Origin of the sequence: Chryseobacterium lathyri, from assembly GCF_003290185.1 — a bacterium.
Lineage (GTDB): Bacteria > Bacteroidota > Bacteroidia > Flavobacteriales > Weeksellaceae > Chryseobacterium > Chryseobacterium lathyri.
On sequence record NZ_QNFY01000007.1, the window covers coordinates 227,248 to 284,918 of the forward strand.

Consider the following 57,671-nt stretch of genomic DNA (forward strand, 5'->3'; position numbering starts at 1 on the left):
ACCTCTCTTAAACATACTAGCTGAAGAGGCATCTTCCTTTGCAGGGTTTTCGTTTTGGTTTGTCATATTGTCGCTGTTACAAGCTGACATAAAGCCTAATACAACGGCTCCCAATAATAGTTTTTTCATAAAGTTGTTATTTTGTATAGTTTCAGAGTGTGAATTTATATTATTAAAAATTATTATGCAACACTTTTTCAATTTTTATTATTGATGTAATAATATTTTACTCAATTCGTTGTGTTTATTATTACTAATTTGGACTTGTGTTGATTTTATGTTAATTTGATGATTGACGGAAAAATAATTTAATTTTTTTAAAATTTATAGCAAAATTTTAATTTTTTTGAATTTGAAATAGGTTATTTTGTTTATTATTAATATGAATTACAGCAAATGGGTTTTAAGTTCAAATTCTCTTATTAGAAATACTTTATTCAGCATTTTACTCATATGTCCTGATAACTCATAGTTTAAAAATACTTAATCATTAAATAAAAAGCCTGAAGGAAAACTTCAGGCTCTTATATTTAAGTTAATTTGGATCTTGTTATCTTAATCCAGCTCTTGGACCGGCTGCAGCTACTACGGCCTGCATTCTTGTTTTTTGGTTGGCAGAGAACATGAACATAGCTTTATCATCTACATAATCCATATAGTTCATAAACATTTGGGACCGGCTTACTCCTCCGCAAACTCTGTTTAAAGGATAAGATGGTGTTCCGTAGTTAGGTCCCGGAGAAGTAGGAGTGTCATTAGAATAATCTGTCTGACAGCCTGTGTTGGATGATCCCCAAAGGTGAGGCAGGTTTAAATAGTGGCCTACTTCATGCGTAACTGTTCTACCTAAATTGAATGGAGCGGAAGCACCTGTTTTCCCGATGTACTGATAGCCTATGACAAGTCCGTCATACCATAAACCGGCAGATTCAGGATAATAAGCGTATCCCAATGTCCCGGGCTGGCTATTCTCATCAAGGATAGAATTAACCACCCAGATATTCAGGTTTTTAGTAGGATCAGTTGCATTAATACCTCCGGTAGTTGATTTTTTCATTTCTTCCAGATCGGATCTCCAGCCTGTTTTTGTATATTGCTTACGGTTGGTTGTCACCAGTTTAAAACGGATCTTTACATCACCCGCTGCTGCTGGCTGAAATGCAGATGGTATGTTAGCAACATCAGAATTGGTAGCACCATAGTCTGCATTTAATACTGCGATTTGTTCTGCAATTCTTGCGTCAGAAATATTTTGGGTAGAAGTGTTATAGATCACATTGAAAACAACCGGAATTTCCACTGTTCCATCTGCAAGCACTTTGCCCATCATAATGTCTCTTGAAAACTTTTCAGACTGTAACTCATTAGCTTCAAATCTGGCTCTTAATGCCGGATCGCTTTTGAGCGCCTTTTCCCTTATGATATCTGAAGGACAGGCTCTTTTTGAAGCCATAGTGCTTGAAGGATTTCCCGGATCCTGAGATATATCCTCCTGATTGGATATATTATCACTTGTACAAGCTGACATGAAGCCCAGAACGAGAGCCCCGAAGAATAGTTTTTTCATAATATATTGTAAATGGTTTGCTCTCCAAATTTATATTATAAAAAATTAATACACAAAAATATTCAAACATATTTGAATAATTGCTATTAAAAAGCGGAAGTTGTTGAGTATTATTTTGTTTTCAGCTTTTTTAATTGAATTTTAATTAATTTTACAATTTCAATTTAAATATTTTTCACTTAAAATTGTTTTAATTAAAAATATTTACTTTAATTATTTTAACTGATTTATATTTTTAACTTTTTCTTTTATCAGTTTAACCTGCAAAACCATTTTTAATAGCAAAAACTGCAAGGCCGACCCGTGTTTTCAGGTCCAATTTGTCGCATAGCTGGTCGCGGTAGCTTTCTACAGTTCTCGGACTGCAACACATTCTGTCTGCAATTTCTTTATAGCTTAGTTCGGTGACAGTATATTTCAGGAATTCTCTTTCGCGGTCCGAAATTCTTACGGTATTTTCTGCTTCCTTATCTTTGTTCAGATTGGAAAATATAATTTTTGAAGCCCATTCCGGATAGAAAAAGCCGTCAGAATTTAATCTTGTTAATGCCGTTTCCAGATCTTTAGGGTGGGTATTTTTTAATAAGTATCCTTTTGCACCGTTTTTGATCATTTTAATGACACTGTTGTCATCGCCCTGCATGCTCAGTGCCATTACTTTAATCTCCGGATGATTCTGTGTGAGCCAGGCAGCGGTTTCAAAGCCGTCCATAATTGGCATACTGATATCTAGAAGGATGATGTCCGGGATTGCACCGTTGTCTTCAAATTTCTGGATCAGATCTTTACCATTCTCACACACATAGATTACTTCAAATTCATTAAAATTATCAATAATTCCTTCCAGAGCTTTGGCAATTAATACATGGTCATCAACAATTACTATTGTTTTTTTCATGGCTGTTTTTTTAAAATAATATTGAGTGTAGTTCCGGTATTCTTCTGACTTTCAAGACTGAAATCCGCACCTATAATGGCTGCCCTGTTTTTCATATTGGTCAGGCCAATGCCGTTGGATTTTATCTCGGTGCTGTCGAATCCAATACCGTCATCCCTGAGGTTGAGCTCCCAGAGTACTTCCTCGGAAGTATTCAGGTTGATAAAAATATTTTTACAGTTTGCATGCTTGATGCTGTTCTGAATAAATTCCTGTATGATCCGGAGAAGCACATTTTTGTGGACAAATCCAAGATCAAGCTGCTTAAAGTTGTGTTCAAAACTCACATGGCATCTTTTGAAACTGTTGGTATTATCTACCTCTTCCTGGATCAAAGTTACGATTTCCTTCTGGTTTATATTATCATCTGTCAGAGTTTTTGAAAGGCTTCGGAGGTCTTGTAGCGACTGATTTATAATTTGAGAAACCTGATCGATTCTCTCGTTTACTTCAGGAACCCTGTTTTCGTAAAGCAACTGTTGGGTATACAGGCTCACAAGTGTTAGTTTTTGGCCGATATTGTCATGAAGTTCACGTCCTATCTGCTGCATGGTGGCCTGCTGGATCTCAAGCTGTGTAGCCAGGAGTTCCCGTTTGTGGATTTCGTTTTTCACTTCAATTTTATTCAAATACTCTTTTTTACGCTGCTGATATTTCCTTATGTAAACTATTACTGCGGATACAAACAGTACAAAGAATATATTAAACAAAATTAATACGATGATGAGCTCTGTTTTCCCCATATGAATGAAATTGAAAATAATAGATACATTATAATTCCTGACATAAGAAAATAAGAAAAATAGATATAATGCAGCTCTTTGTATTCCTTAATAAGATTAAAGAATGTCCAGAATGGAAGTGTTCCTATATAAAATAATGTCACTCCAAGATTGATATAAAACATCTTGTTTCTGTTGAAGTTCAGGATTTCAGAAGAATTGATTTGTTTGTAATATTCCATGATCACCAATACCATTAAGAGCAGGCATCCGACTGTATAGTTAAAGGATAAAATGATCTTTTTCGTGGTGAAGAAGAATTCACTTGATACAAATGACAAAAGATACAGCAGGGACATGGTGTAGAACAGCTTTGGCCTGCCCAGTGATTTTGCAGCATAAAGCCAGTAAAAAAAAAGAAATTCAAGGGGAATTACAAAATAATTGAAAAAATTCTGTTTATTATATTCTATGATCAGGCCTCCCCATTTTCCGATGATTTCAGACAGGAAAATAATAATTAGATAAATGGAAAAATACTTCCAGTACTTTTCCTTATTATTACGATTATAGTAAATAACCGATATAACGGCTGCAAGTCCTTCTGTCCAGATCATGGATTCCTGAAGTATCTTCTGAAAATCAGTCATGTCAATTGTATAGTAAAAATAAATTAGTGATTGTGTTAAGGAAACATTTCAGCTTTAGGATTGTCTGGAGGTGATAATGCTCCGTGATTTTCAGCAAGGGTTTCAAGACCAGCCGGCTGTCCGGTTTTTGAAGCCATAGCTAAAACTGATTCTGAATTAAACGGACAGAAATCATAGTTAAGCATTTCCCCTGTTTCATCCGCTTTTTTCAGGGTCGGGATCATTACTAAAGTATGTCTTTCTGCATATTCTTTTTCTACAGGATGACTTTCCATAATGGCCCAGTCTTCGGCTTTTGGATAGGCAGCATAATAGAACCTGATGCCTAAATCTTCTTCAGTAACCTCAGGATTTACTTTTGCCGCTTCATTCTCAACACATGCTATAAATTTTTTCAGTTTAGGAAGATCAAACCATATGGCATGAGAATCCGTAATCCCCAATTCTTTATTAACAGCCTGCATCTGATTGTTTCTGTAGTTGCCTATTAACTGTTGAACAAGCTCTGAAGCAATGGTATTTGTGCTTGAGGCAGACTCGTTTGCTCCGGCCTCATAAGTAGATTTTGTTTTCATAACGTTAGTTTTATAAAAGAATGTTAGTTAGTAGTGCAAATCTCGTAAAAATTTCAAGGTAAACGGATGTGTTTTTTCCTGTTTATTTTCCGTGTTTTTACGGATTGCATATGGGCTGTAAAATAATATAGTCCAACTGACTTTTGGACTCCTATCTTATAACGGCTGTAATAAATAAAAAAGCCGGAGATTTTACTCCGGCTTATAGTTAAATACAAGGATATTTTTTGGGGTCCCTGCAGATATATCCTGTTGAACAGCACAGTCCTGCAGGGCAGTTCATATCGATGTCGCATTCTGTAATTGCAGACGATACACCACCACTGATTCTTTTTAAATCATTTCTTTTTAGCTTTTTCATACCATTATTTTAGTGGCTAGTCAATAAGACCAGGTCTGCATTCAGCCTGTCCACAATTGATGTTGATCTGTGAACAATGTTCTGTAGCACACGTTCCGCTGGTAGAGCCGTCAGGGTAAATTAATATATTGCAACTGCAGTCAATTTTTCCTCCTAAAATAGTTCTTAATGAACTTCTTTTTAATTTTTTCATGCTGATTTTGTTTTGGTTAGTAATTTTTTTGAATGATAAATGTAGTAATATTTCACATGATTATGATAAAAAAGTCAATAAAAAAATAAGTGATGCAGATTGGGCTGCACCACTTACTTACAAAAATAATATATATGAAAAAAACTACTTTACTGATCTGTCGGTCTGAAAACCAAACCTGTTTCTTCAAAATAATCTAAAGTGATTCTGTCACCGTCATTTACCTTTTCGGCCAGAATTTCTCTTGATAATTTATTTAATACTTCCTGCTGAATTACTCTTTTCAGCGGTCTTGCACCGAAGGAAGGGTCATAGCCTTTATTCATCAGGTAATCCAGGGCATCCTGAGTGGCGGTCATGATAATGTTTCGCTTGGAAAGCATATCATTATAGCCTCTCAGCTGATACTGAACAATTTTTCCGATCTCTTTTTTATTTAAAGGCTGGAATAATACCACTTCATCAATTCTGTTCAGGAATTCCGGACGGAGCGTTTGTTTCAGAAGATCAAAAACTTCATCCTTGGTTTTGCTGACGATCTCGTTCTGGTTTTCTTCTGTAATGTCTTCAAAATTCTCCTGGATCAGGTGTGAACCTAAGTTGGAAGTCATAATGATGATTGAATTTTTAAAATTCACCACACGTCCTTTATTATCTGTCAGGCGCCCGTCATCCAAAACCTGCAGCAAAGTGTTGAAAACATCCGGATGTGCTTTTTCAATTTCATCCAGAAGAACCACAGAATATGGCCTTCTTCGTACTGCTTCCGTCAGCTGTCCGCCTTCATCATATCCTACATATCCCGGAGGAGCACCTACCAGTCTGGAAACACTGTGTCTTTCCTGGTATTCACTCATATCAATCCTTGTCATATTATTCTCATCATCGAATAAATATTCAGCCAAAGCTTTAGCAAGTTCAGTTTTACCAACACCAGTTGTTCCTAAGAATAAGAAAGATCCGATTGGTTTTTTATCATCACTTAATCCGGCTCTGTTTCTTCTGATGGCATCCGCAACAGCTCCTATCGCTTCATCTTGCCCAACGACACGATGGTGAAGCTCAGTTTCAAGATTCAGAAGCTTTTCTCTTTCAGACTGGATAAGTTTGGTAACAGGAATTCCTGTCCATTTTGCAATGACTTCAGAGATGTTTTCAGAAGTTACTTCCTCTTTAATTAATTCATTCTGATGGTTCTGCATCTCCAGTTCAAGTTTCTGCAGAGCATCTTCTTTTTCCTTTATTTTTCCGTATTGAATTTCTGCAACTTTCGCATAATCTCCAGCCCTTGAGGCTTTTTCTGCTTCCAGTTTCAAAGACTCAATATCTTTTTTAATCTGTGTTAAATCCTCAGATTTTTGTTTTTCTTTCAGCCATTTCGCGTTGATCTCATTTCTTTCCTCAGAAATTTTTGAAATATCTTCTTTCAAATGATCAATTTTCGTTTGGTTGCCTTCTCTTGAAATGGCTGCCAATTCAATTTCCAGCTGCATCAGTTTTCTGTCCAGTACATCCAGTTCTTCCGGTTTTGAATTGATTTCCATTCTCAACTTCGCTGAAGCTTCGTCAATAAGGTCAATCGCTTTATCCGGTAAAAAACGGTCTGAAATATATCGCTGAGACATTTCCACTGCGGCAATGATCGCCTCATCTTTAATTCGTACTTTATGGTGAGCTTCATATTTATCTTTAATTCCACGAAGAATTGAAATGGCAGATTCCGTATCCGGCTCTTCCACCATTACTTTCTGGAAACGTCTCTCCAATGCTTTATCTTTCTCAAAATATTTTTGATATTCATTCAAGGTAGTGGCACCGATTGCTCTTAATTCTCCTCTTGCTAGAGCAGGTTTCAGGATATTGGCTGCATCCATTGCTCCCTCACCGCCTCCGGCGCCTACCAGAGTATGGATTTCATCGATGAATAGGATGATCTGCCCTTCAGACTTGATCACCTCATTCACCACAGATTTCAAACGTTCTTCGAATTCACCTTTGTATTTGGCTCCGGCAATTAGCGCCCCCATATCCAGAGAGTACAGCGTTTTGTCCATCAGGTTTTCAGGGATATCTCCCGAAATAATTCGGTGGGCAATACCTTCAGCAATGGCTGTTTTACCTACACCCGGCTCTCCGATAAGGATCGGATTGTTTTTAGTTCTTCTCGAAAGAATCTGAAGCACTCTTCTGATCTCTTCATCACGCCCGATTACCGGATCCAGTTTTCCTTCTGCTGCTAATTCGTTGAAGTTTTTAGCATATTTATTTAAGGATTGGTAAGTCTCTTCCGAACTGGCAGAAGTAGCCTTGCTTCCTTTTCTTAATTCTTTGATAGCACCTTCCAGCAGGCTTTTAGTAACGCCCATATCCTTAAGCATTTTGGATACTTCGGAACTGGTTTCCAGTAACGAAAGCCACAGATGCTCAATAGTTACATATTCGTCGCCCATTTTTTTAGCAATATTCGGGGCGTCCAGCAAAACTTTGTTCGCAGACTGGGAAAGATAAATATTCCCTCCCTGAACTTTTGGAAGTCTCTCAATATTTTCCCTGTTTCTTTCCCTTACCAGATTGGCATCCGCTTCAGATTTTTTTAGTAAGAAAGGTGAAATATTTTCATCTACCTGAAAAATTCCTTCAAGTATATGTTGTGGCTCAATACTCTGGTTACCAAATTCCATGGCAGTCTGCTGTGCTGCCTGGATGGCTTCTTGTGATTTTACAGTATATTGGTTTAAGTTCATATTTTTTATGTTTTTGGTAATATTTGTTTTTGGTTCAGTTTTAAAAAGACACCAAGAAACCAAATTTTCAGGCCCGGTTTCTTAATGCCATCAAGTTATTTAATCATTTAATCGATTACTGTATTTCAAAAATCATTCAATTATTAAATTTACAAAAAACATAGACAAAATTTCCGGATTATCTATTTTTAACGTTAAATTAACTTGACAAAATTTCCGATTCTTTAATATTGGCTTTGAAATAATGGAAAAACCGTCCGATTCGGGAAAAATTGAAAATAGAATGAAGGAGCGATTTTAATATTTAAAGGCTTTTTTATCTAAACTTAACCAGAAACTCCAAATAGAAAAATTGCTGATTTGACGGGGTCGTTTAGTAAAACTCCCGCTTCTGTGTTTAAAATCATAGTGTTAAATTAATTTATTAACCTCAGAATAATTACTTTTGCATTTTACCAGATGGAGCTTAAAGAAAAACAAAAGAAAATTTTAGACGTAGCCGTAGAACTTTTCAAAGAGAAAGGATATATGGGCAGCTCGGTTAGAGATCTTGCCACAAAACTTAATATCAAAGCTGCGTCACTGTATGCCCATATCCGTTCAAAGGAAGAAATTCTGGAATGGATTTGCTTTGGCATTGCACAGGATTTTTTTGATGAACTCCAGGAAGTGAAAAATACGGACATTGCTCCAAAAGATAAACTCAATTTATTTTTAGACAAGCATTTATCCGTCGTTCTTCAAAATCGTGATGTTACCCATATTTATTCTAATGAATGGAGACACCTTGAAGAAAGACTTCCTGAATTTATAGCATTGAGAAAGAACTATCAGGATGAGGTAGAGCAGTTAATTTCTGAGATCTACGATGCTGAAAAATGGGAACTGAAATCACCGACTTTTACGACAAGATTTATTCTTCATACCCTTAATAATTCCTATTTCTGGTTCAAAAGAAATACAGAATCCACTTCTGAAATTACAGATGAAATAAGAGCTAAGCTCCTGTATGGCTTGCTAGGAAATCAAAAGCAATAATTTTTTACCACAAAAGACACAAAAGCTTGTGCACAAGATTTACATTTTAAGCTGAATGTTTTAGTGCTGAAAATCGTATTTTTTATCCTTGGCAAGGTTTTAAACCTTGCCAAGGATGTTCAGGAATGACATGACCTAATAGTTACTCTCTTCAAGTATGAATGACAATAGCTTTGCTAGTTCCTTAATTATTTTTCCTTAAAAAAATCTTAATGGTTCAAATAAGAGCCTTCTCATGTAACCCTAATATTGGGACTGTTTACGGAAAAATAACTCATCGTACCCTATTCAGTTATTTAGAATCATTCAAAATGTGACAAAAGTCATAAAAATTTTGTCAGCATAGAAATTCTTTTTAAATTTACACCTAACAAGTGTTAGTTAGTAGGATATGGATTTTTCAGTTGAATATATAAAGCTCGACCAGTTGAGACAGCTTCAGTCTGAACGGTTGACAGATTTGGTCGGCTATCTTGAAGAGAGATCAGAATTTTATAGAGGGAAATTTAATGAATCAGGAATAGCTCCACAGGATATAAGGTCGATTGAAGATATCACGAAACTTCCTATAACTTACAAACAGGACTTGAGGGATCATTATCCGTTTGGACTTTTTACCGTTCCGAAAAATGAGCTGCAGAGAATTCACTGTTCCAGCGGAACTACAGGAAAACCTACAGTGGTGGGCTACACAAAAGAAGATGTGGATCTTTTCAGTGAAGTAGTTGCCAGATCATTATATGCAGCAGGAGCAAGACCGGGAATGCAGTTGCACAATGCTTACGGATACGGAATTTTTACCGGAGGGTTAGGGCTCCATTACGGAGCAGAAAAGTTGGGGATGAGCGTTCTTCCTATTTCGGGAGGAATGACCGCCAGACAGGTTGATCTGATTTTAGATTTTAAACCTGAAGTAATCTGCTGCTCGCCTTCTTATGCATTGACGATTGCGGATGAATTTACGAAAAGAGGAGTTTCTGCAGACGAAATCAGTTTGAAATATGCTGTTTTAGGCTCTGAGCCATGGACGGAAATTATCAGAAGCCATATCGAGGAAAGATTAGGCCTTCATGCAACGAATATCTATGGATTAAGCGAGATTATCGGTCCCGGAGTATCCATGGAGGATTTTGAAGAGAAAGGAGGTTCTTACATTTGGGAAGACCATTTTTATCCTGAAATATTGGATCCGGTGACGAAACAACCGGTTGCGTTTGGGGAAGAAGGGGTTCTGGTTATTACGACTTTAACGAAAAAAGCCATGCCGCTTTTACGGTATTGGACGAATGACATTACAAGTCTTTACTATGATGAAAATGCGAAGAGAACCATGGTGAAAATGAAACCTATCAAAGGAAGAGCAGACGATATGCTGATCGTAAGAGGGGTTAATGTATATCCAAGCCAGATCGAAGAGGCATTTTCACACGTAAAAGGAGTAGTTCCGAACTATTATCTTACACCGGTTGAAAAAGAGCAGATGTGTGTAGCATTGGATATCGACGTAGAAATTGATGATGAACTGGTGAAAGCTCAAAAAATAGATGCTAATACCGATGATTATTTTAATTTTGTCGGCAGCTTTGGAAAAAACATAGAAAACGAAATAAAAAAGAGGGTAGGAATTACCACGAAAGTAAAAATTCATGCCCAGGACAGCTTGCCTAAGTGCGAAGGCGGAAAAATTAATAGAATACTTAAAAAATAATGAATTCATTTTATAAACTTAAAACGGTAAAGGTTCAGAAAGATACTCCTGATGCGGTAAACGTAGCGGTAGAAGTTCCTGAGGAGCTGAAGGATAAATTCAGGTTCAAGCAAGGGCAGTATCTTAATTTCCGTATGATGATCAACGGGAATGAAGAAAGACGTTCTTATTCTATCTGCAACGCCCCGAGCGAAAAAAGCAACACACTGGAAGTGCTGGTAAAGCTTTTGGACGGCGGAAAGGTTTCAGGGTATTTCAATGAGCACCTTCATATGGATGAGGTACTGGAAGTAATGCCTCCGATGGGTGGTTTCAATACTTCTTATCACCCTACCAATGTGAAAACCTATGTGGGTTTGGCAGCAGGAAGCGGTATCAGTCCTGTTTTATCCAATATTAAAGAAAGCCTTTATCAGGAGCCGAACAGCTGCGCTTATCTTTTCTACAGCAACAGAAGCATGAATCATGTGATGAAAAGAGCTGAGATCGATAAACTGGTAGAGCATTTCAACGGAAGACTGAAGGTGATTTATCTGGTAAGCCGTGAAAAACATGAAGATCCTGTATTTGAAGGAAGAATTTCTGCTGAAAAATTAGAGCAGTTATTTGAAAGATATACAGATATTGATGTAAAAGAAGCCACTTATTTCATCTGCGGCCCTGCGGAAATGATTAAAGGGATTTCCGATTATTTAAAGAAAGATAAAAAAGTACCCGCCATTCAGGTTTTATTTGAATATTTCACTGCTCCTGATGATGAAAATTCTGAGGAGATGAGTGATGAATTCAAGGCCATTGCGAATATAGAAAGTATGGTGACGGTAATCATTGATGATGATGAATATTCGTTCCACCTTAATTCTAAAAAAGAGAGTATCTTAGATAAAGCATTAAAAGACAATCTTCCTGTACCTTTTGCTTGTAAGGGAGGAGTTTGCTGTACGTGTAAGGCGCAGGTTCTGGAAGGAGAAGTTTTCATGGAGAAAAATTTTGCGCTTACCGAAGACGAAGTAGCCAGAGGCTATGTTCTGACGTGTCAATGTCACCCGACAACGAATGTGGTGATGCTTAATTATGATGTGTAAAAATTAATGTAACAATCTAATAATTTGCCAGTGTAACAATCATTGGTACATTGTTAAACTGATACATTGCTAAATTGAAAATTATGGACTTAGAAAAATTTGTTCAATACGTTCACGAAGAAAATAAAGTAGAACCAAAAGATGTAATGCCTGATGATTACAGAAAACTGTTGGTTCGCCAAATTTCACAGCATGCCCATTCTGAGATTGTCGGAATGTTGCCGGAAGCCAACTGGATTTCAAGAGCCCCTTCACTGAGAAGAAAAATGGCTCTTTTAGCTAAAGTTCAGGATGAAGCAGGCCACGGTTTATACCTGTATTCTGCGACTGAAACCTTAGGAAACGGAACCATCAGAGCAGACAGAGACGCAACCTATGATGATATGTTGGAAGGAAAAGCAAAATATTCAAGTATTTTCAACTATCCTACATTGAGCTGGGCAGATATCGGCGCGATCGGTTGGTTGGTAGATGGTGCTGCAATCATGAATCAGGTAATGTTGATGGGGAATTCTTACGGTCCCTATTCAAGAGCGATGGTGAAAATCTGTAAAGAAGAATCTTTTCACCAAAGACAGGGCTACGAAATTCTAATGGCACTTTGCCGTGGTACAAAACAGCAGAAAGAAATGGCTCAGGCTTCGCTAAACCGCTTCTGGTGGCCGGCTTTGATGATGTTTGGTCCGAATGACGACAGCTCGCCAAACTCTAAAATCTCAATGAATTACAGAGTAAAAAGAGAAAGTAACGACAGTCTTCGTCAGAGATTTATCGACGTTACCGTTTCTCAGGCTGAATTTTTAGGATTAACCATTCCGGATAAAGATCTGAAGTGGAATGAAGAAAGACAGCATTACGATTTCGGAGAACTTCCATGGGATGAATTCATGGAAATCTTAAAAGGAAACGGACCTTGTAATAAGAAAAGATTACAGACCAAAGTAAAAGCACAGCAGGAAAACCTTTGGGTAAAAGAAGCAGCAATAGCTTTTGCAGAGAAACAACAAAAAGAAGTAATATAATAATGTAACAATATACCAATGTAAAAATGTAACAATCATTGTCATGCTGAGCTTGTCGAAGCATCTCATTGGTAAACTGTTATATTGATACATTGTTAAATTTAGAATTTGACTATGGCAAATTTAGATATGTGGGAAGTGTTTATTCAGACTAAACCGGGATTATCTCACAAACACGCAGGAATAGTGCAGGCACCAACAGCAGAAATGGCTTTGCAGAATGCAAGAGACGTTTACACCAGAAGAAAAGAAGGAACTTCTGTTTGGGTAGTGCCAAGTAAATATATCGTGACTTCAGAAGGAGTAGACAAGGAAGCTTTCTTTGATCCGGCAGATGACAAACTATACCGTCACCCGACATTCTATGATATTCCTAATGATGTAAAAAACATGTAATAAAGAAGTTAGAAGTTAGATTCTAGAATTTAGTCTAATTTCTAACCTCTAATTTCTAAATTCTATAAAAATGAATCCACTATATAATTATTTATTAAAGTTTGCCGATGACAGCTTCATCATGGGACAAAGGTTGTCTGCGTGGTGTGGTGAAGGTCCTTATTTAGAGGAAGATATTGCATTGACAAACATTGCATTGGACGAACTTGGCCAGGCCAATAACTTTTATGTATATGCATCAAGAGTTGCGGATAACGGTAAAAGTGAAGATGATCTAGCCTTCTTAAGATACGAGCATGAATACGTCAACGCACATTGGGTGGAACTTCCTAATGAAGATTATGCGCAGACCATTCTTAAAGTCTATGTATTCTCTGTATATCAGAAACTGATGTACGAGGCATTGTCAAATTCCGCAGATGAAGAACTTTCTGCACTCGCTCAGAAATCTTTAAAAGAAGTGAGATACCATTATACGCACGCTTCTTCCTGGATGAAAATTTTCGCTCAGGGAACAGAAGAAAGCCGTGAACGTTTAGTAAAATCTCTTGATAATATTTGGGAATATTCAAAAGGATTATTTGCGAAAGTTGAAGGGGAGGATGATTTAATTGCTTTAAATATCGCCCCGGACGGAGACGAATTGTACAAAGAATTCTTAGCCATCACACAAAAAGATTTTGCAGAATATGGATTGGAATACCCAGCAAATCCATTCATGCAGCCTAAATCCAGAACAGGATACCATACAGAATATTTCGGATTTATTCTTTGCGAACTTCAGTATATGCAGAGAGCGTATCCGGGATGTACGTGGTAATTCTAAATGTAACAATCTAGCAGTTTAGCAATGTAACAATTAATTGCTAGACTGTTAGATTGATAAATTGGTACATTTTAAAAATGAAAAATCCTTTAGAAATATTAGAATTAGTTCCTGATCCCGAAATTCCGGTAATCAATATTGTGGAATTGGGTATTGTAAGAGAAGCAAAAGTTACCAGCGAGAATACTTGTGAAATAACGATTACCCCTACTTATTCTGCCTGTCCTGCCATGTTCACCATTGAAGAAGACATTGTGAAGATCATGAAGGAAAACGGCTGGGATGCGAAAGTGGTAACCAAAATGTTCCCGATATGGACAACGGACTGGTTAACAGATGAAGCAAGAGAAAAACTTCGTATTTACGGAATCACACCTCCCGAAAAAGGAGCAGACGAACATCACATCGGGAAACCGAAAAAATGTCCGCGTTGTGGTTCTATGAATTCAAAACAGATCAGCAGATTTGGATCTACATTGTGTAAGGCTTCTTACCAGTGTCTGGACTGCCTGGAGCCTTTTGATTATTTTAAATGTCATTAAATGTTAAAAAGTCATTTTCAATAAATGACTTCATTATGTAAGTAATAAATGATACGACAGGTTTTGTCGTTAGTGGCACTTAGTTTTGCGTCAGTATCATTTTTTAATGATCTTATTTACAATAATCAACACAAAACATTTATTATGACAAATTGCAACAGCCAGAAATTTCCATCAACATGTCAAGAATCCACTCTTATTAAAACATTTCACAATACCGGAGAAGTTATCCGTTATCAGGAAATAGACCCTATTAGTGCCAGCTTATTAGATGGTGTTGTTCTGAGACAAGAAAACGGGAAATATTATAAAGCCATTTATACAGAGAATACCATTAATGTAGAATGGTACAGATGTACTTATCCCACTGATTTAGCAAATGGGACCGGAGATAAAGTCATGCTAACTAAAGCGATTAATACTGCGGGATATTTAGGAGCAACTTTAAGATTTGATGCGAAAGAATATATTCTTAATGAACAATTAAGTTTTGTAGATATTTCCTGTTTTAAACTTTTGGGAGATAAGCAGCATACAGTAATTAAATCAAATAGTAATCAACGATTTAATTCTTATTATTTAAAATTTACTAATTGTAATAATTTAGTCATAGATGGTATAAGGATTAACCAAAATAAAAGTAATTTACAGGTTTATACTCAGGCCGACTATGATAATGCAGGTAATGAATTAATGAGGGATTTTAATGGGGGTATCTACATTACAGATTCTACAGATATAGAGGTTACTAATTGTAGTTTTTTAGATCTATATACTCGAGGCCTTCAGTTTTATGGATGTAATGAAGGAGATATAAAAGTTACCCATAATTATTTTGAAAGTGAAATTCAGACCCAAATGTATAGAATGGAACATTTGGGACTTACACAATCCCATAATGTGAATTTTACAGTTGAAAATAATATTTTTAAAAACAAAGTACCAAGAGATGGGAGTGGCAATCCAATTCCTAATCCTGATCAAATGCCTTGTGGTATTTTTGCATTTGACTGTGGGCTCTTTGGTTCATTGCTTATTAATAATAATTATTTTGAATTTTGCGGTAGGAATAATACCGGACATCATAGGCTTTATGCAATAGATTTTTATGATAATGTGAATAATTTTATCATGACTAATAATGTATTTAGAAATACAACATGGGGAGCAATAAGGTTTGATTCAACTAGGAAAAATGCCGTTATCAGTAATAATATTATTCATCAATTGATTGCTGATGACAGTGGAATTATAAACTCATCAACACGAGGATCTCAAGTAGAATTCAAAAATATACTTATTAGCAATAACACCATCGAGACATCGAGTGATCAAAGCTTTGGTATTATATTACAATCACAGTATGATAATATTATTTCTGATAATATTAATATTCTAAATAACACTTTTAATAAACTGAAGCGAATAATAACAGTCATTGGCAATATCAGTAGCATTAATATTTCCAGTAATATTGCATCAGATGTTAGGGGTCCTGCAGTGGTATTTAAAGCTTATACATCTAATAATGTCTTTGATTCCAGTGGAAATATTACATCATCTACCCATAAAGTGACATCAACAGTTGGAAATGTGTTGATTAATAATAATAATTTTAAATCAATCCAAAGTGGAGAGGGTTTTGTTGGAATTCTAATAAATGGAGTAACTATATATTCCCAAAGTAACCTAGATATTTATAAAAATTTTACAAAGCGTTTTGTAATTTCAAATAATCTGATTTTTGGCAATACTCAGGGATATGGGATTACGATTAATTCAATTAATGAATTTGATCCTATGCCATCAGACCCTCAAGTTATTGCAGGAAACTCCTTAGATGGAAAAGTTACCATATCAAACAATGAAATCAGTGATGTTGGGCGCGGTCTTTATTTAAGATGTCATAAAACTATAGCAAAAGACAATATTCTTTTTAATTGTACTATAAATGCTATTTTAGAAGATTATACAGATAATATTAAATTCCAGAATTATTATAATAACACCCCTATATAAGAGGCAAAGGGGGAAAAACTTTTTTTTTAAATTATGCAAGAAAATATATTAAACATACCATCCCAGATTCCCGATCCCGAAATTCTCGTGATCAATATTATGGAATTGGATATGTAATGTATTAATAAATCAATGTACCAGTCTGACAATAATTGTTATACTGGTACATTGTTAAATTATTTTTGATGTTATGCAGAACTATTGATTGCTACATTGTTAAACTGCTATATTGTTACATTAAAGAGATTGCCACATTATTTTATATTGTTAAATTAGAGCAGTGTAATTTTTTAATTCTTTAATCATTTAATTTTAAATTTAAAACCATGTATACACAACTTGATATTGAAACGCATTTTGACGGAAAACTGAAAATTGCTTACCTCAATCAGCCGGAAACAATGAATGCGCTTACCAAGCCTTCTTTATCAGATCTGAAAGATTTTATTAAAGAATGCAGCGAAGATCCAACAGTAAGATGTGTGGCGATTTCGGGAAGAGGAAGAGCTTTCTGTTCCGGTCAGAATCTGGATGATGCTTTCGTACAGGGTAATGAGCACCATGATAACGATATCATCAGAAAAATTGTAGTGGATTACTACAATCCTTTGGTAACAGAAATCACGCGTTGTAAAAAACCTGTTGTGGCATTGGTAAATGGTCCTGCAGTAGGTGCAGGCGCGATGTTGGCATTGATCTGTGACTTTGTTTTGGCGGTAGATAAATCTTATTTTGCGCAGGCATTTTCAAATATCGGACTCATTCCTGATACGGGTGGAACTTATTTCCTTCCAAAATTATTGGGAAGACAATTGGCTAATTATTTAGCATTTACAGGTAAAAGACTATCAGCTGAAGAATCTAAATCTTACGGCTTAGTGGCTGAGGTGTTCACTGAAGAAGAATTTGCTCCGAAATCTATGGAGATTCTTGAGAAAATGTCAAATATGCCGACTGCGGCTATTAGATTAACTAAAAAAGCTTTCGCTCAATCTTATAACAACACATTAAAAGAGCAATTAGAATTAGAAGGCGATCTACAACAGGAAGCTGCAGAGACAGAAGATTTCATCGAAGGGGTAAACGCCTTTTTACAGAAAAGAAAACCTGATTATAAAGGGAAATAAAAGATTTTGTACAATGTAAAAAGTACAATGTACAGAGTACATTGCTGTGATCATACTTTTTACATTGTACATTTTACACAATACAGAACATGAACAATATCGGAATTATCGGGGCAGGAACCATGGGCGTAGGAATTGCTCAGGTGGCTGCAACAGCGGGATGCAAAGTCGTTTTATTCGATGCAAATGCTCCGCAGATAGATAAAGCACTATCAGGCTTAGAGAAAACACTTCAGAAATTAGTGGATAAAGCTAAAATTTCTCAGGAAAAAGCCACAGAAATCAGAAATAATATCGTGAAAGGTGAAGCTTTACAGGATCTGAAAGATTCCGATCTTGTGATAGAAGCCATCATCGAAAACAAAGACATAAAAACCAAAGTATTTACAGAGCTTGAAACCTATGTTTCGGACGACTGTATCATCGGTTCCAATACGTCATCCATTTCTATCACCTCTCTTGGTGCAGAATTAAAGAAACCTGAGCGTTTCATCGGAATTCACTTTTTCAACCCGGCGCCATTGATGCCTTTGGTTGAGGTGATTCCATCTTTATTAACAGAAAAATCATTACCGGAAAAAATCTACAACCTCATGAAAGATTGGGGTAAAATCCCAGTGATTGCTAAAGATATTCCCGGATTTATCGTCAACAGAATTGCCCGTCCTTATTATGGCGAAGGATTGAGAATTGTTGAAGAAAACATAGCAACTCCTGAACAGGTAGACGAAGCTATGAGAACATTAGGAAACTTTAAAATGGGACCATTTGAATTAATGGACCTAATTGGTGTTGATGTGAATTTTGCTGTAACGACAACCGTTTACAAAGACTATTTCTACGACCCGAAATACAAACCGTCTCTGCTTCAGCAAAGAATGGCCGAAGCTAAACTTCACGGCAGAAAAACCGGAAAAGGTTTCTATGATTACGCAGAAGGAGCAGAAAAACCGGTTGCTGAGAAAAATGATGCATTGTATCAGGAGATCTTTTTAAGGATCATCTCAATGTTGATCAACGAAGCCATAGAAGCTAAAAGATTAGGAATTGCCAACGATGAAGATATCGAGCTGGCAATGCAGAAAGGAGTCAATTATCCAAAAGGCTTACTAGGCTGGGGAAAAGAAATCGGCTACTCAAAAATCTCTGAAACTCTGCAAAATCTTTACGGAGAATATCAGGAAGAAAGATACAGACAGAGCCCCTTACTTCGTAAAATGTAACAATATATAAATCTAACAATGTAACAATCCTTTGATCATTCTGGGATTACTGAGGAATTTCTATTGGTAAATTGTTACATTGATACACTGTTAAATTAAAACAAATGACGCCGAAACAAGTTGCAGATTATATGTTTGATCAGGATTATTTTTCCCAATGGATGAATATCAAAATGATCGAAGTCAAAGAAAATTATTGTTTAATAGAAATGCCCATCAAGAAAGAGATGATCAATGGGCTTAAAACGGTTCACGGAGGGGTTACGTTCGCTTTTGCAGATTCTGCACTGGCATTTTCGTCCAACAGTTCCGGAGACGCAGCCGTTGCCCTGAACTGTATCATCAATTTTACCAAAGCGGGGAAAGAAGGTGATATTTTCAGAGCAGAAAGCATTCTGGTCAATGATACCAGAAAAACAGCGGTTTACGACATCAAGATCACCAATCAAAACAATGAGCTGATCGCAAAATTCGTCGGAACCGTTTACAAAATCGGAAAAAAAGTAACAGAACTATAAATAAAATGTACCAATTTGAAAATGTACCAATCTACCAATCCAATTGTTACATTGTTAAACTGATACATTGTTAAATTAATAAAAATGAACAACGTATACATCATAGACTACGTCAGAACTCCAATCTCAAAACTACAGGGCGCATTATCAGAAGTAAGAGCCGATGATCTGGCAGCCGTGGTTATTAAAGAAGTTATGGACAGAAACCCTGAAGTTCCTGCTGAGGAAATTGAGGACGTTATTTTCGGATGCGCTAATCAGGCGGGAGAAGATAACCGTAACGTGGCGAGAATGGCGCTTTTATTGGCCGGGCTTCCTTACAAAATCGGAGGAGAAACGGTCAACAGACTTTGTGCTTCCGGAATGTCGGCGGTGGCTAATGCTTTCCGTTCCATTGCTGCCGGAGAAGGTGAAATTTATATCGCCGGTGGAGTGGAACATATGACCCGTTCACCTTACGTAATGTCTAAGGCGGGGGCTGCTTTCGGAAGAGACAGCCAGATGTTTGATACCACTTTCGGATGGCGTTTTGTCAATCCTAAGATGAAAGAAATGTACGGGGTTGACGGAATGGGAGACACCGCTGAAAACTTAGCGGATATGCACAATATCAGTAGAGAAGATCAGGATAAATTTGCCCTTTGGTCTCAGCAGAAAGCGACAAAAGCTCAGCAAAGCGGAAGACTGGCGGAAGAAATTGTAAAAGTTGAAATTCCTCAGAAAAAAGGAGATCCTAAAATTTTTGATCAGGATGAATTCATCAAACCGACATCTTCTATGGAAGGTTTAGGAAAACTTCGTCCGGCTTTCAGAAAAGAAGGAACCGTAACGGCAGGAAATGCTTCAGGAATGAATGACGGAGCAGCAGCTCTTATCCTGGCCAGTGAAGAAGCCGTGAAAAAATATGGTTTAAAACCAAAAGCTAAGATCTTAGGATCTGCCGTAGCTGGTGTGGAACCAAGAATTATGGGAATCGGACCTGTAGAGGCGACCCAGAAACTATTAAAAAGATTAAATCTTTCCCTGGACGATATGGATATCATTGAACTGAACGAAGCATTTGCAGCACAGGCATTAGCTGTGACCAGAAGCTTAGGTTTGAAAGATGATGACTCAAGAGTAAATCCAAATGGAGGAGCTATCGCCATCGGTCACCCGCTGGGAGTTTCGGGAGCAAGAATCATTGGCTCTGCCGCTATTGAACTTCAGAAACAGGATAAGAAATATGCATTGTGTACCCTTTGTATTGGTGTCGGACAGGGCTATGCAATGGTCATTGAAAAAGTATAACTTTTTCAATAATGTAACAATATAAAATGTATCAATGTAACAATTCCTGTCATGCTGAGTCTGTTGAAGCATTTCAATTGGTAAACTACTAGATTGATACATTGTTAAATTAATTTTTTAATAAAAAAATTATGAACATCTACTCATACCACGGTATCCGCCCCATTATCAAGCCCTCTGCCTATATTCATCCGCAGGCGGTCATCATTGGGAATGTGGAAATCGGTGAAGAAGTATATATCGGACCCAATGCGGTGATCCGCGGTGACTGGGGGAAAATTATCATTAAAGACGGAGCCAATGTTCAGGAAAATTGTACCCTGCATGTGTTCCCGAATATTGAAACCATTCTTGAGGAATCAGCGCATATCGGACACGGAGCGATTATTCATTCCGGACATATCGGTAAAAACTGCCTGGTAGGAATGAATTCCGTCGTGATGGATAAAGCTGTTATCGGTGATGAATGCATCATCGGAGCATTGGCTTTTGTTCCGGCTAATTTCACCTGCGGACCAAGAAAACTGATCGTAGGAAGTCCTGCGAAAATCATCCGTGATGTTTCGGATGAAATGATTCACTGGAAAACAGAAGGAACCAAGCTGTACCAACAACTGGCTAGAGAAGGAAAAGAAGCTATTCTTCCATGTGAACCGTTCTCAGAATATGTAGAACAGACCGCGACCAAAACTGTGGATTACAGTATTTGGGCGGATTTAAAATAACTTTTAAACCTTATTCAAAAACGTATAAGGTTTTATGATACAATGAAAAAGAATATGATTAAAAAGATGCTTATTGCCTGTAGTATGCTGTTTGCTTTTCAGTTTATGGTTTTAGCCCAGAATGAAAAAGTAAAACCGTTGACTATCGGAGAGGTCAGAACATTTAAATCTAAGATTTTAAATGAAGACAGAATTTTAAACATTTATCTGCCGCAAGGTTTTGATAAAACAAAATCATACCCGGTGATCTATCTGCTGGATGGCTCAATGAATGAAGACTTTATCCATGTTTCAGGATTGATACAGTTCTTTAATCAAATGTATGCCATGCCGGAAACCATCGTGGTAGGAATTGCCAATATAGACAGAAAGAGAGATTTTACCTTTCATACAGATATGAAAGATTTACAGCAGGATTATCCTACAACAGGACATTCAGATAAGTTTATTGATTTTCTGGATAAAGAACTACTTCCTTACATAGGAAAGCAGTATAAAACAACAGAGAAATATATATTCGGACAGTCACTGGGTGGGCTTCTTGCTACAGAAATCCTTTTCAAAAAGCCGGAAATGTTCAATAATTATTTTATCATCAGCCCAAGTTTGTGGTGGGATGATCAGAGTTTATTGAAACAGGCTCCTCAATGGCTATCCAAAAGCCCTGATACGAAAAAATTTATTTATGTTTCTGTAGGAAAAGACGAACATCCTGTAATGGTAAAAGATGCAGGATCTCTTTATGATGTATTGAAGCAGGCAGGTAAAAAGAACTGGACTGTTGAATATAAAATGATGGAAACAGACAATCATGCTACCATTCTTCACAGAAGTTTGTATGAAGGTCTGGTAAAATTATTCCCGTATAAAGAGCCCAAAAAGTAAACCATCAAAACACGAATCATGAGATATTTATTTTTCGCCATTTTCTTTTCAGTTTTAATCAGCGCTCAGAAAAAGCAGGATAAGAAAATTAATGTAAAGCTTAAAAATGAATTGGCCACGATTCAAAAAGATGATCAAATCTACCGTGAGCTGATGGAGTCTGACGTTTCCCAGGAGCAAAAGGAAAAGGTCATGAAAGAAAAAAATATCAGTAAGGAAGATGTTACGGATAGAATATGGAGGCTAATGGACGAGCAGGATAAGATCAATCTTGAAAAAGTTGAAAAAATTATTGCAGAATATGGTTATCCCGGAAAATCTCTAGTAGGAGAGCCGGAAAACGAAACCACATGGTTGGTTATTCAGCATTCTCCAAAAATTAATCAATATATGGCAATTATTAAAACGGCTGTTGATCATAAAGAAATTCCGTTTAGGTTGTATGCCATGATGCTGGACAGACAATTAATGGATGATGGGAAAGAACAGATCTATGGAACTCAGGGATTTTCTTCTTATGATGGAGAGAAAGAAAGCGAGCCTATTATCTGGCCTATTAAAGATGTTAAAAACGTAAACAAACTCAGAAAAGAAGCCGGTTTTGAAGATACGGTGGAACGTTATGCCAAGCGTCTCTATGGAAAGAGTTTTGTTTTTAAAAATTATACTTTGGATGAAGTGTTAAAGTTTAGAGGTGATAAGAAAACTGAAGAAAAACCACTCAACCTTGAGCTCAAAAAAGAGCTTGCGCAGATCTATAAAGACGATCAGATCTACCGTGAGCTGACACAACCCAACATTACACCCGAAAGAAAGGCAGAAATCATAAAAGAGAAAAACCTCTCTACAGAAGACGTGAGTACGGGGCTTATCAAATTGATGGATGATCAGGATCAGAAGAATCTGGTTAAAGTTGAAAAGATCATTGAAAAATATGGCTATCCCGGAAAATCTATGGTGGGTGAACCTGAGAATTATGCCGTATGGTATGTTATCCAGCATTCCCCTAAAATTGAGAAGTACCTTCCTCTGATCAAAAAAGCGGCCGATGAAAAAGAACTGCCTTTCAGACTCTATGCCATGATGTTGGACAGAAAGCTCATGTACGAAAATAAAGAGCAGATTTATGGAACGCAGATCCGTTCAGTTTTTTCAACAAAAAACGGGAAAACAGAAACTCTGTCATTTGTGTGGCCGATAAAAGACCCGGAGCATGTCAACGAACTGAGAAAGAATTCAGGATTTGGCAGGACCATCGAAGATTATGCTAAAGATGCAGGAGGCTTCGAATACAAAAAATATACATTGAAAGAAGCCTTGGATCTTCTTCAGAAAAAGAAATAAATGACAGATCGTCTAAAGAAATATTGGATTTTCCTGTTGATTGCCCTTATCGGAATCAATTATGCGGGATTCTATCTGTTATGGAAATCAATGGGTATTTCCGATGCGCTGGAACATGTAGAATCAGAACAGGTGATCAGAAAGCTGAAACAGAAGGATTTTTCTCTTATTCTGCTGTTGTTGTTTATGGGAGGAAGGAAAATAGTACAACTCATTATTAAAAAATAAACTTTAGAATTAATAAAGAAGAAATGACCATCGCAGAGCATTTTGAGTCCGGATGTATTTATCATATATACTCGCATGCCAACGGAAAAGATTTGCTATTCGTAGAGGATAGTAATTATCAGTATTTTCTGGATAGGTTATTAAAATATATTATTCCAGTAGCAGGAATCTATGCTTATTGTTTGATGCCAAATCATTTTCATTTATTAATAAGATTTAAAGACTTAGCGGGTGATAAGATTGATGATGAGCATCAACATCTGATGAGACCATTCAGTAACTTTCTGAATAGTTATGCTAAAGCTTACAATAGAAGATATAATAGGAAAGGAGCTCTCTTTCTTGACTTCCTAAGACGGAAGAGAGTTCAGGATGAAAAATACTTGCTTAAATTATTACATTATATTCATAATAATCCTGTACATCATGGTTTTGTCAGTCAGGCTGAAAAATGGAAATACTCTTCATATAATTCTTACACAAATGTGGAAAAGCCTAGTAGCATTGAAAGAGAAGAAATGTTGAAATACTTTGATTCAAAAGAGGACTTTCTTGGTTATCATAAATCTAGTGTAGAATATGATTTTATGAATTTAGAATAAACGGTTCGCAAACCTTATAGGTTTTTAAAACCTATAAGGTTTAAAGAAAAAGTAGGATTTTTTAGACATTAAAAAGAAATAAAAAGTTAAAAATAATATGGAAAAACTGAAAAATTACATCTACGGAGAATGGGTAGAAGGTTCCGGAAACGGAGTTCCTTTATACAATGCCGTTACAGGCGAGCAGGTTGCTGTTTCAGATACAGAAGGGCTTAATTTTGAGCAGGCTCTCGACTACGGAAGAACAGTAGGCTACAAAAACCTTTCTTCCATGACGTTTTATGACAGAGGAGAGATGCTGAAAAAAGTGGCTCTTTATCTTTTGGAAAGAAAGAAAAAATATTACGAATTATCATATAAAACCGGAGCTACCCACGCAGATTCATGGGTAGATATAGAAGGAGGTTTCGGTACTTTCTTTACCTATTCCGGGTTGGCAAAAAGAATGCTTCCCAACACTCCGTTCTGGGTGGATGGAGAAACTCAGAAAATCTCCGCGAATGGAACTTTTCTGGGAACTCACATTCTAACACCAAGCGAAGGAGTTTCTATACAGATCAATGCTTATAACTTTCCGGTTTGGGGAATGTTGGAAAAATTATCAACATCTCTGTTGGCAGGTGTTCCTTCTATTGTAAAACCATCTCCTTACGGTTCTTACCTGACGAATGCTGTTTTCCAGGATATGATCGAAAGTGGAGTACTTCCGGAAGGTGCGCTTCAATTGGTTTGTGGTGAACCGGGAAATATTCTGGATTATGTTCAGGATGGAGATTCAGTATTGTTTACAGGTTCTGCCCATACAGGAAGGAAACTGAAATCAATGCCTTCTATCGCTGGAAATGCAGTGCGTTTCAATATGGAAGCAGATTCTCTGAACTGTTCAATTTTAGGTCTGGATGCAAAACCGGGAACTCCTGAATTTGATCTCTTCATTAAAGAAGTACGTAATGAAATGACCACAAAAGCAGGTCAGAAATGTACGGCAATCAGAAGAATTATTGTTCCTGAACACCTGATCGGAGATGTTCAGAATGCCTTATCTAAAGCTTTAGATCAAACCAAAATCGGAAACCCGTTGAGCAGAGAAACCAGAATGGGGTCATTGGTAGGAAAACAGCAGTACGATGAGGTCGTTAGAAAAGTAAATATTCTAAAATCAGAAACAGAATTAGTTTACGACGGAAAGCATGAACTTGTAGATGCAGACTATGATAACGGTGCATTCATGAGCCCAAAACTGTTCTTAAACGATAAACCTTTCGAGAAAAACATCTCTCACGATGTAGAAGCGTTCGGACCGGTTTCTACGTTAATGCCTTACAAGGATGCCGAAGAGGCAGCGGCTCTTGCTAAAAGAGGAAAAGGAAGTTTGGTAGGGTCTATCATTTCCCACGATGAAACCTTTATCGCAGAAACTTCATGGAAAATGGCTTCCCAGCACGGTAGAATTTTTGTGCTGAACAGAGACAACGCCAAAGAAAGTACAGGTCACGGTTCTCCGCTGCCTACTTTGATGCATGGTGGTCCGGGAAGAGCTGGTGGAGGCGAGGAAATGGGCGGACTGAACGGTCTTCATTTCTTCCTTCAGAAAACAGCGATTCAGGGTTCTCCGGATGTATTGAAGGCGATTACAAAAGTATATCAGCAGGGTGCAGAGAAAAAATTCTCAGACAAGCATCCGTTCCAGAAATATTTCGAAGAAATTGAGGTAGGAGATTCATTGGAAACGGCCGGGAGAACGGTTACTGATGCAGATATCGTTAATTTTTCCAACGTTTCTTGGGATCATTTCTATGCCCATACCGATGCTACAAGCTTAACCGGAACTATTTTCGATAAAACAGTGGCTCACGGATATTTCATTCTTTCTGCAGCAGCAGGACTGTTTGTTTCAGGGAAAAAAGGTCCGGTTATCGCAAACTACGGATTGGAAAACTGTTCATTCTTTAAACCGGTATATGCAGGAGATACCATCACCGTCTATTTAACCGCAAAAGAAAAAATAAACAGAGGGGTAAAAGGAAGAAACATTCCTTCCGGCGTTGTAAAATGGCTGGTGGAAGTTGTTAACCAGAGAGATGAGATCGTTTGTGTAGCGACGATCTTAACATTGGTGGCAAAACAATCTCCTTTCATCGATCTGAATGTGAAAAATGTTCAGAAGATATTGGGTGGTTTAACAGAAACGACATCGTCAAACTGGGGTGAAATGTCTCCTCAGCAAATGATCGAACACTTGGAACATGGAGTTCTGGTAAGTTTAGGCGAACCGGAAGCTGACAAATGCTTTACACCGGAAGAGCAATTGGAAAAATGGCAGGACTCTCTTTATAACCATAGAAAAATGCCGAAAGATTTCCCTGCTCCATTCCTGGCTGAAGATGAAACTTTACTGGAATTAAAGCATAAAAATCTGGATGCTGCCAAACAGTCTTTCCTGGATAACTTACAGAGATTTACAGTCTATTACAGAGAAAATCCACAGGCTGAGCATATGAACTTCGTGTTCGGAAAACTGAATAAAGAAATGTGGGAGCTGATGCACAAAAAACATTTTACGCACCACTTTGAGCAGTTTGGATTGATTTGATTCAAAATATAATATAAATTTATAATCCCTTTTGGTTTTTACTGAAAGGGATTTTTTTATGGTCCTTGCCAAGGGATAATAAGTCATCCGATTAAAATAAAGTTTATATTAAAATTATTAACTTTAATAGGCGAAATCCGAAAAGCATATAGAGTAGGAGAAAAACATTAAAAACTAATTGCTATGAAAAATTTAAAAAAACTTTCAAGAAACCAATTGAGATCTGTTAAAGGTGCCGGTCCAAACTGGGCTTGTTTGCCTAATTCTTGCCCTCCGGGAAGTTGTTGTCTCCCTGGAAGATGGCCGAATATTCCAAGAGCATGTTATATATGTGCTGATTCTTAAAATAAAATATAAATTGATAGTCCCTTTCGGTTTTACTGAAAGGGATTTTTTAATGATCCTTGATAAGATTTTAGACCTCAACAATGATGAAAAATCTTAGTTCAGAAAAAGATTTTATTAAAAATGATAGTTACTTTTACAATAAAATCAGAAATTTCATTTATTTAAAACAAGATATGGAACTACAATTTTTCAAAGACTTTGATTTTACGGATTTCTGGAATGAAAGCAGCTATTCCGTAAGAGATTATATAGAACCGTTTCCGGATGATGAGCTCATTGCTTCCGTAGAAGAAGAGCTTGGCTACAAACTCCCTGCTTCTTATATCGAACTGATGAGACTGCAGAATGGCGGGTTGGTCGAAAAATCCTGCTTTCCTACGTCAGAAGAGAATTCCTGGGCGGATGATCATATTGCGATTACCGGAATTATGGGAATCGGAAGAGAGAAAACCTATTCCATTTGCGGAGAACTCGGAAGCCAATTCATGATCGATGAGTGGGGGTATCCGGCAATCGGTATCTATATCTGCGACTGTCCTTCAGCTGGGCATGATATGGTCTTGCTGGATTATTCCAATTGCGGAAAAGATGGCGAACCTGAAGTGGTTCACATTGATCAGGAAGATGATTATAAAAAGATATTTCTGGCCAAAGACTTTGAAACTTTCATAAAAGGGCTGAAAGATGAAGATGAATTTGACGGGGAATAAATAAACAAGTATTTTTAAACTTTAAATTAAGATCACAAAAAATAAAACAATGAACGAAAGCTGGATGCAAAAATGGGAAGAGGTAAAAGATATTCTTATCTGTTCTGTAGATTTGGAAACCTATTTTACCTCGGATGAAATTCTGGAGCAAAAAATGGAGGTGATGGAGATTGGTAATGTTTCCCTGCCATCCGGAAAAGTGATCGTACGGGATCCTTTGGTATTTTTGAACGCGGGAGAAAAGCCTTATTTCGTACAGGCTCCCAAAGGAGATTTTCCTGTGAAAATTGCGGTGGTAAAGTCAGAGGAATGGGGTAACCGTTATGCCGCCGTAAAAGTGGAATTCACCAAAGAAAAACCTGTCCTGTACAGAGAAGCGCTTATCGGGATTGAAAATCTTGAAGATTTAAATGAAGGTGATTATTTCGGATTCATGGTAGATGCCGGATTGGGTTGCATTACAGATGCGGAGGTACTTCCTTATTTTGATAAGTTTCTTACTGAAGTGAATGTGGAAAACATTTACGATGATTATTTTGCAGAACAGTTTGCACAGAGTTACCAGGAACATCCACAAAACCAGAGAGAACTGGGAGACTGGATCAATTGGAGAATTCCCAATACAGAATATCATATTCCAATGTTTGCAAGCGGTTTCGGAGACGGAGGATATCCTGTCTATTTCGCGTATGATGAAAAAGGAGAAATCTGCGGATTGTATATCCAGTTTATCGATATAGAACTGGCACTATCTGATGATGAAGACGAAGAGAATGAATAAAACGTTCGCCGATAAAGTCATAGAATTCAATAAAAACCTTCAGTTTTCAGGAAACCTTCCTGAAGGCTTCGAGGCCATGAATCCGTATCTGGACAATCCTGAAACGATGACCGTCATGGAGGAATTTTATCACAAATACTACAATGATATCAGCCCAAGGAAATTCATGATCGGGATCAATCCCAGCCGACATGGAGCAGGAGTCACAGGTGTTCCGTTTACCGATACTAAAAGGCTGGAAGCTGTTTGCGGAATTAAAATGCAATCGGCTCACACCCATGAAGTTTCCTCGGTTTTCATGTATGATATGATTGCTGAATATGGTGGGGCATATGAATTCTACAAAGATGTTTATATCAATTCGCCTTTTCCGCTGGCTATTGTAAGAAAAGCAAAAACCGGCTGGCTGAATGCGAATTATTATGATGATAAAAAGCTCTTTGAAGCGGTAAAAGATTTTATGATCGATTCTCTGAAGAAGCATATCAGTCTGGGCGTGGACACCTCCGAAGTTTTTGTGCTAGGAAAAAAGAATTCAGAATTTATTTCAGCATTGAATAAAGAGGCCCAGTTATTTGAAAAGATGACTGTTCTTGAACATCCCAGATATATTCAGCAGTATAAAACAAAAGAAAAACAACTGTATATTGACAAATATATTTTAGCATTGAAAAAATAAAAATTCCCTGATCATTCAGGGAATTTTTCATTTATGTATTAGAATCTTTTTCGCAGTATAAACCACTTGTGAAATTTATTTTTTGATGATCTTTGAAGATCCGGATGAAGTTTTGAGGATATAAACGCCATTCGGAAGTTCCGAGATATCTGTCTGATTTGCTCCTTTTTTCATTTCCAGGTTTTTCAGCAGTTTACCATCTTGGCTGTAAATTTTAGCTTGGACATTATCTTCCGTTGTAATCGAAAAAGGTCCGCTGGTAGGATTAGGATAAATACGCATACCTTTTTGTGAAGAAGCAGCTTCACTCGTTGCCAGTACAATACCCGTGTCTTTTACCCATGTGAAAGCATCCAGTCCTGCATATCTGAAATTCCCGCCTAATGTAATCCGTAGCTCATCAATGATTATGTTCGAGTAATTCTGACCATTCAGATTGGTCATGTCAATAAGAGTATATCCATTAGTGGAGCCCAGTGATGTTGTAAAACCGGTCGTTTTTGTCTGTGTAAACTTCGTGATACCGCTTAGCTTTCCCGTAATGGTAAGGGTACCGGATACACTCAGATCCAGATTAAGAGCAGACAGATACATCCAGAACCGGTTTACCTTAAACAGATTAGATGTGGTTTTAATGCTGAAAGACGGTGGTGATGCAGCATCGTTGGAGTTGTCAATATATCTGTTGTCAACAGATGTTCCATTCCAGCCAGTACCTGGGTAGTTAGCCTGAATATCAAAAGTTCCTACATGAGAGATAACATTGAATATTACTCCGTTATCAGTAAAACTCGGACTTCCGTGTGATTCCGTTTCAAATTGCTCCGTACTGGTCTGTCCAAAAGAAAATAAAGAGATGAACAGACTACAGATGGTTAAAAAAATAGATCTTTTCATGATTTAGGTTTTAAATAGGTTGTTTTTTTAGTCACGTGGAGGATAAATTCCCTCTACACAAATGATATAATTAAGCCCTAAATAAGGCGGCATATTATTCATCGGAAGATTCTGTCCAATGTAGGAGATAGATCTTGCATTAAGAGTAGTATCAGGATCAGCCTGTACAAAGCTTGGAATCGCCGTAAAATCTCTTCCTACCTGGTTTCCTGTAATGGCAATAGAGGTGTTAGCCGATGGAGCAGGCACGGTTGCATTGGCATTAGCTACCTTCAGTTGAAACCCTGCACCTATACTTGGAAGGTTCTGTACCATAATTGTATTTAGTGTAGTTCCAGCAACGACTCCCAGAGGATAATATTCATTAGAGTTTGCATTCCCTGCTCCTATGGCCATTCTTCCTTTTAGGTTGGGAAGGGCGAAAGTAGTGACTCCGTCACCGCCGTAAGTAGTTCCCAAAATTGAAAATAATGCAGAATTGGTTGAAATTCTTAATAAGCTTCCATCACAGAACAACCAGCCTCTAGGGGCAAAATTGCCTGCAAATAATTTTACAATTCCAATGTATTCTTCCATGATAATAGTTTTTCAGTTGTTAAAATTTCCTACTCTTTTTTGGCTTTTCGGATTTCGCCTGTGGTTGTTGGTTTGTATTAGTCAAAGGAACAATATATAAGAGGGCATTACTAGAGTAGAAAATACCAAATTAGGGAGTCCGTATTTTTACGTAATAGGATCTCTGCATTTCCTTTTCACAGAGAATTTATGGGACTAAAAAGAACAGATATAATATGGGAATGTTTAAGCTGTAATTAGTATTTTTGTAACAATCCAATTAAAATAAAAATGAACGAATTCGTAGTATCAGAAATTAAAAACAGTATCGCCGAAATTACCTTTGGAACCCCAAAAAGCAACTCGCTTCCGGGAACTATTTTAGAAAAGCTGGCTCAAACCATTCTGGATGAGGGTGCTAAAGAAGAAGTAAAAGCTATTTTAGTAAAAAGTGATGGTGAAAAAGCATTCTGCGCAGGAGCAAGCTTCGATGAGCTTTTAGCTATTGAAGAGCTGCAGGCCTCTACGAAATTTTTCGGTGGATTTGCAAAAGTTCTGAATGCGATGAGAAACTGCGGAAAAATAGTGGTAGTAAGAGTTCAGGGAAAAACAACCGGTGGAGGAGTAGGAATAGCTTGTGGGGCAGATTACTGTTTTGCAACTAAAGATTCAGCTTTAGCGCTTACAGAAATTAATCTGGGAATCGGGCCTTTCGTGATCGGGCCTTACGTAGAAAGAAAAATAGGAAAATCACAGTTCTCTGCAATGGCTATTGATGCAGATTTCAGATCCGCAGAATGGGCAGAGCAGCATAATGTTTATCATTCCGTTTCCGAAAATATTGAAGAAATGGATAGCAAGCTGGAAAAATTTTTACAGACTTTAGCTTCGAGGAGCAGTGAAGCATTATCATTAATTAAGAAAGTATCCTGGGAAGGTACGGATCATTTCAATGAGCTGATGCCTGCCAGAATTCATATGAGTGCAAGTCTTATTCTTGAAGATTCTGCAAAGAAAAGCATTGAATCTATTAAAGAGAAATTGAGAGTAAAATAATTTTTGCTTAATATAAAAAGAGAAAGGGTTATCCAAAAGGTTAACCTTTCCTTTTATTAAAATTTGATGCTTAATAAAAAGAAAAAGAGATCCGCTTCAATTATGAAACGGATCCCCTGCAGTTAATATGAATGTTGAATTAAAGTTCGTTTTGTTGTACCAAATTTTGAGATGCATTGATCTCTGCCTGAGGAATCAACCATGTCCATCGCTTGTCTCCGGCAGGAACAGTCATTAAATTATTAGTAACAGCAGAAACATGATTGGCACCCGTCCTGTCTAAAGGAAGATTCAATCTTTTCAGGTCAAGAAACCTGAAGCCCTCTCCCCAAAGTTCTAATCTTCTGCTGTTTAAAATTTCAGTAATATAAGCCTGACCTGTAGTTGTAGCACCAGCATATGAAGGGTTTCTATTTTTTGTAAACTCATTAAATACAATTTTAGAATCTGCCTCTTTATTGTCTTTTGCCAATGCTTCAGCTTCGATAAGATACATCTCTGCAGCTCTCATAAATGGAATATCACCTAAGCTTGTATTGTTATCAACAGTTCCTGATGCGTTTACAGAAAGAAATTTTTGAGATGTATATGGAAATTTACTGTACGTAGAAGACAATGCAAGTGCAGTATGTGCACCCGTAGGATCAATAACCTGAGTTCTTACATCAGTTGTCGGAAACTGCGCATATAATAAATTATTGACAACTTTAGGAGCCTGTCTAATTTGTGTTGAATTATAATTTCTGGACATATAACCCATAAAATTTCCAAAAAAATCGGTTGTGGCATCAATTGGTTTGTAGCCCCAAACCCATTCAGAATTAGAATAATTGTTGAAACCTGATTTATACTGGGTATTGCTCATTAATGTAAATCCTTGTCTTGCTTCTTTTGCGTATAGAGCTGCGTTAGCATATTTCCCTTGTACTAAAGCCACCCTTGCCATTAGTCCTCTTACAACATTCGCGTTGAAGTGAGATTTATCCGACCTTGTTTTACCATTTAAATAAGTGTAAGCCTGTGCTAAATCTGAATTTATTGAAGTATAAACCTCTTCTAAAGATGCTCTTGGAATAGGATTGAAAGAATCATCTAGCCTAAGCGGCACTCCAGGTTGCGAATTCGTTGTTCCCTCTACGTATCTTTTTGCATAGATTTGGGCAAGCATAAAATAACAGTATGCTCTGAAAGCATGAGCTTCACCCATTACCTTGTCCTTCAGTGCCTGATCTCCCGTAACATTAGGAGCTGCCTTTATGATAATGTTTGCAATTCTTATCTGTCCATAGAAAAAATCGTATGGATAAAATAAATTTGTAGAAGTGGCATTAGCATTATCCAGCCAACGTAGAGTTGTTACAAACCATCCGTTACCTGTAGTAGGAAAAACCAAGTCCTCTCCCATTACATCCATATAAATCATTACTCCGGTAGCACCATTCTGCCCCTGGCTGCTGTTTTGTCTGTAATACATATTTCTATGCATCCCATTAATAGCAATATTTAAGTTATCCAAACTTGAAGTTACTAAAAGTTCACTTGCTGCTTCTGTTGGATCTTTCTCCAGATCATCTCTTTCACAGGATGATAAAATACTTAGTATGGAAAGACTGGAAATTAAAAGTGTTTTATTTGTAATAAATTTCATTTTGATAATTTTAAAAAGTTGTACTTAAACCGAAAGTAATAATTCTGGAAGGTGAATATCTGTTACTTACAGTACCGTTAAATGTAGAGTAGGGCTCTAAGCCTTTTCTTTTGCTGCTAACCCAAAGGTTTTCTCCACTCACAAACAATTTTAAGCTGCTTACTCCTACGCTTTTCACAATATCAGGATTAAAGCTATACCCTATTGAAGCATTTCTCAATAGTAAATAACTGGCATCTACCAACCATCTTGATGAAGCAGCATTTGAAGCAGCCACTGTTGATGAATTTAAAGCAGGTACATCAGTGATCTGCCCGGGAGTAGTCCAACGGTTATAAATATCAGTATGTGATGCTCCGCCCTGAGGAAACGCATCCATTAAACTGGCATAATTAGTATCATATATTTTCCCTCCAAACTGATAATTAAAGGATGCGGAAAGTTCCCAGTTTTTGAAATTAAACGTAGTTGAAAAATTTCCAAAGAAATCAGGAATTGCAGATCCGTGATATTCATATTTTGCTTTATTCTGATTAGTAGTAACCAGAACCCCATTTACAGTTCTTACATCTGATGCTGTAGTAGCAGGGAATAAATCCTGATCTAATACAAATAGTGGTGATCCATCGGAAGGATCCACTCCGTACCATGATCTCAACCAGAAGGCGTATAAATCCTTACCTACCATTAGCTTTTTAGTACCACTGATAAATTCGTTTTGCGACAGTGCGGTAATCTCATTTTTATATGAAGTTCCATAAGCTGATACAGTCCATTTCAGGTTTTGATTCTTGATAATATCCGCGCTCAAAGTAATTTCATATCCTTTATTTACCAGATTGCCTACATTTCTGTCAATACTATTACCCGGAATACCTGCATTTATAGGAGTTTGAAATGGAAAAAGCAATCCTTTCGTTTCAGAATTGTAATACTCTACAGTACCACGCACTCTTTTGTTAAATAATTCAAATTCTAAGGCAATATCAGATTGTGCTTTAGTTTCCCAAGTAATCAATGGATCACCTACGGTAGTAAGCAAAATCCCTGGCTCTGTACCATTGTTGTAACCTAAAGAAAATAAGGTTTGATAAGCATAATTCGTATCTAAAGCATCATTACCTACTTCTCCGTAAGAACCTCTTAGTTTTAAGAAATTGACAAATTTATTATCCTGAAGGAAATTTTCTTTTGAAATTACCCATCCGGCACCTGCTGACCAGAATGATTGCCATCTTACATCTGTGGCAAAACGGGAAGAACCATCCCATCTTACTGAGCCCTCTAAAAGATACTTTTCATTGTAATTATAGTTCAATCTAGTAAACCAGCTTTCTTTAGTCCTTTCTCTTAGATATGAATTAAGGGTATTGTTATCTACAAAGTTTCCGAATTCGTAGAAATTATCCAATACCTGATTTCGTTTATAACCATATAAGTAGTCTTGTTTATAATCAAAATTTTCATGTCCTGCAAGAACAGTTACATCATGCCCTCCTAATTTTTTATTATAAGTTAATACCTGGTTCCAGGTAAAATCTCTGGTCAGATACATTGTTCTGGAAGCAGAACCAATTCCCAAAGCATCTCCGATGAGTCTGTTTCCATATGTTTTGTTTAATGTTCCTCTAAAATTATACGCTGCATTGGTTCGGAACATCAATTCCGGTAAAAGTTTAAACTCTGCATATACATTAGACTGAAGGTTGTATGAATTAGTTCTATCATCATTGAGTAATGTTTCCCATATAACATTTCTACCTGCAGCAGCATCAACACCGCGTAAAGAACCGTCATCATAAAGAACCTCTCCATTTACATCATATAATCTCTCTCCCGTAACAGGGTTATGTTGATATGGACTATAAATTGGTCCCATACCACGCGTCCATGCATAAGGATTTATATAAGCGGAATTATTATCTGCTCCATTAACTGCTAAACCTTGGCTCGTAATAACACCATTTAGACTGGTGCCAATTTTAAACCAGTCTCTAACTTGAGAATCTGCATTAATCCTTAAATTAAGACGTTCAAAACTTGATTTTACAATATATCCTTGTTCGTTGGTATAGCCTAATGAACTGAATAATGTACTTTTATCATTTCCACCAGAAAAGCTGATACTATGGTCCTGTCTTATGCCCACACCTATTATCGGAGCGGCCCAATCAAAATCATTGTAACGTAACTTAGCCGAAGAATTAAGCAATCCATCAATAACCAACTGATTATCCGGAACGTCATAAACGTTTGCTCTTAGGTTACCGGAAATTAAATTATTAGTTGCCCATAAGTTTGAAGCAGCAAGACTTTCAGTCGGGTTTGTTATTCTTCTGCCATTACGCATTGCTTCCCAAGCAAGTACATAATAATCTGCTGTTCCTACTCTGTTATATTCCTGTACAAATCTGCTTACTATACCTGTATTAGAATTAAGGGTAAATCTTGATGAATTTTTCTTACCCCTCTTGGTTGTTACCATAATAACCCCATTTGCAGCACTTGAACCATATAGAGCAGTTGATGATGCATCTTTTAACACAGTTAAACTCTCAATATCATTAGGATTCAATGAATTTAAATTTCCAGGAAAAGGAACTCCATCAACAATTAAAAGGGGTTCGTTTGAAACAAGATAAGAACCCGTTCCTCTAATTCTGATTGATGAGCCTTCACCTGGCTGGCCTGTACCTGCAGCAATCTGAATACCTGCTCCAGCTCCATCCAATGCTTGTAAAACATTGGAAATAGGACGATTTTCAATTTTTGCTGCGTCTACCTGAACATTTGATCCGGTAATGGTCCCTTTTTTCTGTTTACCATAGGCAACAATTACTACTTCATCAATGTCTTTAGTTTTTGTCGAATCTTTCTGCGCAGTTACAGCCTGAGCTGTAAAAAAGACTACTGCGGTAGATAGAATTTTTAGTTTCACATTCATATTAACAAAATTTAATAAATATTTTGTACAAATATGTTAATTTTTTTTAAATCTACAATGGTATTTTGCCTTAAGTCTTAAATTTTTCTTAATTGTTAAGTATTTAATGTTAAATAATTGATGAAGGTGAGCTTTTATGTATTTATTTTGAATAATTTTAGTTAAATTATCTGTTTTAATGAGGGTTTTTCGCTTTAATCAAATTAAAAATATATTATTGATAACGAAAATAGTTATGTGTCCATAAAATTCCTCAAGTAAAGAAATGAATTTTTGAGTTAAGGCTTGATATTTATGGATTTGAAGAGGCGAATAGAGTAATCACAACTCACTTATAAAAATTGCCGTTTTACTATACTTTAAATAAATGACAACTACTTTTGTTCCTTTCTGATACCGCGCATAAACTTCTGGATCAACTTCAAGTCTTATTTTATCATTTTTTAATTTCCCGGCAAAAGTTAAGTATTCGCCATACTCTGTTTTGTCGCGGTTAATAATAATGCTTGTCAATTTATTTTTTCCATGGATTTTATCTTTTTTCCAATTTCGTCTGTCATAGCCGGTTACTAAGAAAGAAATCAGATAAGCGAAACCAAACAGAGCCAATCCTCCGGCGGCAAACAAGATATAATCATAGTATTTGAATTTGCTGAAACTTTCTATACAGAAAATAGGGATTGCCATAGTAAAGAGTGTACAAAAAGCCAATATAGTTGGTATTATTTTAGCAAGCTTTTTTTGATTTTCTTCAATTTTTTTGATCTCTGCATCACTCAAGGAAATATTTTCCTGTAATTGTATTTGAGAATAGTCTATCAAAATTTCGGTCATAGCAGGTTATTTGTATGTTCATAAAACTTTTGAAGATTCTAATTCAATTCTATTTTCTTAAAGTTAATAATTGTATTGAATTTGCTGAGAAAAAATTATCATTAAAATGTAAAAAAATAATTGGCAGATTAAAAATAAATTATAACTTTGTAATTCAAAGTTCTTTTTATGGATTCGAAAAATTACCACGAAGACTTGTCACATATCCGTTCCATGATGGAGCGGTCTTCCAGATTTATTTCATTGAGCGGACTGTCCGGAGTTTTTGCCGGTTTGGCTGCACTGATTGGTGCAGGATACGTTTATTTTATTTTCCAAAGAGAAGGAATTGATTACTTAGATGGCGACAGAAATTTCTTTAGCCCGGCATTGGTCCGGGAACTTGTAATCGTAGGAACTGTGATTTTATTGACAGCTGTACTCAGCGGATATATTTTCACAGCCAATAAAAGCAAAAAGAAAGGCCTAAAAATCTGGGACAGTACAACCAAACGTTTGCTGTTAACCTTTGCCGTTCCTTTGGTGACGGGTGGGATTTTCTGTCTTGCACTTCTTTTTCATCATCTATTTGTTTGGATAGCGCCGGCTACCTTGATATTTTATGGAATTGCTCTGGTCAGTGCAGAAAGATATACTTTAACGGATATTAAATATTTAGGCTATTGTCAAATTGTTCTGGGATTGATCTCTCTTTTCTTCTTAGGATGGGGGCTTGTATTTTGGGCCATCGGTTTTGGGATTTTACATATTGTGTATGGCCTGATCATGCATAAAAAATATAAATAAAGATTAAATTTGCAGCTTTTGTGGGAACAGCTTCTCTAAAACTGCAGTTAGCGACTTATTATGATAAAGATAAATCAACTCAATAAAGAATTCGAAAGCCGTGTAAGACTGGGGATAATGTCCGTTCTTATGGTCAACGACTGGGTTGATTTTTCAGAAATGAAGGGGCTTTTAGAAATTACAGATGGTAATCTTGCCAGCCACAGCAATGCTTTGGAGAAAGCTGGATATATCGAAGTGAAAAAAGAGTTCGTAGGCAAAAAGCCCAAAACTTCTTATCGTGTTACACAGAACGGAAGACAAGCTTTTAACGAACACCTGAATGCTCTTGAAAAATTATTAGGAAGGTAAAATCCTATATTTTTTTGAAAATTAACTTTGAAATACAAAGTACTTTATATATTTAAAATTAAAAAAAATGATGACACAAAAACAAAAAACAATTCTTATTTATGTTACACCAGCGGTTTTATTATGCATTCCATTATTGGGGAATATGTTCTCTGAAGAATTCGACTGGTCACCGGGAGATTTTGTAATCGGTGCTGTTTTGCTTTTTGGAACGGCTTTTATCATCGATTTGATTCAGCGTATCGTTAAAAATAAAACGTACAAAATTTTGTTAGGCGGGGCCGTTCTTATACTGCTGTTGCTTGTCTGGGCAGAATTGGCAGTAGGCATTTTCGGAACTCCTTTCGCCGGAAATTAATTGTACAGAATCTAAAGCGATGACAAGAAAGTATTTTCTCAAGCGGCTTTTTCAGCTTTCAACAGTAGGAGCGTTCCCTTTTCTGTATTCGTGGCAGGTAGAACCTTTCTGGGTAGAATTTGTTCAGAAAAATTTACCTATAAAGAATCTGCCCGAATCTTTGGAAGGAAAAATACTGATGCAGATATCAGACCTGCATGTCGGAGACCGTTTCGACTGGAATTTCCTGATCGAATCTTTTCAAAAAGCACAAAAGTTTAATCCGGATTTTGTCGTCTACACCGGAGATTTTGTGAATCATGGAACTGCAGAAGAGCAGGAAGATCTGAAAAAAGTAATGAAGAATGCTGTCTACGGAAAGCTGGCAACCTTCGGAATATTGGGAAACCATGACTACGGTAAGAATTGGGATGATATTATTTGTTCAGAAAATATCTGTCAAATTCTCAGGGGTTTTGGAGTCAGTATGCTTAAAAACAGTAGTAAAGAAAGCCATGGACTGAATTTTATTGGATTTGAAGATCTGTGGTCGCCTAATTTCCATCCGGAGGAAGTGATGAATGATTACGATCCCGCAAAAGCCAATATTATACTCTGCCATAACCCTGATGTCTGCGACAAAGAGATCTGGAACGGATATCAGGGCTGGATACTAAGTGGCCATACTCATGGAGGACAGTGCAGAATTCCGGGTGTTATCACTCCGATACTTCCTGTTGAAAATAAAAAGTATATATCAGGGGAAATAGATCTCCAGGATGGAAGGATGCTGTACATCAACCGGGCTATTGGCCATTCTTTCCAGATAAGGTTTATGGTACGTCCGGAAATTACCGTCTTTACTTTAACTCAAGCTTAAAATACGATATAGATGAAAGATCATCAAATAATAAACATCGGGAAATATATTTTCGGATTATGCTTTCTGCTAGGAAATATTTGTCTTTTCGGCTATTTAATAACAAAAAATGATGGTTTTGTAGCCTGTGGTTATATGCTCCTAACTTGGGGAACTATTGTAAACCTACTCTTTGTGATTGGATTATTGATTTATGGAATTGCCAGTCAATCTAAACTTAGAGCTTGTCTCAAAGCTATTGGTCTTCTTCTCATCAATATTCCCTTAGCATACCTGTATGCTTTAATAGGAATTAATTTAATATTTAAATAATACATTATGAAAAAAGTACGTGTTCAATTTCTGCTTTTTGTCTATGATAAAACCCAGAAACTTTACAGAAAATATTTTAAAAAGAAAAAGAGACAATGGCAGTTCAATGAAGAACAGCTCCTCAAATTTCAGGAAGATTCTCTCGGAAGAAAACTGGGAGAATTCTATAAAAAACATGGGTTTTCAATGATTCCCAAAATGGAAAACCATGATGTACATCACCTGATTACCGGATGCGGAACCCAATTCGAAGATGAAATCGCCATGCAGTATCTTCTCCTTGGAAACGGTAAGCTCAATGCTCATCTCCTTGCAGCCGTTGTATTGGGAACATTTATTCTTCCGGAATACATGAAACTATATATGAAAGCATACAGAAAAGGGCAGAGCATGAGACCATTTTATCACTGGGATTTTGAAAGCCTGCTGTGGCAGAATTTCGACCATCTGAAGGATTATATTCAACAGAAAGAAACGCCGGTATTATTTTAAAGATCGATCATGAATAAATTGAAATTCAGTACGCTAGGCAGAAATACTTTTCTGATCTCTTTTTTATCAGGAACTTTATTACTGGTATCTTATCTGATAACGGGTGCAGATTTTCTGGTAATATCCGGATTCTATTTCGTGATCATTGCAGCAGTGGTCAATATCTTTATTCTGTTGTATGAGTTTTTAGAATTCCTGACCAATATTCCTGATAGAAAATCCTCCGGGAATTCTGTACTGCTCCTACTGGTCAATATTCCCGTCACCATTCTCTATATCTGCATCCTCTTTAATTCCGAATTGTAAATTTTTCAATTCTTTAATCTTTAAATTATCAAATCTTTTCCATCATGAAAACACATCATTATATATTTCTTACAGCCGCTTTGTTTGTCATTGTCTTCTATGATCAGGACATGGGACTGAATCTCGGTATTCTGGGTATCGTTTATGCATTGCTGACCTGGTATAAAACTCCTGAAAGAAACAGGACCAGAACCTTTCTGATACTTTTCGTTACAAGTATTTTGTCAAGTTTTGCTTTTGCATGGTTCAGAGACTTTCCATCCCTGTTGGCGGTTGTAAGTTCCCTTCTGTTATTAGGCTATCGCTCAAAAAACAGAAAGCTGAAAATACTTTTCCTCATTCCTGTATTTATCATCAACAGCTTTACTGCTCTTTTCCGGTTTTTCAGTTTTGATTCATGGCTGCCGAAAAAGAATATTTCAGGTGTATGGCAGAAAACCTTAGCGTTCATCCTTATTCCTCTATTGTTTATCTCTATATTTTTCGGGATATATTCTGTGGGGAGTGACCATTTTGCGGCTGTCTTCAGAGATTACGAGCTGGATATTAATATATGGCAGGTACTGGTTCTTTCAGTTTTGGGCTTTTTTATTGCTTTCAATTACTGGAACTATGCAGTAGAAAGGTTGATATACAAAAAGAATTCTCTGCTGGATGATAACTTTCCGGATAATTATAAGGTACAGAAATCAACGTATTCCTTTCTTGATCTGGATGCAGAGAGAACCAGCGGTGTCATTTCCTTCTTTTGCCTGAATATTTTACTCGTATTTTTTATTATTACTTACAATTATGAGCAGTTTTATGAAATTTCAAAAACTCCCGTTCAGCTTTCAGAAGAGACCCATGAAAGAGTGAATGCTGTGATCATGTCTATCATTATGGCCGTATTGGTGATCATGTTCTATTTTAAATCAGGCTTTAATTTTGATCCTAAGGCTAAGCTGATGAAGCTTCTGGCCAGGATCTGGATCATCCTGAATGCTATTCTTGTATTTTCTGCAGCATTGAAAAACTACGAATATATAATCAGTTATGGGTTTACCTACAAAAGACTCGGCGTGTTTGCTTTTCTCCTGTTAGCACTCATCGGGCTGGCTCTTACCTTCATTAAAATTCAGAAGAAAAAAAGAAATGCATTCCTGTTCAATACAATGATCTGGTATTTTTATGGAACAATTTTAGCATGCAGTTATGTGAACTGGGGTGGAATCATTACCTCCCAGAATATGAAGCGTAAAGATTTTGCAGTAAACTATCACTTTGAACAAATTAACTTCAGTGAAAGAGGACTGTTGAAATATGCAGAAGAAAAAAATGATCTGCAGCTTAAAAAGAAAGTATTGGAAAAAGCCAAACAAGAAAAATCCAAACCTTTCCTTTCAAAGATCCTTTACTTTGAAACATTAAAAGATTAATTATTATGAAAAAATCCTTATTGTTAATTCCATTGATTATTATTTCATGTAAAAAAGAACCTGCTGTAACAGAAACCCCGGACAGGGACTCTACTATAGTCACAGAAATGCCGGACTCTACAGAGAAAAAAGATTCTGCAGCCCTTAGAAAGAAAGATTCAATCATTAACAATGCTCCTGTCACCAAAGAAGTACTGCGTAAAGGCGTGATGAGAAGCGAAAAAGAGGGGCAGATTATAAGAACAGCAGATGCATCGCAGCTCCCTTTCACATTGGGGGAAGAATTTACAAAAGATGGTCAGGAACTGGTTTTAAAACTGACCCATTATGACAAACCTACTATTAAAGCAACAATTTCGACCAATGAAAAAGACTTTAATATAAGATTCAACCAGATTAAGCTTCCAAACGGAGATTATGACGGGCCATTCGGAAGAGAAATCACCTACGAAACCAAAGGCAAAGGCGAAGTATGGCTAATCATAGGCAAAAGTAATATGGCTTCTGGAAACACGAAAGGAGGTTTTAATGTAAGTGTTGAGTAAGATTGACCATTTTGGTATAATTTCTGCAAACTCAATATCAATACTAAAGTTTAAAATTATGAAAAATATATTTTTAATGACAGCGGCAGTTTCAGCAATAGCAGTAAGTTGTGGAACTGTACAGTCACTGGTTCAGAACACATTCCCTTATACAGCCACTGTTTTGGTTTCTACGGGAGTGCCTGCCGACAAAGAAGTGTCCTCTACGGCTACCGCCACCAATGTACAGACTTGGTTTGGAGGAAATAATAATGCGAAAATCAAAGATGTAAGAATCTCCGATGCTAAAATATCTGTAGCTTCTCCTTCAGGCGGAAACCTGAGTGCGCTTAAATCCGTAAAAGTGTATGTTTCGTCCAATGGAACAGGTGAAAAGCTTATTGCTTCACGTTCCAATATTACAACAGATTCTTCCAGCTTAAATCTGGACCTTAATGATACAGGTTATCTGGATGAGGTAGTAAAAAGCACAGGCCTTACAGTAAGAACAGTGTATGAGCTGAAAAACCAGACAAGTTCAGATATGACACTTAAAATAGCACTTAATTTCAATAGCGTTCCTGCGCAGTAATTTTTTGTGCAAAGTAAAATAAGAGGTTGTCTGAAAAGACAACCTTTTTTGTTGGCTAATTGTATTTCATATACATCAGATTTATTCTGACAATTTTGTTAGCACTTCAATGGCTTTTTCGGTGTCTTTTTTATTGATGAAAATATGATCATGATAATAAGCGGCTACTACATTACAGCTTATGTTATTTTCAGAGAGAGCCTTTGAAAAAGCAGCCGTTAGTCCTACTGCTTCCAGAGAAGAATGTACAGTCAGTGTTATCCACGACATAATGACAGAATATTCGAGATGTAGCCTGTCTGCAATCTCCTTTTTTATAATAATGGTAAATCCTTCGTCTTCTCTAAAGAACATTTCAACATTCATCAAGTCAAAATTCTCTATATTTTTCAGCGTACAAAAAACATAATCACCGGGATTCTGCTTGGGCTTCATACTTTTTAAAAGCTTTGCCAAATCTTTTTCTCCGTTCATTTTATTCAAATTAAAAGAAAAATAATGAAATTTTAATTAATATACTTCAGTTGCAGAAGCGTTCTCCGGATAGGGCCAGTAATGAATTGATTATTATTGGTGAGCCAGATAATAGAAATATTGCTTTCGGGAATCATGAGGAGATGCGACTTAAAGCCACCCTGATCACCGGCATGTTCTATGACGCTTACGTTTTCTTCTGTTTTTGTATCGGCATAGAAGCCTGTATGTACAAACCAGGTTCCGGTATGATAGGCTGGTTTTTTACCATTCCAGTCAGACGGACTGTATACTGTTTTTGAAGCTTTAATAACAGAGCAGTTAGTAAACCTGCACTCATTAATCGCAGCAATGTATTTTTTCAGGTCATCAATAGAGCTCCAGACCCCTCCGTTTCCGGCAGCAGTAAAAGTAGGGCATTCCCCATAATCATATTCCCGGTAAATTTTATCTTTCAGGATATAGCCATGAGCTACATTTTTATCAGGAAAGCTGCCATCTGTAATACGGCTGGCTTTCATACCGGCTGGCTTAAAAATATTTTGATTGATAAAACGTTGCCATTTCACCCCACTTGTTTTCTCAATCACCATAGCCAGACCATTATAAGCAGGATTTGAATAATTGAATTTTGTTCCCGGCTCAAATTCCAGTGAATCCGCAGACTGTAAAGGCCTGAAATTCTCTTCATCTTTTGCCGTAAGATAAAAAATACTATCCTTATCCACGTTTCTAAGATCAGGAAGTCCCGAAGTATGGGTGAGCAGATGCCGGAGTTTAATTTTAGAGGCCAGTTCTTTATTTTTAAAATTTGGAAAAAATTTCAGCAGATTGTCATCCGTTGAAAGCCTGTGTCCCTCCTGAAGGATCAAAATCCCATACGATACAAAAGTCTTGGAGATAGAGCCGAGATTGGAAACTGTTTTACTGGTAAACTTTTCACCTGTCTTTAGGTCTGCCAACCCAAAAGAATTTTCATACAATACCTTATTTCCCTGCTGGATCAGAATAGCACCACCTGGCTCGTCTGCTTTAAACAATTGGGAGAATGCAGAATCGAGTTTTGACTTTAAAAGTTCTTCACGGGTTTGGGCATAGCTGATAAAATTAATACTAACAGTTAAGACAAGACCTGATATTAATTTAAGATTTGGAAACATGAATTGTAAGGTTTAGTTTTATATGATTTGTTGTTTTAGCTTTTCGTGATCGAATCCATAACAATCGTTACAGGTCCATCATTGATCAGAGAAACCTTCATATCTGCACCGAAAATTCCACTCTCAGTTTTTAATCCTGATTTGGCCAGTTCCTCTTTGAAATAATCAAAAAGAGGAATTGCTTTATCCGGCTTGGCTGCTTTAATGAAAGAAGGACGGTTGCCTTTTTTATAATCTGCAATTAATGTAAACTGGCTGATGCACAGAATTTCTCCCGAAATATCCTTCACAGAAAGATTAAGTTTGTCATCTTCATCACCGAAAATCCTTAAATTTAAGATCTTCTGGACAAGCCACTCCGCATCCGCTTTTTCATCATTTTCATCAATCCCGGTGAGCAGCATCAATCCTTTCTTAATTTCCCCGACAACCTTTCCGTCTACCTTTACATGTGCTTCAGAAACCCTTTGTATAACAACCTTCATTTTCTAGTAATAAATATTTAAAGTTTTGGTGGATGGATCATAATTGTAAGGATATGTTTTAGGAGGCAGGGAAGTTGCAGCTCCTGATTCCGGCTGACCTGTTCTCAGGATCCAGCGGGTATTGTCTTTGGGGCACAGAATACTGATATTATCTTTTACCTCAAGAGTGGTATTAGCATCAGGACAAATATGAGGGGCATTCCGGTCATATGCTTTGAAAGTATCTCCTACACGGACCACAATCAGACCTCTTGTGCTAGACTGTTGTTCATTCACATAAATCCAGCCTCCATCATAGTTAAGGTTGTTATAAGCAGGTAAATTCAGATTTAAGGTTACATTAACTGGATTGTTCGGGAAACAGCTGACAGTATCTTCTCTACTTCCGCAAGAGTTTATAGTTAAAATACTGAAAATCAGTAAAGTTAAAATAGACAGGATTGAAAAAGTTTTTTTCATTTCAATTTAAATTTTTATATATTTGTAAAAGTTAAACGATTATAACACGTAAAACATTGTCCGGCAAATGTCGGATTATTTTTTTATACCAAACCTAAATTTTGAAAATTATGGCAAGCTATGTAACAAAGGAGGGACAAGAGAAAATGAAAGCTGAGCTGGAACAGTTAGAAACTGTGGAAAGACCAAAAATTACCCAGCAAATCGCAGAAGCAAGAGATAAAGGAGATTTATCTGAAAATGCTGAATATGATGCAGCTAAAGAGGCTCAAGGGATGCTTGAAATGAGAATTTCCAAGCTTAAAGATATTATCGCAACTTCCAAGATCATAGATGAAAGTCAATTAGATACTTCAAAGGTTTCAATCCTTACTACTGTAAAACTTAAAAACAATGCAACCAATCAGGAGCAGGTGTTTACATTAGTACCGGATAATGAAAGCGACCTTAAAACAGGAAGAATTTCTGTGAATACACCTATTGCAAAAGGATTACTCGGAAAAGTAATAGGTGAAACGGCAGATATTACATTGCCAAACGGAAACAAACTTTCTTTCGAAGTATTGGAAATCACTCTATAATCTAAGCACAATATCCAGAATAATTCTAATTCTAACATTTAACTTCTAAAAAATGAGCAGTATATTCACAAAGATCATTAATGGTGAAATTCCCTCATACAAAATTGCTGAGGATGACCATTTTATAGCACTCCTTGATGCAATGCCTTTGGTGAAAGGACACACTTTGGTGATTCCTAAAAAAGAAGTTGATCTGATCTTTGATCTGGAAAGTGAAGAATATAAAAATCTTTGGGGATTTGCTCAGCAGGTCGCTAAAAAAATTAAAAATGCTGTTCCCTGCGTAAGAGTGGGAGTAGCTGTAGTAGGGCTTGAAGTTCCCCATGCGCACATCCATCTTATTCCTTTAAACAAGATGGAAGACATGAACTTCAGAAATGAAAGACTAAAATTAACAGACGAAGAATATAAAGAGATCCAAAACTCAATTATTAATTCTGAAGCATAAAATCGTAAAATCGTAAAAAAGAAATTTTTTACGATTTTCTTTAACATATATTATATAGTATGAACTCAAACCAATGTTCTTTCTGCGGCAGAAAAAGAAATGAAGTACAAATGCTTATTTCCGGGCAGAGTGGCTTTATCTGCGAGAACTGCATCGAACAGGCGCATGTTATTGTAAAAGACAGCGTTTCTAAAACAGGATCTTCTCCTGCAGCAAATATAGACGAACTTAAGAAACCGAAAGTGATCAAAGAATTCCTTAACCAATATGTGATTGGGCAGGATCAGGCCAAAAAGCAGCTTTCGATCGCAGTATACAACCATTATAAAAGACTGCTTCACGCTCAGGACGAAAACAGGGAAGTAGAGCTGGAAAAATCGAATATCATTATGATAGGTGAAACCGGTACAGGAAAAACTCTTCTGGCAAAAACCATTGCAAGAGAGCTAAACGTTCCTTTCTGTATCGTAGATGCTACTATCCTTACGGAAGCCGGATATGTAGGAGAAGATGTGGAAAGTATCCTTTCAAGACTACTGATGGTTGCAGATTATGATGTGGAAAAGGCTGAAAGAGGAATTGTATTTATTGATGAGATCGATAAAATTGCAAGAAAATCAGACAATCCAAGTATTACAAGAGATGTTTCCGGAGAGGGTGTACAGCAGGGATTGCTGAAGCTTTTAGAAGGGAGTATTGTGAATGTTCCGCCTCAGGGAGGAAGAAAACATCCGGATCAGAAATATATCCAGGTAAATACTCAGAACATTCTGTTTATTGCAGGAGGTGCTTTTGACGGGATTAAAGAGATCATCGAAAGAAGAATGAATAAACAGGCCATAGGCTTCAGTTCAGAAAAAATCAATAAGACTGATGAAGATGAATATGTATTGACGCATATTAACGCAATCGATCTTCGTTCTTTTGGTTTAATTCCTGAACTTTTAGGTAGATTTCCGATCATTACCTACCTTGATAAGCTCACCAAAGAGACGATGATAAGGATCATGAAGGAGCCTAAGAACTCGATCATCAATCAGTTTGTAGAACTCTTCAAAATGGATGGCACGAATTTGGTATTTACGGATGGTGCTATTGAAAAGATCGTAGAAGAGACTATCGAAAAAGGATTGGGAGCCAGAGGCTTAAGAGGAACAACTGAAAAAGTACTGGAAGACTATATGTTTTCAATAGGTGAAGAGAAAGAAATTATATTAACTGAAGATAATATTTTTGTTAATAAATAAAATATTTTTTTTTCTTTAAAAAAAAATCTTACCTTTGCGGGTGAAGATTGTATTAACACACAAATAATTTATACAATGAGAAAAAGTTTATTTGCTATAGGTCTTTTAGCAATTAGTTACTCTGTTCAGGCGCAGATACTATGTCATGTTGACACTAATGCTAATATGTATGTAAGCGAAGGTACCCTAGTTTATAGCGGTGGAGGTGTACAAACAAGAGGCAATGGCCTTTTGGATGTCCATGGAAACGTTATGGTTGTAGGCGTATCTGGAGATGCTTTTAAAACAATTGACGCTGCCGGTGCAGATAAAACCGATGGCGGAAATATTATTTTAAGACTTAATACTCCCACTGCTACTGACGATGTGTCTACTTACGGACAGCTATATGTTGATGGTTTAAGCCAAGGACAGATTACTGGAATTGTAAGTAAGGAATTCAGAACCAAAAAGAATGGTACTGGAAATTATTATCAACAGGTTGGTTTGCCATTCTTTGGTAAAACTATGAGCACTTTATCCACTGAATTGGGTAAAACATTTGGCACTGTAAGAAGAAGCCAAAACGAAATTCTAAAATGGAACAATACTGCAGCTATAGCTGATCATTATCCGGACTTATCCCTTACTACCAGTAATGGTTCTGCGTACTACATGCTTGGATCTAACAATAACAACTTAGATGTAAGTAGTGCTATGCATACTATTAATGGTCGTCCTTATGCGACATTTGCTTCTGCTACAACTCTTCAGAATGCAGGAAATGTTAATTTTGGGACAAATGGTACGGCTATCAATGGATACAACGAAAGATACAATACTTATCTGCAGGATCAGTTTGAAACCACAATTACTCCTTGGACTCTTACTTATGGTAAGAATATTTACCAATTTGGAAACCCTTTCTTAACTAATCTTGATTTATCAAGAATAGGATATTTAGAAAATGGAGGAACCACAGATGGAAATAACATTTCTAATATTTGGGGAGTTAGATATGATCCTGGAACTGTAGTTGTAGGATCACAAGGAAATGCTTACAGTACAGGAGCATTGATTCAGACTTATACTAATCCAGGTGGGGTTCCTGTTGGGGATGTTGGTATGATCATCAAGCCAATGCAGACTTTCGTTCTGAAATTGAGAGATAACACTGCCCAAACATTGGATTTTAATACTCTTAGAAGATTTAACTCAACCGTTAGAGCAGCTGCTACTGATTATAGTGTTACTGCTGCTAAAAATGCTGCAAAAAGCATTGACGGTACGGTAAAACAGCTTGGAGTAATTGGCTTAGATGATTCAGGAAAAGAAGTTGCAAGAACTTATTATGTAGTTTCACCTAATTCTGTTACGGGTCACCAGACTTCTGTAGCAACTACTGTTCAGGCAACTGCAGGAAGTAACATTATCGGTACATTTGAAGAAGCTTTAAATGGGGGTTATGATACAAACTACACATCTAAATATTGGTTATACATTAATGAAGCCAATGAAAGTAACTTTAAAGGTAAGAATGTTAAACTGGTAAATTACGATACCGGTAAAGTAAAATCTTACAAATTTGAAATAAGAGAAAATGGGGAGTTGGTTCCAGCAGGAACTCACTTGCTATCTGCAGGTATCGGCTTTTACTATAAAGCATCAAACGGTACTCTACAACCTGCAACACAGGATGGTATTGCACCTAATGCTGTTGCATCTTATGATTTATATTATGGTGAGCCAAGCAATGTGGTATTAGCCGCAAAAGAAACAGTTGCTACACCTTCAAGAACAATGGTGGTATACAATCCAGAAATTACCAACTACATTGTTAGATTCGATCCAAACTGGAAAAAAGCAGATATTGAAGTTTATGATATGAGCGGTAAACTAGTTATCTCTAAAAAAGCAGTTGATACATCTACGGATTTTGTAATTGAGCTTAATGGAGCAATTAAAAATTCTTATGTTGTAAAAATTGTTTCTGATAAGGGAGAAACTGTTAACACTAAAATCTTAAAATAAATATTATGAAAACTATTAATAAACTAGTACTTGCTCTTTTCTTTTTTGGGACCCTACTGGTCAAGGCGGCTGACGAAATACCGCCAGCACCAGAAGATGGTGGTACCGGCGGGGTAGGACCCGGCGGGGTTGCATCGCCTATTGACATGTATGTTTATCTGCTGTCTATTGTTGCAGTTGTATTTATTATATACTATACAAAGAAATTGAAGAGCCAAAAAGCCTAAAATTTTATTAAAATAACATTAAACTCTCTGATTAGTCAGAGAGTTTTTTTATTTTTACTTTATGAAAAAGATTTATATATTATCTGCAGTATTATCTGCATTTTCTTTGCAGGCTCAGTTTACTGTTACCATTCAGGCTCCTGCAGAATTCAAAGATCAAGATGCCATTCTATATACATTAAACGGATCGAAAGATATAATCGTTACTAAAGAACAGAGCAAGAATAATACATGGACCTTTAAATATCCAAACCATTATATGGGAATGATGAAGGTATATTTTCCGGCTTCAAATAATGCGGTAAACTTTGTTTCGGAAAACAAAAATGTAAGCATTAAAATGGATGTTCAGAATAATAAACTCAAAGATGTTATCTATCTTGATGAAGTTAATGATCTGATGAGCAAACAGCAGGAAGGATCCCAGAAAAAAGAACTTATCCTTCCGGCATTGGCACAGATCAAAGAATATTATAAGGATAATACTGAGTTCGGAAAAGCATTAAAAAGTGAGATAGAAAGACTTGCCGGAATGAGTAACGGTATTGATGCAGCCCAGCATCCATTCATTTCTTATTATAATACCAACTATAGTAAATTTCTGTCTAGCTCCACAGATCCTGCAAAAAAAGCCAGTCAGGACGATATTGTTAACTTCCTGGATAAATCCAATGACATGCTTGAGTCTTCCTCACTTTTAAGGCCTGTTTTGGTTTCATATCTTAATTCAGGTGGTAACACGAATGTTGCAGGCTCTGTAGATACCCTATTAGACCGTTTAAAGGTTGAAACTCCAAGAGGGCAAACCGTTTTGTCAGAGCTGATTGATATTTTTGATGCCTACGATATGGAAGAGTTCAAAACCAAATATCTTACGCTTGCAAAAAACCTTAAATGCACCATCACTGACAGGCTGGCAACTACTTTAAAATCTAATGCCAATGTTGAAATGGGAGCAGCATTTCCCAATGTTAGATTCCAGTCACCGGCTAATACATCTGCAAAATCACTGTATGATGTGAAAGCTGATAAGAAAATAATTGTTTTCTGGTCATCTACATGCTCTCATTGTGAAAGCGAGCTGCCTCAGCTTCTGGCAAAATACAATGATTTAAAAGCAAAGAATATACAGATTATTGGGCTGTCTTTAGATATGGATAAGAATTCTTACACTCAAAAGATTGCTGCATTTCCTTGGATCAATGATTCTGAATTAAGAGGATGGAACAGCAGTTATGTAGATACCTATAATGTACATGCAACTCCTACTTATTTTATTTTAGATGCTAACAATAAGATAATCAATAAGCCAGACCACGTGGGCAATGTTTTGGAATATTTTAAGCTAAAATAATTTTGGTGGTAAACAAATATTTTCTATATTTGCACCACCAAAACGGCGAGGTAGCTCAGTTGGTTAGAGCGCAGGATTCATAACCCTGAGGTCACGGGTTCAATTCCCGTCTTCGCTACATAAAAGGGAAAGTAATACATATTACTTTCCTTTTTTATTTAAAATAAAATTCATCATTATATTCTTTTAAGATGAATTAAAAATCATTTACTTTAAGTTTCCAGTGATTTATGATCCCAACTCCGCCCCTATAAAGTTTTCCATTATTTTAATTTTTATGTAGCTATTGAGAGCTTAATCTGGATTAATATAGTGTCATAAATAGAAAACCGCAGCTTACAACAGCCGCGGTTTCTTTATATGTAAGAGGGCAAATTAACTTTGGTACCCCAATAATTTTCTGATCTGATAGAAAAATCTTTCAATAAGCCGTAGATCTTGTGTTACGATCTCTGCATTACCTCTGAGTTCTTTATCAAACGTAAGGTTCTTATTATAGCTTGTTTTTAATCCCTTGGGGAGAGTGATATCTACATAATAATTTCCTTTATCATCAGGAATAAGAGAAATATTCTGTACTTTTCCTTCTACAATACCATATTCCTGAAAACGGTAGTTATCAAGTTTAATCAATACTTTTTGGCCTGTAGTTACCTTTCCTGAGTTAACGGTAGGAACAGACATTCTTCCTACCAGCTTTTCCTTGTTTGTAGGAAGTATGGAAAGGATGGGTTCTGCTACTTTTACAAATTGATTTTCTCCGAAAAACTGTTGAAAACTGGCCATACCATCTGTGGATGATATAACAAGATAATTTTGTTCCCACTGCTTTAAAGATTTACGAAGCTGTTCAAAAAGCTGTAAAGTCTGCGAAGAATATGTTATTTTATCTTTTTCCGTATTGATAGCTGTGCCGCTTTTCGTTTTGTTCAGATTTGAAATTCCCTCATCCATTTGTGAAATGGAAATATTAAGGTTTTCAAGATTTTGTTGTGCCTGAAGATATTTTATTTTTTCATTTTCAAGTTCTACGGAAGCGATTACTCCCTGGTTGAAAAGTTCCTGAGATCTCTGATAGCTTTTTTTTGATAATTCATATTTAGCTAATTCCAGGCTTTTCTGTTGTTTTAAAGTTGCGATTCTTCCCCTGTATTCTGAGATACTTTGATTCGCTGCGATATTTTCAGGAGCATAAGGCTGTAGCCTCGTGAAAAGCTCCTCATCCTGAAAAGCTTTTGCGAAACTATTGTAATCACCCTGCAATTCTCCAAGTTTGAATCTGGATGTCTGTGCAATCGGGAAAGAGCTAAGCTGATTGGGAGCAATAGAATCTACAAGCTTTTTCAGTTCCAAAACATCCTTATAATTTGCTGTGGACTGCATCACCATCAATACATCATTTTTCTTAACCTCCTGATGATCCTTAATAAAGATCTTTTCAATTTTTGAGCTGGTTCTGGCTTCTATCTTTTCAGGCGGATTTTGTGACGTAACAATAACGGGAGCGGAAACAAATTCCGGATATTTGATGATATAGCTCATCACAAGGATAAGCAGAAGTATAACTAATATAATGCTGTTTCCCCAGCGTATCATCCAATGAGGAGGCTGTGTGAGAATGTCCTGAACACTTTCCGAACGAAGTTCAATATTGTCTAAGATGTCTTCTTTCATGTTTCAAAGATAAATTTTCCCTGTGCTTTCAGAGAGTGTTGTTAATTTCCTAATTCAAGCTGATTCTTCACCAGTCTGTAATATTCCCCTTTTAAAGAGACCAATTCGGCATGGTTACCTTCTTCTACCACTTTACCTTTATCCAGAACTATGATTTTGTCGGCATGTTTTACCGTGGATAATCTGTGAGCAATAACGATAGCAGTTTTACCCTTAAAGAACTGTTCAAGATTCTCCATGATCACTTTTTCATTATTGGCATCCAAAGCAGAAGTAGCTTCATCAAAGAAGATAAATTCCGGCGATTTATAAACCGCTCTGGCAATGAAAAGCCTTTGTTTCTGACCACCGCTGACTCCCACACCTTCGTTTCCAATCTTTGTATTATAACTTAACGGAAGGCTTTCAATAAATTCCTTAATGTTTGCAATTTCTACAGCTCTTCTTAATTTCTGTTTGTCCACATGATCTTCACCTACCGCAATATTATTGGCTATAGTATCATTGAATATATATCCTTCCTGCATTACCACTCCGCAATGATCTCTCCAAAATCTCGGGGAAATATTTCTTAACTGGGTATTTCCAAGTTTAATTTCTCCCGAATTAGGTTCGTAAAATTTCATCAAAAGCTTCAGAAGTGTGGTTTTACCACTTCCGCTGGCCCCCACAATAGCTGTAGTTTTCTGGTAGGGAATTGTAAGGGTGAGATCTTCAAATACAGGAACATCAGATCCAATGTACCTGAATGATATATTGCTGACATCAATGTCTTTCTCCGGAATTTCACCCGCATACTGTTCATTTTTGTCTTCTTCATCTTCTTTGTCGTGAATCTCACCCAATCTTTCCAATGAGATTTTTGCATCCTGAGTCTGTTTGATAAAATCGATAAGCTGCAATAATGGGCTGTTCAGCTGTCCAATGATATATTGCACCGAGAGCATCATCCCCAAGGTAAGATTGCCACTCAGAACCAGTTTTGCAGAAAGGAAACTTACCAGAATATCTTTCATCTGGTTGATGAAATTTCCTCCTACAGACTGCCATTGTTCCAGAGATAGAGATTTTATCCTGATTTTAAACAGCTTTACCTGTAAAAATTCCCAATCCCAACGCTTCTGCTTTTCCGCGTTATGCATTTTAATCTCCTGCATACCATTGATCAGCTCGATTACTTTACTCTGTTCTTGTGAAACCTGAGAGAATCTTTTATAATCCAGTTCTTTTCTCTTATTAAGAAAGAAACTAATCCATCCAATATATAATGCTGCTCCTACAAGATAAACGATAAAAAGTCTATAATCGTAGAACAGCAGGACAATACTGAAGATGATAAGATTGACAAGTGAAAACAGGGTATTTAACGAGGAACTCGTCAAAAGCTGTTCTATTCTGTGGTGGTCATTAATCCTCTGCATAATATCCCCCGTCATTCTCGTATCGAAAAAGCTTATAGGAAGCTTCATCAGCTTGATAAAGAAATCTGAGATGATCGAAATATTAATCCTTGCGGAAAGATGAAGGAGGATCCAGCTTCGGATCACCTCAATACCCATTCTTCCCAGGAATAACATAATTTGAGCAAGAAGCACAACATAAATAAAGTTGAGATCCTGGTTCTGTATTCCGACATCTACAATACTTTGGGTAAGAAACGGAAATATAAGCGAAAGTAAACTTCCGGCCAAAAGACCTACGGCAAGCTGTATAACAAGTGACTTGTACTTAAGCAGGTATTTCGAAAGGAAAGAGAAGCTGGCTTTACTTTCCGTTGTGTCAAACTCTGTCTGAAAAAATGCGGGCGTTGTTTCAAGAATAAGGGCAATACCTTCTTCTGTGTTTTCGTTGGCATTTTCCCCGATCCATAATTTAATAAATTCTTCGCGGGTATAGGTAATCAGTCCGTAACTCGGATCTGAAATATAGACTTTATTATTTTTATCAATTTTATAGACAACAACGAAGTGGTTCTTATTCCAATGGACAATACATGGGAACGGTACTTCTTCTGCAAGGGTATTAAAATCGATCTGGACTCCAAGGGAACGGAATCCTAAGTTTTCGGATGCATCACTCAGTCCTAAAAGGCTGCTTCCTTCACGGGTGGTTTCAGAAAGTGTACGGATCTGCTGCAGAGAGATACTTCTGCCGTAATATTTACTTACTATTCTAAGGCAGGTTGGTCCGCAGTCTTTAGCATCCGGCTGTTTATAAAAGGGAAATTTCTTCAAAATTTATACTCATTATAAAATGTCGCCACATATGACGACATTTTTACTTTATTCATTGTTGTACTAATTAATCATTTGGCTAATCTCTGTGATACCTCCTCGAAGTATTCTCAAGTTTTCTCTTGACAGTTTTTTTAGATTTTTCATATTATTGAGCTTTGTTTAAGGTTGAAAGTTATTAACCTGTTTACGGCGTAACATCAATCACTGTAGGAGGAGTACAATAATACGTATTAGGACCAGCTCCGGCTATGGATCTGCATACACCGTTTGCACAGCATTGATCTCCACCACAATTACCATCCAGAGGACATTGTCTAAGTCCTCCTTTAATGGTTTTTAAACCCTCTCTTGAGATTTTCTTTAAGCTTTTCATAGTTACTAAGTTATTTATTTTCCGCTCTTGGAATTCGCTTTTATTTTTTCCTAAGATAGTGAATTTTTCAATTCCGAAAAGATTTATTGAAAGTCCTCATCTTCCATTAATTCATCAACAAAGAACCAAATATCTTCACGGTCATATTTGTCCGGAAACTGGTGCCCGTTGAGAATGAAAATAGGAGTGAAGTTCAGACCGTTGTTGCTGTTATCCTTGGTCATTTCAATAAATGGCGTTAAATCTTCTGTTGTAGACGATCCCGATAAAGAGACGATCTTGTTTTCATCTTTTGTTTCAAACCATTCTTCAACAGCTTTCAAAAATTCTTTTTCAGGCTTGTTGTGATAAATATGTTTAAAAGCTGAAAGTAATTTGGTGTATTTCTCATCAGCTCTTTCCGTAGAGTAGTTGAAACGGATCTGTACAGAAATGTCATCAGGATATTTTTCAAGAAGCCCTTCCATGATCTTATGGCCGTCTTTACAAAAACCACAATAAGGATTGGATACAATTGAAAGACGAAGTTTAGAGTTTTTATTTCCTAATACAAAAGTCTCCGTATCCTGGAATTCTATTTTTTCATTTTCTAAAAGCTGGCTTTTGAAAAGTTCATAATTTCTTTTAAATCTAAGGTTTTTAGCATTTGATTTCTGAAGACTTTCTTTTTGAGAAAGAATGTTGCTGAAATATAAAACAGAAGAGAAAACAAGGATCCACAGAACAGCTGTTAATAATAGAATTCCCACACTAAACGGTGTACTTTGAAAAAACAGAATGCTAAGTACTAATTGCCCTAACAAGATTGAAATAATCAGTAGACATACTCTGCAGAAAGTCTTTTCTACAAAAGCCTGGATGTATAATGAATAGGCAATGGCCAATACGGAAACAAGTGTAAATCCTTTTACAATATAAGCTGTTGCCGGTAAGAAAAGCCCCAGTATGGCAAGCCCTGTAAAGTAGATCAGAGAAAAATCTGAGAATTTTAAACCAAAAATACTTGTTTTATCCTGCTTGATGATCTTGTCACATGAATTGGTAGTCTGTTTGGCAGAGGTATCTCCACAAATACTTCCGATTACTGTAGAAGTATTTCCGAATTTCTGGTTGAAGATCTCCAGAGAAATATAGACACCTGCCAGGGAAAGAATATTAAAAAGAGCCTCGTATATCGTTTGAGTGAAAAAAGAGTAGCCAAGAATGATGGCGAAAACAACATATAAAAGAGGTTTAAAATCAAAGGCTGTCTTATTTTCCGCATTTTCAGTTTTTTCAAAAAGTAGGACGAAATCTGTTGATTTTTTATGAAGCTCTTCTTTATTGAGTGTTTTGGCTTTTTCAGAATAAACCGAATAACTGGCTCCCGATTTCTTTACCAGAGAAAAGGAATTATCTACGATCGCGATAAACTCTTCCGGCAGCTCATCCCAATATTCCTTATCAAGTTCATAAGCATCATTTTTTACGCCCATAAAGTTAAGCGTATCACTAAAAGCCAACGCAGAAGGGTAGTTTGGATGAGAATTGAACTGAAAAGAAAACTCCTGTTTATCAAGTTTTAGATAGTTA

62 protein-coding genes and 1 tRNA gene (2 of these 63 only partly in view) are annotated in these 57,671 nt (G+C 36.7%); 40 read left to right on the forward strand and 23 right to left on the reverse strand.

Annotated elements, in window-relative coordinates:
- From DRF61_RS11985 to clpB, 9 genes are all read right to left on the reverse strand, one after another.
- Positions 1-129: the 5' end (the start) of a zinc metalloprotease gene (locus DRF61_RS11985; protein ID WP_111957287.1), read on the reverse strand. Its footprint begins 861 nt before the window's first position; 129 of the gene's 990 nt are visible here — the first part of the coding sequence; the start codon lies at positions 127-129; the stop codon falls past the left edge of the window.
- A gap of 421 nt (positions 130-550) precedes the next feature.
- Positions 551-1,567, reverse strand: coding sequence for a zinc metalloprotease (locus DRF61_RS11990; RefSeq protein WP_111957289.1), 1,017 nt, complete (start codon positions 1,565-1,567; stop codon positions 551-553).
- A gap of 256 nt (positions 1,568-1,823) precedes the next feature.
- Positions 1,824-2,465 carry a response regulator transcription factor gene (locus tag DRF61_RS11995; RefSeq protein ID WP_111957291.1) on the reverse strand — a complete coding sequence of 214 codons (642 nt, stop codon included), beginning with the start codon at positions 2,463-2,465 and terminating at the stop codon, positions 1,824-1,826.
- Complete coding sequence (locus DRF61_RS12000; RefSeq protein WP_223558295.1) at positions 2,462-3,133, reverse strand: sensor histidine kinase; 672 nt, start codon at positions 3,131-3,133, stop codon at positions 2,462-2,464. The genes DRF61_RS11995 and DRF61_RS12000 overlap by 4 nt, the downstream gene beginning before the upstream one ends.
- An 83-nt stretch (positions 3,134-3,216) precedes the next feature.
- A complete protein-coding gene (locus tag DRF61_RS12005) occupies positions 3,217-3,876 on the reverse strand; it encodes a hypothetical protein (RefSeq protein WP_111957295.1) in 660 nt (219 codons plus the stop codon).
- Between the two features lie 35 nt (positions 3,877-3,911).
- On the reverse strand, positions 3,912-4,451 hold the full coding sequence (locus DRF61_RS12010; protein WP_111957297.1) for a hypothetical protein: 540 nt from the start codon (positions 4,449-4,451) through the stop codon (positions 3,912-3,914).
- Between the two features lie 208 nt (positions 4,452-4,659).
- Positions 4,660-4,812, reverse strand: a complete 153-nt coding sequence (locus tag DRF61_RS22645) for a hypothetical protein (protein ID WP_157963381.1) — start codon at positions 4,810-4,812, stop codon at positions 4,660-4,662.
- Positions 4,813-4,828: 16 nt separating this feature from the next.
- Positions 4,829-5,005, reverse strand: coding sequence for a hypothetical protein (locus DRF61_RS22795; protein ID WP_167409422.1), 177 nt, complete (start codon positions 5,003-5,005; stop codon positions 4,829-4,831).
- Positions 5,006-5,154: 149 nt separating this feature from the next.
- Entirely contained in the window at positions 5,155-7,749 is a 2,595-nt protein-coding gene (clpB, locus tag DRF61_RS12015) for an ATP-dependent chaperone ClpB (protein ID WP_111957299.1), read from the reverse strand.
- Positions 7,750-8,208: 459 nt separating this feature from the next.
- Between clpB and DRF61_RS12020 the strand changes: the two genes are divergently transcribed.
- The 22 genes from DRF61_RS12020 to DRF61_RS12125 all read left to right on the forward strand — a co-directional run bounded on the left by DRF61_RS12020 (position 8,209) and on the right by DRF61_RS12125 (position 29,438).
- The gene (locus DRF61_RS12020; RefSeq protein ID WP_111957301.1) at positions 8,209-8,787 is read left to right on the forward strand and encodes a TetR/AcrR family transcriptional regulator; all 579 of its coding nucleotides are present in this window, start codon (positions 8,209-8,211) and stop codon (positions 8,785-8,787) included.
- A gap of 391 nt (positions 8,788-9,178) precedes the next feature.
- Complete coding sequence (locus tag DRF61_RS12025) at positions 9,179-10,495, forward strand: phenylacetate--CoA ligase family protein (protein WP_111957303.1); 1,317 nt, start codon at positions 9,179-9,181, stop codon at positions 10,493-10,495.
- Positions 10,495-11,580, forward strand: coding sequence for a 2Fe-2S iron-sulfur cluster-binding protein (locus DRF61_RS12030; protein ID WP_111957305.1), 1,086 nt, complete (start codon positions 10,495-10,497; stop codon positions 11,578-11,580). Before DRF61_RS12025 ends, DRF61_RS12030 begins: the two co-directional genes overlap by 1 nt.
- An 83-nt stretch (positions 11,581-11,663) precedes the next feature.
- On the forward strand, positions 11,664-12,602 hold the full coding sequence (paaA, locus tag DRF61_RS12035) for a 1,2-phenylacetyl-CoA epoxidase subunit PaaA (RefSeq protein ID WP_111957307.1): 939 nt from the start codon (positions 11,664-11,666) through the stop codon (positions 12,600-12,602).
- 114 nt (positions 12,603-12,716) lie between these two features.
- Positions 12,717-12,998: a 1,2-phenylacetyl-CoA epoxidase subunit PaaB gene (paaB, locus tag DRF61_RS12040; protein WP_034725794.1), complete on the forward strand. Its 282-nt coding sequence runs from the start codon at positions 12,717-12,719 to the stop codon at positions 12,996-12,998.
- Positions 12,999-13,068: 70 nt separating this feature from the next.
- On the forward strand, positions 13,069-13,818 hold the full coding sequence (paaC, locus tag DRF61_RS12045; RefSeq protein ID WP_111957309.1) for a 1,2-phenylacetyl-CoA epoxidase subunit PaaC: 750 nt from the start codon (positions 13,069-13,071) through the stop codon (positions 13,816-13,818).
- A gap of 83 nt (positions 13,819-13,901) precedes the next feature.
- A complete protein-coding gene (paaD, locus tag DRF61_RS12050; protein WP_111957311.1) occupies positions 13,902-14,366 on the forward strand; it encodes a 1,2-phenylacetyl-CoA epoxidase subunit PaaD in 465 nt (154 codons plus the stop codon).
- 144 nt (positions 14,367-14,510) lie between these two features.
- Positions 14,511-16,385 carry a right-handed parallel beta-helix repeat-containing protein gene (locus DRF61_RS12055; protein WP_146897179.1) on the forward strand — a complete coding sequence of 625 codons (1,875 nt, stop codon included), beginning with the start codon at positions 14,511-14,513 and terminating at the stop codon, positions 16,383-16,385.
- A 326-nt stretch (positions 16,386-16,711) separates the two neighbouring features.
- Complete coding sequence (locus DRF61_RS12060; protein WP_111957315.1) at positions 16,712-17,512, forward strand: enoyl-CoA hydratase/isomerase family protein; 801 nt, start codon at positions 16,712-16,714, stop codon at positions 17,510-17,512.
- Positions 17,513-17,601: 89 nt separating this feature from the next.
- The gene (locus DRF61_RS12065) at positions 17,602-18,735 is read left to right on the forward strand and encodes a 3-hydroxyacyl-CoA dehydrogenase NAD-binding domain-containing protein (RefSeq protein ID WP_111957317.1); all 1,134 of its coding nucleotides are present in this window, start codon (positions 17,602-17,604) and stop codon (positions 18,733-18,735) included.
- A 104-nt stretch (positions 18,736-18,839) separates the two neighbouring features.
- Positions 18,840-19,253: a PaaI family thioesterase gene (locus DRF61_RS12070; RefSeq protein WP_111957319.1), complete on the forward strand. Its 414-nt coding sequence runs from the start codon at positions 18,840-18,842 to the stop codon at positions 19,251-19,253.
- An 84-nt stretch (positions 19,254-19,337) separates the two neighbouring features.
- Complete coding sequence (pcaF, locus tag DRF61_RS12075) at positions 19,338-20,543, forward strand: 3-oxoadipyl-CoA thiolase (protein ID WP_111957321.1); 1,206 nt, start codon at positions 19,338-19,340, stop codon at positions 20,541-20,543.
- 131 nt (positions 20,544-20,674) lie between these two features.
- A complete protein-coding gene (locus DRF61_RS12080) occupies positions 20,675-21,268 on the forward strand; it encodes an acyltransferase (RefSeq protein ID WP_034725774.1) in 594 nt (197 codons plus the stop codon).
- A gap of 42 nt (positions 21,269-21,310) precedes the next feature.
- Positions 21,311-22,153 (forward strand): alpha/beta hydrolase, encoded by an 843-nt coding sequence (locus DRF61_RS12085; protein WP_228452696.1) that lies wholly within the window; start codon positions 21,311-21,313, stop codon positions 22,151-22,153.
- 18 nt (positions 22,154-22,171) lie between these two features.
- Positions 22,172-23,497, forward strand: a complete 1,326-nt coding sequence (locus DRF61_RS22910) for a DUF6624 domain-containing protein (protein WP_228452698.1) — start codon at positions 22,172-22,174, stop codon at positions 23,495-23,497.
- On the forward strand, positions 23,498-23,725 hold the full coding sequence (locus tag DRF61_RS12095; protein WP_111957323.1) for a hypothetical protein: 228 nt from the start codon (positions 23,498-23,500) through the stop codon (positions 23,723-23,725).
- Between the two features lie 23 nt (positions 23,726-23,748).
- Positions 23,749-24,327, forward strand: coding sequence for a transposase (locus DRF61_RS12100; protein ID WP_111957325.1), 579 nt, complete (start codon positions 23,749-23,751; stop codon positions 24,325-24,327).
- Positions 24,328-24,424: 97 nt separating this feature from the next.
- On the forward strand, positions 24,425-26,920 hold the full coding sequence (gene paaZ / locus DRF61_RS12105) for a phenylacetic acid degradation bifunctional protein PaaZ (RefSeq protein ID WP_111957327.1): 2,496 nt from the start codon (positions 24,425-24,427) through the stop codon (positions 26,918-26,920).
- Positions 26,921-27,103: 183 nt separating this feature from the next.
- Positions 27,104-27,265 (forward strand): bacteriocin-like protein, encoded by a 162-nt coding sequence (locus DRF61_RS23120; RefSeq protein ID WP_420866792.1) that lies wholly within the window; start codon positions 27,104-27,106, stop codon positions 27,263-27,265.
- 176 nt (positions 27,266-27,441) lie between these two features.
- The gene (locus DRF61_RS12115) at positions 27,442-27,978 is read left to right on the forward strand and encodes an SMI1/KNR4 family protein (protein WP_111957435.1); all 537 of its coding nucleotides are present in this window, start codon (positions 27,442-27,444) and stop codon (positions 27,976-27,978) included.
- Positions 27,979-28,027: 49 nt separating this feature from the next.
- Complete coding sequence (locus DRF61_RS12120) at positions 28,028-28,759, forward strand: DUF4241 domain-containing protein (RefSeq protein WP_111957331.1); 732 nt, start codon at positions 28,028-28,030, stop codon at positions 28,757-28,759.
- Positions 28,752-29,438, forward strand: a complete 687-nt coding sequence (locus tag DRF61_RS12125) for an SMUG2 DNA glycosylase family protein (protein WP_111957333.1) — start codon at positions 28,752-28,754, stop codon at positions 29,436-29,438. The genes DRF61_RS12120 and DRF61_RS12125 overlap by 8 nt, the downstream gene beginning before the upstream one ends.
- Positions 29,439-29,513: 75 nt before the next feature.
- Here DRF61_RS12125 and DRF61_RS12130 read toward each other — a convergent pair whose 3' ends face one another.
- Both DRF61_RS12130 and DRF61_RS12135 read right to left on the reverse strand, forming a co-directional pair.
- Entirely contained in the window at positions 29,514-30,335 is an 822-nt protein-coding gene (locus tag DRF61_RS12130; RefSeq protein WP_111957335.1) for a T9SS type A sorting domain-containing protein, read from the reverse strand.
- Positions 30,336-30,362: 27 nt separating this feature from the next.
- A complete protein-coding gene (locus tag DRF61_RS12135; protein WP_111957337.1) occupies positions 30,363-30,911 on the reverse strand; it encodes a phage tail protein in 549 nt (182 codons plus the stop codon).
- A gap of 270 nt (positions 30,912-31,181) precedes the next feature.
- Here DRF61_RS12135 and DRF61_RS12140 point away from each other — a divergent pair, with 270 nt between their 5' ends.
- A complete protein-coding gene (locus DRF61_RS12140) occupies positions 31,182-31,946 on the forward strand; it encodes an enoyl-CoA hydratase/isomerase family protein (RefSeq protein ID WP_111957339.1) in 765 nt (254 codons plus the stop codon).
- Between the two features lie 139 nt (positions 31,947-32,085).
- Here DRF61_RS12140 and DRF61_RS12145 read toward each other — a convergent pair whose 3' ends face one another.
- The 3 genes from DRF61_RS12145 to DRF61_RS12155 form a co-directional block, all read right to left on the reverse strand.
- Positions 32,086-33,594 carry a RagB/SusD family nutrient uptake outer membrane protein gene (locus tag DRF61_RS12145; protein ID WP_111957341.1) on the reverse strand — a complete coding sequence of 503 codons (1,509 nt, stop codon included), beginning with the start codon at positions 33,592-33,594 and terminating at the stop codon, positions 32,086-32,088.
- A 10-nt stretch (positions 33,595-33,604) separates the two neighbouring features.
- A complete protein-coding gene (locus DRF61_RS12150; protein ID WP_111957343.1) occupies positions 33,605-36,538 on the reverse strand; it encodes a SusC/RagA family TonB-linked outer membrane protein in 2,934 nt (977 codons plus the stop codon).
- Between the two features lie 321 nt (positions 36,539-36,859).
- Positions 36,860-37,372, reverse strand: a complete 513-nt coding sequence (locus DRF61_RS12155; protein WP_111957345.1) for a hypothetical protein — start codon at positions 37,370-37,372, stop codon at positions 36,860-36,862.
- Positions 37,373-37,540: 168 nt separating this feature from the next.
- Here DRF61_RS12155 and DRF61_RS12160 point away from each other — a divergent pair, with 168 nt between their 5' ends.
- The 10 genes from DRF61_RS12160 (at position 37,541) to DRF61_RS12205 (ending at position 43,370) form a co-directional block, all read left to right on the forward strand.
- Positions 37,541-38,158: a hypothetical protein gene (locus tag DRF61_RS12160; RefSeq protein ID WP_111957347.1), complete on the forward strand. Its 618-nt coding sequence runs from the start codon at positions 37,541-37,543 to the stop codon at positions 38,156-38,158.
- A gap of 60 nt (positions 38,159-38,218) precedes the next feature.
- Positions 38,219-38,509, forward strand: a complete 291-nt coding sequence (locus tag DRF61_RS12165; protein ID WP_111957349.1) for a winged helix-turn-helix domain-containing protein — start codon at positions 38,219-38,221, stop codon at positions 38,507-38,509.
- Between the two features lie 67 nt (positions 38,510-38,576).
- On the forward strand, positions 38,577-38,867 hold the full coding sequence (locus DRF61_RS12170; protein WP_228452700.1) for a hypothetical protein: 291 nt from the start codon (positions 38,577-38,579) through the stop codon (positions 38,865-38,867).
- A 19-nt stretch (positions 38,868-38,886) separates the two neighbouring features.
- Positions 38,887-39,726: a metallophosphoesterase gene (locus tag DRF61_RS12175; protein ID WP_111957351.1), complete on the forward strand. Its 840-nt coding sequence runs from the start codon at positions 38,887-38,889 to the stop codon at positions 39,724-39,726.
- A gap of 12 nt (positions 39,727-39,738) precedes the next feature.
- Positions 39,739-40,038 (forward strand): hypothetical protein, encoded by a 300-nt coding sequence (locus DRF61_RS12180; protein WP_111957353.1) that lies wholly within the window; start codon positions 39,739-39,741, stop codon positions 40,036-40,038.
- Positions 40,039-40,044: 6 nt separating this feature from the next.
- Positions 40,045-40,530 (forward strand): Coq4 family protein, encoded by a 486-nt coding sequence (locus DRF61_RS12185; protein ID WP_111957355.1) that lies wholly within the window; start codon positions 40,045-40,047, stop codon positions 40,528-40,530.
- 9 nt (positions 40,531-40,539) lie between these two features.
- On the forward strand, positions 40,540-40,836 hold the full coding sequence (locus DRF61_RS12190) for a hypothetical protein (RefSeq protein ID WP_111957357.1): 297 nt from the start codon (positions 40,540-40,542) through the stop codon (positions 40,834-40,836).
- Between the two features lie 44 nt (positions 40,837-40,880).
- Positions 40,881-42,254 (forward strand): DUF4153 domain-containing protein, encoded by a 1,374-nt coding sequence (locus DRF61_RS12195; protein ID WP_111957359.1) that lies wholly within the window; start codon positions 40,881-40,883, stop codon positions 42,252-42,254.
- 5 nt (positions 42,255-42,259) lie between these two features.
- Positions 42,260-42,799, forward strand: coding sequence for a hypothetical protein (locus DRF61_RS12200; protein WP_111957361.1), 540 nt, complete (start codon positions 42,260-42,262; stop codon positions 42,797-42,799).
- 58 nt (positions 42,800-42,857) lie between these two features.
- A complete protein-coding gene (locus DRF61_RS12205; RefSeq protein ID WP_111957363.1) occupies positions 42,858-43,370 on the forward strand; it encodes a hypothetical protein in 513 nt (170 codons plus the stop codon).
- Positions 43,371-43,451: 81 nt separating this feature from the next.
- Here DRF61_RS12205 and DRF61_RS12210 read toward each other — a convergent pair whose 3' ends face one another.
- From DRF61_RS12210 to DRF61_RS12225, 4 genes are read right to left on the reverse strand one after another with little or no spacing between them, the layout of a single operon-like run.
- Positions 43,452-43,844, reverse strand: a complete 393-nt coding sequence (locus DRF61_RS12210; protein WP_111957365.1) for an ACT domain-containing protein — start codon at positions 43,842-43,844, stop codon at positions 43,452-43,454.
- Between the two features lie 32 nt (positions 43,845-43,876).
- Complete coding sequence (locus tag DRF61_RS12215; protein ID WP_111957367.1) at positions 43,877-45,004, reverse strand: serine hydrolase domain-containing protein; 1,128 nt, start codon at positions 45,002-45,004, stop codon at positions 43,877-43,879.
- 35 nt (positions 45,005-45,039) lie between these two features.
- Positions 45,040-45,489, reverse strand: coding sequence for a D-aminoacyl-tRNA deacylase (gene dtd / locus DRF61_RS12220; protein ID WP_111957369.1), 450 nt, complete (start codon positions 45,487-45,489; stop codon positions 45,040-45,042).
- A 3-nt stretch (positions 45,490-45,492) separates the two neighbouring features.
- Complete coding sequence (locus DRF61_RS12225; RefSeq protein WP_111957371.1) at positions 45,493-45,948, reverse strand: hypothetical protein; 456 nt, start codon at positions 45,946-45,948, stop codon at positions 45,493-45,495.
- Between the two features lie 110 nt (positions 45,949-46,058).
- Here DRF61_RS12225 and greA point away from each other — a divergent pair, with 110 nt between their 5' ends.
- The 7 genes from greA (at position 46,059) to DRF61_RS12260 (ending at position 51,933) form a co-directional block, all read left to right on the forward strand.
- Complete coding sequence (greA, locus tag DRF61_RS12230; protein WP_111957373.1) at positions 46,059-46,529, forward strand: transcription elongation factor GreA; 471 nt, start codon at positions 46,059-46,061, stop codon at positions 46,527-46,529.
- A gap of 52 nt (positions 46,530-46,581) precedes the next feature.
- Positions 46,582-46,977 (forward strand): HIT family protein, encoded by a 396-nt coding sequence (locus DRF61_RS12235; protein WP_111957375.1) that lies wholly within the window; start codon positions 46,582-46,584, stop codon positions 46,975-46,977.
- A gap of 59 nt (positions 46,978-47,036) precedes the next feature.
- Complete coding sequence (gene clpX, locus DRF61_RS12240; RefSeq protein WP_111957377.1) at positions 47,037-48,224, forward strand: ATP-dependent Clp protease ATP-binding subunit ClpX; 1,188 nt, start codon at positions 47,037-47,039, stop codon at positions 48,222-48,224.
- Between the two features lie 165 nt (positions 48,225-48,389).
- The gene (locus DRF61_RS12245) at positions 48,390-50,234 is read left to right on the forward strand and encodes a T9SS type A sorting domain-containing protein (RefSeq protein ID WP_157963382.1); all 1,845 of its coding nucleotides are present in this window, start codon (positions 48,390-48,392) and stop codon (positions 50,232-50,234) included.
- A gap of 5 nt (positions 50,235-50,239) precedes the next feature.
- The gene (locus tag DRF61_RS12250; protein ID WP_174772331.1) at positions 50,240-50,461 is read left to right on the forward strand and encodes a signal peptidase; all 222 of its coding nucleotides are present in this window, start codon (positions 50,240-50,242) and stop codon (positions 50,459-50,461) included.
- A 61-nt stretch (positions 50,462-50,522) separates the two neighbouring features.
- Positions 50,523-51,815 (forward strand): peroxiredoxin family protein, encoded by a 1,293-nt coding sequence (locus tag DRF61_RS12255; RefSeq protein ID WP_111957381.1) that lies wholly within the window; start codon positions 50,523-50,525, stop codon positions 51,813-51,815.
- A gap of 44 nt (positions 51,816-51,859) precedes the next feature.
- A tRNA-Met gene (locus tag DRF61_RS12260) sits at positions 51,860-51,933 on the forward strand.
- Positions 51,934-52,190: 257 nt separating this feature from the next.
- Here the strand turns inward: DRF61_RS12260 and DRF61_RS12265 are convergent.
- The 5 genes from DRF61_RS12265 to DRF61_RS12275 all read right to left on the reverse strand — a co-directional run.
- Positions 52,191-53,489 (reverse strand): HlyD family secretion protein, encoded by a 1,299-nt coding sequence (locus DRF61_RS12265; RefSeq protein WP_111957383.1) that lies wholly within the window; start codon positions 53,487-53,489, stop codon positions 52,191-52,193.
- 41 nt (positions 53,490-53,530) lie between these two features.
- Positions 53,531-55,723 carry a peptidase domain-containing ABC transporter gene (locus DRF61_RS12270; protein ID WP_111957385.1) on the reverse strand — a complete coding sequence of 731 codons (2,193 nt, stop codon included), beginning with the start codon at positions 55,721-55,723 and terminating at the stop codon, positions 53,531-53,533.
- Between the two features lie 63 nt (positions 55,724-55,786).
- Positions 55,787-55,870 (reverse strand): bacteriocin-like protein, encoded by an 84-nt coding sequence (locus tag DRF61_RS23125; RefSeq protein ID WP_407934742.1) that lies wholly within the window; start codon positions 55,868-55,870, stop codon positions 55,787-55,789.
- A gap of 40 nt (positions 55,871-55,910) precedes the next feature.
- Positions 55,911-56,099: a bacteriocin-like protein gene (locus DRF61_RS22650; protein ID WP_146897182.1), complete on the reverse strand. Its 189-nt coding sequence runs from the start codon at positions 56,097-56,099 to the stop codon at positions 55,911-55,913.
- 83 nt (positions 56,100-56,182) lie between these two features.
- Positions 56,183-57,671, reverse strand: the 3' portion of a protein-coding gene (locus DRF61_RS12275) for a vitamin K epoxide reductase family protein (RefSeq protein WP_111957387.1). Its footprint extends 20 nt past the window's final position; only the last 1,489 of its 1,509 coding nucleotides appear in the window; the start codon falls outside the window, past its right edge; its stop codon occupies positions 56,183-56,185.

Excerpts from the sequence above, each read along its gene's own strand:
- paaC (WP_111957309.1), top strand. The coding sequence starts at position 13,069 with ATGAATCCACTATATAATTATTTATTAAAGTTTGCCGATGACAGCTTC.
- DRF61_RS12205 (WP_111957363.1), top strand. The coding sequence starts at position 42,858 with ATGAAAAATATATTTTTAATGACAGCGGCAGTTTCAGCAATAGCAGTA.
- DRF61_RS12160 (WP_111957347.1), top strand. The coding sequence starts at position 37,541 with ATGGATTCGAAAAATTACCACGAAGACTTGTCACATATCCGTTCCATG.
- DRF61_RS12125 (WP_111957333.1), top strand. The coding sequence starts at position 28,752 with ATGAATAAAACGTTCGCCGATAAAGTCATAGAATTCAATAAAAACCTT.
- DRF61_RS12265 (WP_111957383.1), bottom strand. The coding sequence starts at position 53,489 with ATGAAAGAAGACATCTTAGACAATATTGAACTTCGTTCGGAAAGTGTT.
- DRF61_RS12130 (WP_111957335.1), bottom strand. The coding sequence starts at position 30,335 with ATGAAAAGATCTATTTTTTTAACCATCTGTAGTCTGTTCATCTCTTTA.
- DRF61_RS12025 (WP_111957303.1), top strand. The coding sequence starts at position 9,179 with ATGGATTTTTCAGTTGAATATATAAAGCTCGACCAGTTGAGACAGCTT.
- DRF61_RS12095 (WP_111957323.1), top strand. The coding sequence starts at position 23,498 with ATGACAGATCGTCTAAAGAAATATTGGATTTTCCTGTTGATTGCCCTT.
- DRF61_RS12020 (WP_111957301.1), top strand. The coding sequence starts at position 8,209 with ATGGAGCTTAAAGAAAAACAAAAGAAAATTTTAGACGTAGCCGTAGAA.
- DRF61_RS12235 (WP_111957375.1), top strand. The coding sequence starts at position 46,582 with ATGAGCAGTATATTCACAAAGATCATTAATGGTGAAATTCCCTCATAC.
- DRF61_RS12250 (WP_174772331.1), top strand. The coding sequence starts at position 50,240 with ATGAAAACTATTAATAAACTAGTACTTGCTCTTTTCTTTTTTGGGACC.
- DRF61_RS12115 (WP_111957435.1), top strand. The coding sequence starts at position 27,442 with ATGGAACTACAATTTTTCAAAGACTTTGATTTTACGGATTTCTGGAAT.
- DRF61_RS12200 (WP_111957361.1), top strand. The coding sequence starts at position 42,260 with ATGAAAAAATCCTTATTGTTAATTCCATTGATTATTATTTCATGTAAA.
- DRF61_RS22650 (WP_146897182.1), bottom strand. The coding sequence starts at position 56,099 with ATGAAAAGCTTAAAGAAAATCTCAAGAGAGGGTTTAAAAACCATTAAA.
- DRF61_RS12165 (WP_111957349.1), top strand. The coding sequence starts at position 38,219 with ATGATAAAGATAAATCAACTCAATAAAGAATTCGAAAGCCGTGTAAGA.
- DRF61_RS12060 (WP_111957315.1), top strand. The coding sequence starts at position 16,712 with ATGTATACACAACTTGATATTGAAACGCATTTTGACGGAAAACTGAAA.
- DRF61_RS12225 (WP_111957371.1), bottom strand. The coding sequence starts at position 45,948 with ATGAAAAAAACTTTTTCAATCCTGTCTATTTTAACTTTACTGATTTTC.
- dtd (WP_111957369.1), bottom strand. The coding sequence starts at position 45,489 with ATGAAGGTTGTTATACAAAGGGTTTCTGAAGCACATGTAAAGGTAGAC.
- DRF61_RS12175 (WP_111957351.1), top strand. The coding sequence starts at position 38,887 with ATGACAAGAAAGTATTTTCTCAAGCGGCTTTTTCAGCTTTCAACAGTA.
- clpB (WP_111957299.1), bottom strand. The coding sequence starts at position 7,749 with ATGAACTTAAACCAATATACTGTAAAATCACAAGAAGCCATCCAGGCA.
- DRF61_RS12155 (WP_111957345.1), bottom strand. The coding sequence starts at position 37,372 with ATGACCGAAATTTTGATAGACTATTCTCAAATACAATTACAGGAAAAT.
- DRF61_RS22795 (WP_167409422.1), bottom strand. The coding sequence starts at position 5,005 with ATGAAAAAATTAAAAAGAAGTTCATTAAGAACTATTTTAGGAGGAAAA.
- DRF61_RS12085 (WP_228452696.1), top strand. The coding sequence starts at position 21,311 with ATGAAAAAGAATATGATTAAAAAGATGCTTATTGCCTGTAGTATGCTG.
- DRF61_RS12100 (WP_111957325.1), top strand. The coding sequence starts at position 23,749 with ATGACCATCGCAGAGCATTTTGAGTCCGGATGTATTTATCATATATAC.
- DRF61_RS12210 (WP_111957365.1), bottom strand. The coding sequence starts at position 43,844 with ATGAACGGAGAAAAAGATTTGGCAAAGCTTTTAAAAAGTATGAAGCCC.
- pcaF (WP_111957321.1), top strand. The coding sequence starts at position 19,338 with ATGAACAACGTATACATCATAGACTACGTCAGAACTCCAATCTCAAAA.
- DRF61_RS12120 (WP_111957331.1), top strand. The coding sequence starts at position 28,028 with ATGAACGAAAGCTGGATGCAAAAATGGGAAGAGGTAAAAGATATTCTT.
- DRF61_RS22645 (WP_157963381.1), bottom strand. The coding sequence starts at position 4,812 with ATGAAAAAGCTAAAAAGAAATGATTTAAAAAGAATCAGTGGTGGTGTA.
- DRF61_RS12010 (WP_111957297.1), bottom strand. The coding sequence starts at position 4,451 with ATGAAAACAAAATCTACTTATGAGGCCGGAGCAAACGAGTCTGCCTCA.
- DRF61_RS12190 (WP_111957357.1), top strand. The coding sequence starts at position 40,540 with ATGAATAAATTGAAATTCAGTACGCTAGGCAGAAATACTTTTCTGATC.
- paaA (WP_111957307.1), top strand. The coding sequence starts at position 11,664 with ATGGACTTAGAAAAATTTGTTCAATACGTTCACGAAGAAAATAAAGTA.
- DRF61_RS12030 (WP_111957305.1), top strand. The coding sequence starts at position 10,495 with ATGAATTCATTTTATAAACTTAAAACGGTAAAGGTTCAGAAAGATACT.
- DRF61_RS12170 (WP_228452700.1), top strand. The coding sequence starts at position 38,577 with ATGATGACACAAAAACAAAAAACAATTCTTATTTATGTTACACCAGCG.
- DRF61_RS12150 (WP_111957343.1), bottom strand. The coding sequence starts at position 36,538 with ATGAATGTGAAACTAAAAATTCTATCTACCGCAGTAGTCTTTTTTACA.
- DRF61_RS12070 (WP_111957319.1), top strand. The coding sequence starts at position 18,840 with ATGACGCCGAAACAAGTTGCAGATTATATGTTTGATCAGGATTATTTT.
- paaB (WP_034725794.1), top strand. The coding sequence starts at position 12,717 with ATGGCAAATTTAGATATGTGGGAAGTGTTTATTCAGACTAAACCGGGA.
- DRF61_RS12005 (WP_111957295.1), bottom strand. The coding sequence starts at position 3,876 with ATGACTGATTTTCAGAAGATACTTCAGGAATCCATGATCTGGACAGAA.
- DRF61_RS23125 (WP_407934742.1), bottom strand. The coding sequence starts at position 55,870 with ATGAAAAATCTAAAAAAACTGTCAAGAGAAAACTTGAGAATACTTCGA.
- paaD (WP_111957311.1), top strand. The coding sequence starts at position 13,902 with ATGAAAAATCCTTTAGAAATATTAGAATTAGTTCCTGATCCCGAAATT.
- paaZ (WP_111957327.1), top strand. The coding sequence starts at position 24,425 with ATGGAAAAACTGAAAAATTACATCTACGGAGAATGGGTAGAAGGTTCC.
- clpX (WP_111957377.1), top strand. The coding sequence starts at position 47,037 with ATGAACTCAAACCAATGTTCTTTCTGCGGCAGAAAAAGAAATGAAGTA.
- DRF61_RS12245 (WP_157963382.1), top strand. The coding sequence starts at position 48,390 with ATGTATGTAAGCGAAGGTACCCTAGTTTATAGCGGTGGAGGTGTACAA.
- DRF61_RS12135 (WP_111957337.1), bottom strand. The coding sequence starts at position 30,911 with ATGGAAGAATACATTGGAATTGTAAAATTATTTGCAGGCAATTTTGCC.
- DRF61_RS12180 (WP_111957353.1), top strand. The coding sequence starts at position 39,739 with ATGAAAGATCATCAAATAATAAACATCGGGAAATATATTTTCGGATTA.
- DRF61_RS12215 (WP_111957367.1), bottom strand. The coding sequence starts at position 45,004 with ATGTTTCCAAATCTTAAATTAATATCAGGTCTTGTCTTAACTGTTAGT.
- DRF61_RS12185 (WP_111957355.1), top strand. The coding sequence starts at position 40,045 with ATGAAAAAAGTACGTGTTCAATTTCTGCTTTTTGTCTATGATAAAACC.
- DRF61_RS11995 (WP_111957291.1), bottom strand. The coding sequence starts at position 2,465 with ATGAAAAAAACAATAGTAATTGTTGATGACCATGTATTAATTGCCAAA.
- DRF61_RS23120 (WP_420866792.1), top strand. The coding sequence starts at position 27,104 with ATGAAAAATTTAAAAAAACTTTCAAGAAACCAATTGAGATCTGTTAAA.
- greA (WP_111957373.1), top strand. The coding sequence starts at position 46,059 with ATGGCAAGCTATGTAACAAAGGAGGGACAAGAGAAAATGAAAGCTGAG.
- DRF61_RS12145 (WP_111957341.1), bottom strand. The coding sequence starts at position 33,594 with ATGAAATTTATTACAAATAAAACACTTTTAATTTCCAGTCTTTCCATA.
- DRF61_RS12055 (WP_146897179.1), top strand. The coding sequence starts at position 14,511 with ATGACAAATTGCAACAGCCAGAAATTTCCATCAACATGTCAAGAATCC.
- DRF61_RS12080 (WP_034725774.1), top strand. The coding sequence starts at position 20,675 with ATGAACATCTACTCATACCACGGTATCCGCCCCATTATCAAGCCCTCT.
- DRF61_RS12140 (WP_111957339.1), top strand. The coding sequence starts at position 31,182 with ATGAACGAATTCGTAGTATCAGAAATTAAAAACAGTATCGCCGAAATT.
- DRF61_RS12065 (WP_111957317.1), top strand. The coding sequence starts at position 17,602 with ATGAACAATATCGGAATTATCGGGGCAGGAACCATGGGCGTAGGAATT.
- DRF61_RS22910 (WP_228452698.1), top strand. The coding sequence starts at position 22,172 with ATGAGATATTTATTTTTCGCCATTTTCTTTTCAGTTTTAATCAGCGCT.
- DRF61_RS12255 (WP_111957381.1), top strand. The coding sequence starts at position 50,523 with ATGAAAAAGATTTATATATTATCTGCAGTATTATCTGCATTTTCTTTG.
- DRF61_RS11990 (WP_111957289.1), bottom strand. The coding sequence starts at position 1,567 with ATGAAAAAACTATTCTTCGGGGCTCTCGTTCTGGGCTTCATGTCAGCT.
- DRF61_RS12195 (WP_111957359.1), top strand. The coding sequence starts at position 40,881 with ATGAAAACACATCATTATATATTTCTTACAGCCGCTTTGTTTGTCATT.